Origin of the sequence: Paenibacillus tyrphae, from assembly GCF_024158745.1 — a bacterium.
GTDB lineage: Bacteria > Bacillota > Bacilli > Paenibacillales > NBRC-103111 > Paenibacillus_G > Paenibacillus_G tyrfis_A.
This window is the reverse complement of the sequence record NZ_JAMZAW010000005.1, coordinates 115344-173014: the sequence shown is the minus strand read 5'-3', so window position 1 is coordinate 173014 and position 57671 is coordinate 115344. Positions and strand designations below refer to the sequence as shown.

Sequence of the window (57671 nt, the reverse complement as noted above, 5' to 3'; positions counted from 1 at the left end):
AGCAGCAAAATGAGCCATTTGTTTATGTCGTCCATCTCCTTTTCAAAAAAACCAAAAGTTTTCCATTTTTGATCTTACCATAAAAATGGAATAAAAAACAGAACCTTCCCATGCGCTCCTCCGGACCGCTCCCCTCAGCCCGCTGACGGCTTTTGCCAAAAAGTTCATTTTATCTTCACAGGAAACCGCCCCCGATAGCCCGACCGGGCTATGGGCAACCCGCTTGCCGTTCTATACAATGAGGATGCTTGCCTGTTTTGTAAGGAGTGATGAGATGAATCGTAAACGAATGCTGACGGTCCTGCTTGGCCTGCTGCTGGCTGCCGTGATGACCGCCTGCTCCACCTCCGAGCGTCCGGTCGACCCGTCGGAGGTGGAGGTTACGCTGACGACCGAGCCTTCGCCGCCCAAGGCGAACGCTGTCATCAAGTTCACCGCCACGGTAGGCGGTGTGCCGGAATCGACCAAAGCCACCCTGGCCTTCGACATTCGCAAGTCCGAAAACGATACGCTGTCGTATTTGAATGCGAAGCCGGAAGGAAACGCGTACTCCGCGGAAAAAGAATTGAAGGAGCCGGGAACGTACACCGTCTACGTGCATCTGTACATCGGCGACCTGCATATCATCAAGAAAAAGAAGATTGAGGTCGCTTCATGAGCCGCAACCGCATCCGCAGCCTGATGCCGCACGGGTCCGCCCTGCGCGCCGCGCTGCTGGCGTTCTCGCTCGCGGTTCTGCCGTCCACCGCGGTCTGCGCCGCAAGCAGCAGCGGGAAGGAACTCCCGCTCCAGCAGCTCATTGACGAAGCGCCGCCGGGCGGCACGCTGAAGCTGGCGGAAGGAATCTACCGGGGACCGGCCGTCGTCGCGAAGCCGTTGCGGATCGAAGGCGCGGGCGGAGCGCAGATCGTCAACGAGTCGGATCAGCCGGCGGTAGAGCTCCGTGCCGACCGCTCCGCGTTAGCGGGCCTGGCGATCCGGGACACGGGAGCCAAGACTACGGCCGCCGTGCTGCTTTCCGGCGCCGACAGTACGCTGGAGGATCTGCGGATCGAGACGGTGTCCTCCGGCATTCATCTGCGGGACGCGAGCCGTAACAAGATCAGCCGTACGACGGTAAGTTGGACGGGCCCGGACGTCAAGATGACGGAGAAGGGCAACGGCATCGACCTGTACGCCTCCCATGACAACGTGATCGCAGGCAATACCGTCACCGGTATGCACGACGCCATCTACATCGAGAACAGCAACGGCATCCGGGTAGAACAGAACGAGGTGAACGAGTCCCGGTACGGCGTGCATTTCATGTATGTCAACGATTCGTCGATCCGGGGCAACACCGGGGCGCGCAATATCACGGGCGCGATGGTGATGGCCGTCAAAAGCGTAGAGGTCACGGGCAACACGTTCGTTAAACAGAGCGAGAACGTCAACTCCCAAGGCCTGCTGCTGTTCGACGCGAGCGATTCCGTCTTCACGGACAATCGTCTGGAGGGCAACCGCGTCGGCATCTACATCGAGCAAGCGCAGAAGAACGTGCTGGAACGCAACCGGGTGACCGTGAACTACGTGGGCCTGCAGCTCAAAGAATCCGAGAACAACCGGTTTCAGGGCAACGATTTTCAGGGCAACGTCATCCCGGCGGAAGCGACGGACAGCCAGAATAACGACGTGAAAGGCAACTATTGGGACAGCTTCCAAGGCGTCGATCTGGACGGTGACGGGTTCAGCGATATGCCGTATGCGATCAATCCTTTTTTTCAGAAGATGACCAAAACAACTCCGCCGTTCCAGTTGTTCTTCCAGTCGCCTGGCATGGCGTTTCTGGAAGGCATGCTGACCTCGTCCAAGCAGGCTTGGACAACCGACCGGGCGCCGGCGATGAAGCCTTACGCAGCGGACGCCTACCGTCTGCCGGCCGGATCTGAAACGGCAGGAACGCTAATCATCAGCCTCCTCCTGCTGGGGAGCGCAGTAACAACCATATTCGTAACGGGGGTTCGAAAAAAATGAAAAAATTTACTTTAAGCCTGGCTATCGTCATGATCATTCTGGTGCTGTCGGCATGCGGAGCCAAAAAATACGAGCCGCAGGCCATCAACGAAGCGACGGACATATGCGCCGTGTGCAATATGCAGGTAAAAGACGACCAGTTCGCAACGCAAGCAGTCCTGAAGGACGGCAAATCGCTGAAATTTGACGATATCGGCTGCTACAACGAATGGAAGAGCAAAAACGGCACCGAGCAGGTCGGAGCGACATTCGTCCGGGACTATCATTCCAAGGAATGGATCGAGCTGGAGAAGGCTTACTACGTGTACGACAAATCATTCAAATCGCCGATGGCTTACGGCATCTATTCGTTCAAGGATAAAGCGACGGCGGAGAAATTTATCGCTGAGAACGGCAAGGGCAAGCTGATGACGGGCTCCGAGCTGGGCTCCCATACGTGGGAACGCAATTCGGACAAGATGAAGCATATGAAAGACAGCCACAAGCCCGGCGATGAAGGCAAGCAAGACATGAAAGACATGAAGGACGGTCATGGCGGCAGCGAAGCGAAGAAAGAAGAGCCGAAGGTCGCACACTAATGAAACCGATGCTGACCGTGGCGATTCGCGAGATGAGAATCGGCTTCCGCAACCCGTGGGCATACTCGTTCCTTGCGCTCTTTTCCTTGTTCAGCCTGGCCCTGCTGCTGATTCACTCCAGCCGGGTCGTCGAAGGATACTCCAGCGTCACGGGCACGATGCTGAACCTGATCTTGTATCTGCTGCCGCTCATGACGCTGCTGCTCGGTTCCTTCTCGCTGACCGCGGAAAAGGAAGAAGGCGGCTGGCAGCTGCTCTCCGCTTACCCGCTCAGCACGCCCGCGTTCGTGCTGGGCAAATATGCTGGCATTACCGCCGTGCTGCTTGTCATCGTCGCCTTCGGCTACGGCTTGACGGGCGTCGTCGGCCAGTTCACCGGAAAGCCGTTCGATGTGAAAACCTTCACGTTGTTCCTGGCATTCTCGGCAGGCATCGTTCTGCTGTTTCTGGCGGTGGCCGCCATCGTCGGCACGCTCGCCAAAAACCGCTGGCAGGCGCTGACGTACGGCGTGGCGATCTGGTTTTTCACCGTCATCGGGTGGCCGACGCTGCTTGTCGCCGTGCTCGGCTTGCTGCCGTACCTGTGGATCAAGCCAGTACTGGCCGTGCTCACCCTGTTCAATCCGGCGGAGCTGGTCCGGCTGTTCATTGTCGTCAAGCTGAGCGGAGGGTCCGTGCTCGGGCCCGAATATTACGAATGGATCGGATGGATTCGCGGGACGGGCGGCACCTTCCTGTTCCTGCTCGTCTCGGCCGTCTGGATCGCCGGATGTCTGGGAGCTGCCGTCCTGCTCTGGGAAAGGGGGCGATCGCGTGGCTGAACCGGTGCTGAAGCTGACGAATGTCCGCAAAACGATCAACAAGCAGCCGATTGTCAAGGGAGTCGATCTGGAGCTGTATCCGGGGCAGGTGATGGCGCTGTGCGGCGGCAATGGAGCGGGCAAAAGCACGCTGCTGCGCATGATCGTCGGCAGCTCGCAGCCGACCGAAGGCTCCATCGAAGCGTGCGGCCTTCAGTGGCGCACCGACCGGATGCGCTACGCCGCTTCCGTCGGCTACATGCCCGACGACTATGTGTTCGGGCAGGCGCTGTCCGCGCGGGAGACACTCACGTTCTGGGCGAAGCTCCGCAGCGTGCCGCCGTCCCGCGTCCAGGAGCTGCTGCACAAGGTCGGTTTGGCCGAGGTGCAGCAGAAGCCCGTCACCTCCTTCTCCAAAGGGATGCGGCAGCGGCTCTTGTTCGCGCAGGCGCTGCTCGGTGACCCGCCTCTGCTCGTGCTGGACGAGCCGACGAATGGCCTCGATCCGTACTGGCTGCAATCGTTCGTGCATCTCATTGAAGAAGTGAAACGCGAAGGCCGCGCCGTGATTTTCTCGACGCACCACCTGCAGGTGGCCGAATCCGTCGCCGACCGGGCCATGTTCCTCCGAAACGGCGAATTGGTGCGGCAGGGCTCCATCGACGAGTTCCGGGAGCACTACGGGCCGAAGGGACTGGACGGAGCGTTTACGGAATTTATGGCTTAATCGCATTTCGTCTGGAATCAACAGAAAAGCCTTGTCCTCTTTCTATGAAGAGAACAGGCTTTTTCACTATCCGCGAACAAGTCCCGCCTGCTGGCACGCCGCCTCCAGCTCCGCCAGCAAATCGGCCAGCTCTGGGGAACGCATCAAATTCGCCAGCATGCCGAGCACGATGACCTTGCGCGGACGGATCTCCACCAGCTCCTGCTCCAGCACCGCCAAGGAATCGAGCGCCTCATTGCGCGCTTCTCCTTCCGAGAGCCGCTCCAGCCGTTCCCGGCACCGCTTCACAAGCAGGAGCGGATGAGCCGACTTCGCATTTCTCGCGCATACCTCTTTCAGCCTCGGCCAATTGCTTTCGTTCAAAAGAGGGCGCGGTTTCTCCCGCAGCACGCAGTCGGCTACCGCATCGACGATATGCAGGATATGGCGGCAGACTTCGTCCGGTCCCAACGTGATCTTCTCAACCAGTTGCAAGCCCATGTAGGTCGACAGCAAGCTGCTTAACAGCAATACGCCTTCCGGCGCATAGGGCGCGTAGCCGTCCCCGTAAATGCCAACGAGGCTGTCGATAAAAAACATACTGATCTCGGTATCCATCCGCTTCAAGTAATCCCGAATTTCCTGATTTACGAAGCCTCCGTTTTCCCGCATCTGCATAGTGAAAAATTCGGGATATTCGATCCACAGGCGAAGGCAGACGAGTATTTTCCGCTCCAGGCGCTCCCTCGGGCCCAGCTGCCGTTCGCGTTCCACGAGCTGCATCCCGTCGTTCAAACGCTTAAAAAAGAATTTAAAAATATCAAGCAGCAGCGCTTCCTTGGAGGAAAACTGCTGATACACGCTGCCTTTGGACATTTTACAAGCTTCGGCGATTTCCTGCATCGTCGTCTGCACATACCCGTTCGCAGCGAACAGCTTCATCGCAGCAAGCAGGATGTGCCGCTTCTTCTCGTTCCATTTCTCTTCCACCGGTACACCGCCCTGAAACTTATATGGTCTGCTTCGTTTCCGTCATAGCGAATATAGCGGATACACAGGTAACTTGCAAGCTCCGCCCTATTCCCGGGCAGCTGCGGCGCCTTCTTGTAACGGTGCCGGGCTTCCTGCCCGATTGCGTTCCTTCCAGCCGATCAGCATGGCCGTGCTGATCAACATAAAGGCCGCTCCGAGCACATAAGGGTAATTGACGTTCACGTCGAACAGTATGCCGGCAATGGACGGTCCGGCAATCGTACCCAAGCTCATGTAGGCGTTGTTCATCCCCGCGACGAATCCCTGCTCGTTTCCAGCCATTTTGGACAACAGCGTATTGACGGCCGGCCGGATCAGCGTCGTAGCGACGAAGAAGAGAATGGTCACGGCAAAAACGGAAACGAACGTCTTCGTCACGAGGACCGCCAGCATCATAACGGCGGAAAGCAGAAACATAGCAATAAGAATTTGACGCTCGCTAAACCTCCGCAGCAGCCTTTCGAACAGAACGGCTTGGGTGAAAACCCCTGCCAGCGCGCCGAGCGTAATCATCAGCGAGATATCCTTCGGCGTAAATCCGTGCTTCACGTCCACATATAAACTAATCACGGCTTCAAAATTCATCAAACCGAACGTCAGCATGAAAACAAGCAGAAGCAGCACGAAGTACGGCGCGCGAAACGAGCTAAGCAGTTGCTTGAACAGATTTTCCCGCTTCCTCTCCGCCGTCCGGGCCAATTGCTTCGCTTCCCGGCTCTGCGTCTCCGGCAAAAACAGCAGGGACAGCAACACCGACACGCCGGCTATCGCCGTCGACACGTAGAACGGAACCCGCAGCCCATAATCGGCCAGAAATCCGCCGATGCCGGGCCCGATCACGACGCCGAGCGACATCGAGGCGCTGAACAGGCCCAGCCCTTTTCCCCGTTCTTCCTCCAGCGTAATGTCGGCCACATAGGCCATCATCGCCGGTGTCAGGAGCGCAGCCCCGATTCCGCTGAGCAGCCTGGATACGTAAAGCAGCCACATCTGATCGGCCAGCCCGAACAGCAGCTGGGACAAGGCAAATACCCCGATCCCCCCGACAATCATGATTTTACGTCCGTATTTATCGGACATCTCGCCGGCAATAGGCGAAAATATGAGCTGCGTCACCCCCATAGCGGCGACAAGATAACCCATGTCCTGGCCGCTTGCCCCGAATGCCGTAATGAATTTAGGCAAAATGGGGATGATCAGTCCCATTCCCACCATCGTAATGAACATGTTCACCATCAAAATGACGAGCGGTCCCCAATTCGAACCGGTCTTGGTCATAACGTTCACCTCTCTTGCAGATTTCAATTTCAATCCATATGACCAATTGGTTCTATAAATGACTATATGGTCATTCGAAATTATATCCTCCCCCTTCCGTGAAGTCAAATTGTTGAAATTAACAAATGGTTATGGTAAGATGGCTTTAAATTAATGACGGGAGCTGAAAAGATATAATGTAAAATAACTTTCTTGCTGAGAAATATAAAATAGTAAAACAAAAAAGCGATACGAGCGCATGTTTTATTATTTATATGCAAGAAAGTTACGATATCTTTTCACTCAAACAATATATCCTTATCTAACTCTATGTCAGGGTTGGATTTGCTGTATTTATTTGAGCTGTGAGAAAGGTAACTTTCTTGCAGCTTTTATATTTTTGTACAGGAGGATCTATTCCATGTCATTAATCAATGTAACAAACCTGACGTTTGCCTATGACGGCAGTTACGATAACTTATTCGAGAACGTAAGCTTTCAGATTGATACCGATTGGAAACTCGGATTTACGGGAAGAAACGGCAGAGGCAAAACCACCTTCCTCAACCTATTGCTTGGGAAGTATGAATACAGCGGAACGATTTCCGCCAAAGTCAGCTTCGAGTATTTTCCATTCCATGTGGAGAATAAGGAGCATAACACAATCGATATCATCGGCGACATCTACCCGGATTACCTTCACTGGGAATTGATGCGCGAGCTTTCGCTGCTCAAGGTGTCCGAGGACGTTCTATACCGGCCCTTTGCTTCGTTGTCCAATGGCGAGCAAACGAAAGTATTGCTGGCCGCCTTATTTCTGAAAGAAAACAGCTTTCTGTTGATTGACGAGCCGACCAATCACCTGGACATGAACGCCCGAAAACTGGTCAGTCAATATCTCAATACGAAAAGCGGCTTTATTCTCGTCTCTCACGACAGGTCGTTCCTGGATCGCTGCGTAGACCATATTCTGTCCATCAATAAAACCGACATCGAAATTCAAAAAGGCAATTTTTCCGATTGGTGGGACAATAAGCAAAGACAAGACCAATTTGAGCTTGGCGAGAACGAAAAGCTGAAAAAAGACATTAAACGTTTGTCGGAAGCGTCCAAACGAACAAGCAACTGGTCGCATGAGGTGGAAAAAACGAAGAACGGAACAAGAAATTCCGGCTCCAAGGTGGATAAAGGGTACATCGGACACAAGGCTGCCAAAATGATGAAACGCTCCAAAGCCATGGAGCACCGGCAGCACACCGCGATCGAGGAAAAGTCACAGCTCTTGAAAAATATCGAAAGCTCCGAGAGCTTAAAGATTACCCAACTGGCTTTTCATAAAAATCAGCTCGCCGAACTGGACCACGTTTCCATTTATTATGGGGAGAAGACGGTTTGCACCGATATCAGCTTTACGATTGAGCAAGGCGAACGAATCGCGCTTTCGGGTGCGAACGGCTCCGGAAAATCGAGCATTATCAAGCTGATTTGCGACGAGGATATCGCGTATACCGGCACGTTCAGAAAAGGAAGCCAGCTGAAAATATCGTATGTTTCGCAGGATACTTCGCATTTACAGGGAAATTTATCGGACTACGCCAGAAGTAGCGGAATTGACGAAAGCCTGTTTAAATCGATCCTAAGAAAGCTCGATTTCTCCAGAGCTCAGTTTGAAAAGGATATTTCAGATTATAGCGGCGGCCAAAAGAAGAAAGTGCTGCTGGCGAAAAGTCTTTGCGAGAAGGTTCATTTGCATATTTGGGACGAGCCGCTTAATTTTATCGATGTGATCTCCCGCATGCAGATCGAGGAACTGCTGCTTGAGCACTCGCCGACCATTCTTTTTGTGGAGCATGACAGCGAATTTTGCAAAAATATCGCTACCAAGGTCATTAAACTCTAAATGGACATAAGATGAATAAAGGCAGCGGCCGTCCGGAACGTTATTTTCGCGTCCGAAGATGCCGCTGCCTTTTATGCATCCGCACATGGCAAGCTGATCCGAAACATCGTGGAATACCGACGGTCCGCTTCCAGTTCAATCGTGCCTTGATGCAGCGCAACGATTTTTTTGCAGATGGCGAGGCCTAGACCGGTGCTGTCTTTTACTGCCCCGGCCCCGCGTGTAAATTCCTCGAAGATGTGCTCCCTGATCGGCTCCTGTACGCCGATTCCGTCATCTCCAAGCCGCAGCACAGCCCGGTCGTCCTTGCTTTCGCAAGATGCGTATAGGACCGTTCCCGCTGCATTGAACTTGAGCGAATTTCCGATCAGATTCATGATGACGCGTTTCATATGCACATGGTCCAGCATAACCGGCAGCGGCTCTTCCGGAATCTGCACATCCAGTCCGAACCCTTTGTCTTCGATTTCGGAATAACATTCCGCCACAATCTGCTGAAACCATTTGGTGATGTTCACTTTTTCTCGTTTCAGCATCTGATGAGAATCTTCCAGCTTTGCCAATTCAAATAAATCTTTAATCAAATTGGCTGTATAGGAAGATTTGTCGTGAATGTATTGGATATATTTGCGCCTCCTGCTTTCCTCCAGCGACGGATCGTCCAGCAACAACTGGGAATAGCCGTAAATCGAAGTCATAGGCGTCTTCAAATCATGCGATAGATGCAAGAGCATGTTTTTGCGGCTGGTTTCGGCCGCTTCCTTCTCGGCTGACGTTCGCTGAAGTCGCTCGGCCAACCCGTTGAAAGCCTCGCGGATTTCGTCGAACTCCTGCTCGGCCGTGAACGTCAGCCTCTTCGTATAATTCAGCCGCTCCATTTCTTTGATCCCTTCTATAATTTGCCGGATCGGCTTCTCTACTTGCTTAACCGAGTATTTGGCGTACAAATACACGGCGACGAGCAAGCCGGCAGCGAAGCTTGCAGCAAAAATGGCTACGGCTATAGATATTTTTTCCGTATGCATAGGAATTTTCCAAAGCAGTATATACGGCTCTTGATTCGGCCCTTTTACCGAATAAGCGTGATAGTAGATCGAATCATCGTTCCGCTGCATATCCATTTTGGCATAGAGCAGTCCATCCCGGTAACGGACGATATCGTCTTCCTTATTTCCCCGGACATAGATCACCTCTCCCGCCTCGTCGATCACCTCAAACCAACCGCCGTACCAATCCAGCAGCTTCCCGTCGATATTTTCGAAGGGATACCGATAAATATCTTCCCCCGCAATCCGAGGCAAATCGCCCGTCCTGTCTACCACCCGGTTCATCAGAATATCGGTGCTCACAAGCGCTACGGCAATCGCGCCTAACAAAAGACCGCTAATGACGATATAGTTGCGGACAAACAACTTCTTCAGCGGTCTAGGGCCGCGAATGCTATTATTTCTTCTCAAAACGGTAGCCTAACCCCCTAATCGTAACCAGGTAGTCAGGCTTTCTTGGGTTATGCTCAATCTTCTCGCGGAGTTTGCTGATATAAACCATAATCAAATTTTCGTCCCCCATATACTCTTCGCCCCATACCTGCTCGTAAATCTGCGCTTTCGTGAACACCCTGCCAGCTTGGCTCATCAGCAAAGCAATAATTTTGAACTCGTACGATGTCACTTCCTTGTTCATACCGGTCTTATAGAGCTTGCAGCTCTCCAAATCCAGTTTGACGTCACCGATTTCGATGATGGCAGGACCAGGCTTGTCCGGCTTGGTGAAGGCATCCAGGCGTCTGAACAGCGCCTGCACCCGGCTTACGACTTCAAGCGGGTTAAAGGGCTTGCCCACGTAATCGTCTGCCCCTAGCTGCAATCCGAATATTTTGTCCATATCGTCCGACTTGGCCGAGAGAAAAAGAAATGGAATCGGGGAGCTTTGCCGCACTTTCTTAAGCAGCTCCCATCCATCCATCCGTGGCATCATAATATCCGCGATGATCAAGTCAACCTGTTCGCGCTGCAGGATCGTCAGCGCTTCATCGCCGTTGCCCGCCGCCATTGTGCCGTAACCGGCATGGTTTAAATAAACGGCGAGCAATTCGACAATTTCCGCTTCATCATCGATGATCAATATCGTTTTGATTGGCTTTTCACCTCTATTGCCTTATACCCGTATCCTTATCCATCAGCTATCCGCTGAGGAGGGAAAAGAGCTATCCGCTGGCTAGAATAAATGATCGGCGAACCGGGACAACAGCACTGCGGCTTCTTGTCTCAGTATCGGCTGTGTCGATCTGTAGTCGACCGCTCCGTTTTGGTCCTCGATAACTTCGGGTCCATATAATACTTTCGCCACAGCGAAGCGGACACCTTCCACCGCCCATGAATCCGTATTGCCTGCAATCTTGGCTTCTTTAGGGGTAGCATGCAGATGATTGAAGGCCATGCGCCATACAATGGTCGCCGCTTCCTGTCGTGTCAATGGCTGCTGCGGGAAGAACCGGTCGCCGACTGATCCCTGTATCAAGCCAAGCTCTTGCGCGGCCTGAATATGCTGGGCATACGGACTGTCGGCGACATCGGCGAACACCGGCTTTTGCTTCGACGGGGCGAGGCCCGACCACCGGATGATCCAGCCGATAAACTGTTCCCGCGTAATGGGCTGCTCAGGCCGGAAAAGGTTGTCGCCGCTTTCCTCCCCGATGACATCAAGCTGGCGCAAATGGCTGATGTAGGCTGCATATGGATGCTGGGGACCGACATCGTCATAGGGGCGCGGCTGCGGCATTTTTCCGGACCAACTGTCGAGCTTCAGATCGTAATAAAACGCCTGTACCTCGCCGTTTTCATTCCGTTTGAACGCCGCTTTGACACCCTGATCGTCCTGAAACAGAAGCGGCTCGATTTCATGCAGCACATGCTCGCCAAGCGGGTCTTGCACGATAAGCTTGCCGTCTTCCGCGCGAATGCGCGATGTCCACATCCGGTTTCGCAAATCGCTGTATGTGCCTGCAAACTCAGCCAGCGACGAGGAGAGCGGCCCATGAGCGTCAGCTTGCTTGCCCGCAGCCGGGTAATAATGATTCATGAAGGCTCTGAAAAAAGGCTGCCGGAGCTCAAAATCCTTATTGACGGTAATGAAAACGCCGACCTTCTGATCGGGAATCAGCCACATCCCCGTATGGTATCCTTGTACATCTCCGGACTTCTCAATCACATACTGCCCGTTGGCATCTTGCCGATTGGAATATTCGAAGCCGTAGGCCATATTCGGCAGCTTCGGATGGATGGCAAGCTGAGGCTTGAGCATGTCGCGAGTCGTTGCTTCACTCAGAATCGCCGTGCTCCCGATCTTCCCCTCGTTCAGATGTGCCATCATAAACCGAGCCATGTCCGAGCTGGTTGAGAGCATCCCGCCCCCCGGAAACTCTGTCGGGACCGTCGCAAATGTAGGGAGGATATCGCCGAGCTGGTTATAGGGTACGGCGAGCCGCTTTAAATTTTCCGAAGTTAGCCGAAAATCGCTGTTTGTCATGCCCAGCGGCTGAAAAATATGTTTCTGAGCGTAATCGCCGAACGGCTGGCCCGCAACCTGCTCGATCACATACCCTTGAATCGTAAATCCCAGGTTGTCATAGCGATAAAATTGTCCCGGCTGGCGTATAATCGTGGGCGGATTGTCGAGAATATATTGTTTTAAGGACACTTCCTTGGACAAGTCGGTCGTTGTGGATTCGGACATATCCCCATACTCAAATCCGGTCGCATTCATCAATAAATGCCGCATGGCCAACGGTACATCCGTCCGATTCCCGATGCGAACCTCCCCCAAATATTTCGATACATCGGCGTTCAAATCGAGCTTCCCTTGCTCGGCCAATTGCATAACGCCTGTAGCTGTAATCACCTTGGAAACCGAGGCGACGCGAAATATGGTTCGGTCCGGGTCGACCGGCAGTTTCTGCTCCACATTGGCGTAGCCGTAGCCTTTGTTTAACAGTACCCGGTCGTCCTTCACCACGGCCACCGCGGCACCGGCCATCTGTTTCTGAATATCCGGCTGGTTAAAAAACGCATCGACAAATCGCTCGACTTCCTCCGGTGCCTGAGGTCCTGCCGGACCGGATTCCGCCGATACGCCAGGCACCGGGCCGCTCCCGGCCAATACTGCAACGGCCAGGGCAGCGACAGCCAGTTTGCTTCCACATTTACCCATTCGATTCATAAGAATCACTTCCTTTTTGTTGTCTTTTCCCTACAACAACAATATAAACGGGTAAACTTAACCTGAATCCTATACAATCTTAATGTAAAGTGAAATTTGCCGCGTCCCCAAGCTTTAGGTTCAATCCAAGGAGCCCTCCGGGCCGTACGCCTCCAGATTTTCCTTGACCCGCTGCAAAAAACGCCCGCAAACGACCCCGTCCAGGATGCGATGGTCCAGCGCCAGGCACAAACGAACCATCGAGCGCACGGCGATTCGGTCGTCCACAACAACCGGCTTTTTGACGATCGATTCGAACGTTAAAATCGCGGCCTGCGGATAGATAACGGTCGGAAAAGAAGAGATCGAGCCGAACGCCCCCGTATTGTTCACCGTGAACGTGCCTCCTTGCATGTCGCTTGGCGACAGCTTGCCCGTACGCACCAATTGAGCCAGCCTGTCGATCTCCAGCGCCAGTCCGGCGATATTCCGGAGATCGGCGCTCCGGATGACCGGGGCCAGCACCGAGTCTTCCGTCCCGACCAGAAGCGAGAGGTGGATGTCCCGCTTCACGATAATTTTGTCGTCCGCCCACACGGAATTCATGATCGGATAGTCCTTGATCGCCCGGACAACCGCTTGGAGAAAAAAGGCGAAGTACGTCAAGTTAATGCCTTCCTGCCGCAAAAAGTCGTCTTTGAGCTTGCTGCGCAGCAGGACCAGATTCGTTACGTCCGCTTCGACAACCGTCAGGGCATGCGGAATCTCTGTCACGCTCCGCAGCGTGCGTTCGGCGATCGTCTTTCGGACAGGCGTCACGTCGATGACGTAATCGGCAAGCTCCTCTTGCCCCTGGGGCACGGTCATTTCCATAACATTGGACTGGCTCACGGTGTTTCCTCCAATCTTTTTTCTAAACTCACCCTCTCCACGTGTAGTCTCCGAACGCTTAGTATGTAATCATAGGATCAGGTACTAATTCTATTCCAATCGTACCCCTAAGCAAGACGGGTGTCAACTCCGGTATTTCGGTTCATTTCGTATCCCCAAGCCGCAAAAAAGAGCGCTGACAGATCCATCGGTTGAACCTGCCAGCGCCCAAGTCTGCCTCGCTGGAAACTCGTTATCCTACGGCCAAATCACCGCTTCTTCCCGGCTCAACGGCCTGGCGTATAAATCATTGCTATCATTGCTCATCCAACCCGAGTAAAGGATATGCCGGACCACTTTGCCTTTATCGCAAAAAACGATAATCCTGTCGGCATCGTCATTGGACAAATATTGATCGGTCCAATGATAGCCTAGAGCCGTGTTGATGGTTCGCGGACCGGTATAGGATCCAAAGATATACGCTTTGTCCCAAGCGAAGTCGGTATGATCTTTCAAATAAACGGCCGTGCCTGCTTCCCGGGCCTTGGACGCTTCTTTCTCAATGGCGCGGGCGAGTTGGTGCTCCGGACCCCCGATTTCGAGCCGGATCACACCGTAAATGACAACTGCGGCCAACAACATGGCTGCGGCGATTGCTATTGTTTTCTTCATGCTACAGCCCTTTTCGGAAAACTTGCTGCATCTTCGTATTTTCGAATCCTGCGTGCTTGTAGAATTGGTGGGCTTCCTCTCGGGTGACGTTGACCCGGACGCGAAGCTCTTGGTAGCCCTTCGTTCTTGCCCATTCCTCGCAATGCCGTACCAACTGTTTGCCGATCCGCTTGCCTCTGAAGTCCTGATCTACTACCAGACCTCCGATTTCAGCGTAGGGCGGAGATTCGACCAGTAATCTCCCGTGCGCATGAATCCAGCCGACGAGCTTGCTCTGCGCTTCCGCCACGATCACGACATGATCGGCCGCATTTAGAATCGGAGCCAATCTCGCTTCGATTTGCTCCGCCTTGGCGGGGTAACCCAATTGGCCGGACAACCGGGCAATCTCCGGGCTATCCTGCGGCACGGCCTTCCGGTAAAGCAAGTCCATTTCATCTCATCCCCTGTCTCTGTTCTCGTCCTGCCTGAGTAATCGGGTCCGTATCCATTCTAATACAACCTCGCCTCCCTTGTGGATGTATAACCCGTTGACCACCATATCCGCATGCCATTTTGTAACCCTTCAATGATCAGAAGCTGTGCTTGTCCGCCGGCGATTTCGTTCCGCACGTCCTCCATGATCCGATCCATATCGAGGGCGTCGGGCCGGTTGAAATCCTCAAATGGATTCCCATGAAAAGGCGCCGCCGCTTGAGGCCGTTCCTTCTTATAATAGCGGTCCATAGCTATGACCCGGACACGGCAGGGCTGTGCCCGCTCCTCCAAGTAACGACTGAGCGTTGTTTTGCCGCTCCCTGCGCCGCCTGCGATCCCGATAATAAGCGGTTGCTTCATTCGATTCCCTCATTTGTATCGTGTAGACGTAGTACCGTCTGCAACTAGTTTACCATATCCTCCTCCCTAAAAAATAACGCTTGCGGCGGCTAGCCGGAAACGAGAAAAAGGACCGGGCATAAGTCCGGTCCTCAGGCTTTTGAGAAAGAGATTTTTGACTGAAATAGAGAAACATACGGAGGTCGGGTATCTACTGGAGGAGCGATAGCGTTCGCCTTTGTCTGCGGGAAATATCCGCTGTTTAAGCGGCTTCAATCAAATTTCCTGCAGACAAGAGTGACCGGAAGTAGATACCCCACCCACTCGTACACCTCTATTGCCTCAATTCACCACTTTCTCAAACCGGCGGATTCGGATCGTACGGATAGTTCACCGGCGTAAAGAAGTCCTTGTATCGTTTGAATGTCGGCGTCGTCGGCGACAAGATCTCCGCCACGGAATTGCCGACAATCGTTGCGACGTTGGCCAATTTGTCCTTGCTGATTTTATCGATAGTGTCGTACCGGGTATGGTATTCAGGCTCGGCAGGTGAATGCGTGTACAAAGCGGTGGCAACTCCCCGCTGGTAGAACGGAACATGATCGCTCCGTCCGAACCGGCCGTACGGAATGACCCCGGATAATCTGGAGGCAAAGGTTGCGCCCAAGTCGGTGACCACGTTTTTCTGTCCGTTCACTGTATACATGCCCAGGGTGCCGGAATTTTTGCTGCCTACCATATCGAGTTGAAAATGCCCGATGAACCGGCCGATGTCCGTGGAGCTGAGCGAGTTGGCATAGGCTTGAGAGCCGTATAAGCCGTATTCTTCCGCGCCGAACGTCAGGAAGCGCACCTCCGAATCCCGCTGGGTGCCCGCGACGACCCGCGCGACCTCCAGCACAATGCCCACGCCGGAAGCGTCGTCGTTGGCTCCGGGACCTGCGGACACCGAGTCGTGATGAGCGCCGACCGTAACCAGATCGTTGGTCGTTGTCGTCGTATTGGGCCTTAGCGTAGCCACGACGTTGTAGGAGGTGGCGGCCATGGCGGCTACGCCTTGAACACTGAGACGTACCCGGGGGCCGCCGTTTGCCGCCGCCGTTTGCTTCAAGGCTTGCGCGTCTTTGGCCGACAGGCTGACGGTCGGAAGGGAGAGAGTGCTGAATTGCGTATCCGAAATCGGGGCATCGGAGGAAGGATCGTAAAGAATGACGGCCATGGCGCCTTGATCCGCGACGTTGGCGATTTTTTCATTGGTGTCGATTTGGCCCGCTTCGATCAGAGCTACCTTTCCCTTGAGATCCAGACCTTTCACATCCTGCAGCGTTCCTTTTTTCGCATCGACAACCTCGCCGCCGACATCGCCGCCTTGCGTGTTTTGCAGGGCTTGCGGAGCAAGCTGCTGGCTTGCCAATCCATGAGTTCCTTCGATCGTCAGTTGAATGCTGCTTGGGGCGGTAAATTTGGGGAAGGTAAAGGACTGCAGGGTGACCGTGTAGCCGTACTTCTCGAGCTCGCCTTTGATGTACTGCACCGCATTGTACTCATTTTGCGTCCCGGCTACCCGTGAGGACATAGCCAAGCGCGAAACATGGTTGAAGATGGCGTCTCCATTCACGGTGATGGCATTAGCCGAGCCATGGACGACAACGCCTTCGGGTCCGGCCTCCGGAGGAGCCGCTAACGCGAGCCCTGTGCCCGACCCCCAGCAAAGACTGGCTGCCAAAAGCAAACGCGACCAAAAAATTCCTTTCATCATGTCACTCCTTTGTGTTTTGAAATGTAATACGCTTCTACTTTATTGCGGCGGCCAACTCAAATATGTATGCATTTTTGGAATGAACAAATGAAAAAGCGCGGCCAAATTCCCGTAACAACGGGGAGGCTTGCGCTTTTTAATAATTAACCGATGTTTAATTTTATTTAATCGTTCAAGCCTGCTCGCTCACGCTCTCGATCCGATACGGCTTCGGTCCGAGCTCGATACTGCCGGCACGTTCCGTCTGAAGCTTAACCGTCGTCGGAAAAATTCCGGGCATCCGCTCATCCGGAAACCAAGGGCGCTTGTGATCGATAACGATCAGCAGACCTTCCACATTGCCGACCGCGGCAAATTGCTGACCGTCTCCGCTCCACTTCTCAAGCGAAAACGATTCGTGCAGCTGCCGGAGGGCAGCGGGCAGATCCTCGACCGGAAGCCCGATCTCGCTAATGCGCAAAATATCCTTGGACGAGAAAAGCTCCCCGGTTGCGTTGCTCAAGGAATGATGGGCGATCAATTCGACGAGATTGCCGTCCGGATCGTAGAAATATAAGGCCGTCGCATTCCAATTCGGAAAAGGATATTGCACGGCATCGTCCTTGGCAATCGGCTCGATTCCTTTGCTGCGAACCCATTCCAGCGCTTCGTTCGCTTTATTGTCCGGAATCGTGAAGGCGATGTGGTAGTAAGCCTGCTCCCGGTCATCCGCAACAAAAGTAAGCTTGGATTCGCCCGCCTGAACAACTAGCGAATCCGCATTCTCTTCAAGTATGGGAAGCTGAAGCGTATCGCAGTAGAACTGTTTTGTCGCCTCGTAATTGGATGAGTGCAAAATCACTTCGCGTATTTTCATTTCGATCTCTCCTTCGCGATGGGTCACGAGAAGACTTTCGACGCGTCCTTTCCTGCCCGCGGAACCAAGGGATAGCTGTGGAACCCTTGTCCGTAAACTTCGCTGGCTTCGCTTAGAATGACGAACGCTTGCGGATCTACGGTGCTGACGATCCTCTTAAGCGGCGCAATGTCGGCATTTCTCAGGACAACCATCAGTACCCCACGGGGTTCCCCGGTATAGCCGCCCCAGCTTGTGAACCGGGTCAAACCGCGGTCCAGTTCCAGCAAAATCGCAGCGCGCAGCGTCTCTTCGCGTGTTTGATCCGTAATAATAAAGGCTACCTTGGAGTCCGAGGCCGAATGGACCAGCTCCAGCGCCTTTTTGGTCAAAAACAAACCGATCCATGCATACAGCGCCTTCTCCGGCGAAAAGACGATCGCAGCCAATAAAATAACGGCAAAGTCGAGGATCAGCAGCGCCTTTCCCAGCCCGATGCCGAGTTTGCGGTTCAGCAGCAGCGCCACGATCGTAAACCCGCCGGAGGAGGCGTTGCCTTTGAAAATCAAGCCCAGCCCGAGTCCGGTCCCGATGCCTCCATAAATAGCGGCCAGCAGCATGTTGTCCGTCAGCGACGGCACGCCTTCGGTTAACAGGATACATAAAGGCAGCAGGACGGAGCCCAATACCGTTTTGACCGCAAAGCCCCGGCCGAATACCGCCGCTCCCGCCAGAAGCAGCGGCACGTTGATCAGCCATTGGCTGATCGCCGGCTTCAAGCCCGTTACATATTCGAGGACGGTGGACAAGCCGGTCACACCGCCCGCAGCAATCTGATGCGGATGCTGAAACATGTTATAGCTGATTGCCATCAGAAGGCAACCGATTGTCAAGTAAGCCATCTGCACTCCGAAGGCCGCCGCACGGCCATACCCGGAAGTGCCGCGATCCTGTTTCATGGTGCCTTGCACACTCCCTGCTCTTGGATGTAGTTCTTCATCTTTTTATCATGAATGCTACACCCCCGCAAGAGCGCAGGGCAACGCGAATTCGCTGTATAACGCCTACGCCGCAATGCTTTCACACTTTCTTGCAGTACAGCAATTCGATCAACCCCGGCTTGCTTTCAACCGTTATCCAATCTGCAAAATCTCGCGTTAGCGTCCCTCCATAGCCGCCGGACCGTCGGCATACACCGCCCACTTCTGAATTTCGCTCACCACTCCGCACAGCGCCTGCCCCTTTGCGGTCAGTTCATAGTCAATGCGTACGGGAATTTGGTTACGCACCTGTCGGATAACGATACCTTCGAGCTCTAAATGCTTCAACCGCTCGGCTAAGGTGCGGGAATTCAGGTTCAGCAGCTGAGTGATTTCCGTAAACCTCGTATAGCCGTCAAGCAGCGCGGATATGATTTGCAGATTCCATCGCGTCCCGAGAAAATGATAAGCCGCCGAGCAATCGGAATGATCCGGTTGATTGCCGGCTTCCGACAGGTCATGAAGCGTGCATGCCGTCTTTTCCCCACGATGTGCCATGAGGGGTCTCTCCCTTCTCGCAAGGATTTATATACTTTTTATACTTTTATGTTTATAAATTATGATATCATTTTGCGGATTTGTCAATCATTTCTCCATATCCTTTTTCCAACCCGCCATGACGACGAAATTAAAATATTTGTAAATGCAGTCCACGTCCGAAAATCCGGCCTGCTTCAGCCAGACAAGCTGCTCCTCCAAGGTGGACATCCGATCCAGCTTGGTCCGTTCGTAAGCCGACGAAATTTCGCCCGCGGACAACCCGCTGCTCTCTACCTTCCGTCTCCAATCCTGCTTATACCGCTCCTCCAGCGCAGGAGTATCTCCCAACACCTGATCGGCGTTAATAAATAATCCGTTGTCGTTCAGCAAGGCGTAGGCGGTCCGGTATACTTTTTGCTTCTCAACATCGGCAAGGTGATGAATCGAAAGGGACGAGATGACGATGTCATACTTCTCCCGGTACTCACAGGTTGTATAATCCCCGACCATGTACGTGACATTCGGCACGCCGCTGAATCTCGTCCGAGCCACCTCCAGCATAGAGCCGGAAAGATCCACGAGAGTCAACTTGGCCCGAGGGTGCTTCTGCAGCATGAACGCCGAAAACAAGCCGGTACCCGCGCCCAAATCCAAGATGCTTGGAGCATCATTCCCCTCATCCGTTAACGAAACGGCAATTTGATAAAAGTCATCGAAACAAGGAATCAATTTGCGTCTTTGGCTGTCGTACGCGCTTGAGGCTTCGTCAAACCGTTCTACGAGCTGCTTTTTGGTATGGTTCATCTCGGTTCCCTCCGGAAATAAGATTAGTAATTGCTTTAGCGATAGTATAAGCAAAGTACATTTATAACGAAAATATATTAAACTTATAAAAGACATAGTTAATAACTATGAATATGGTAGAACAAACAAAAAAACCGCCGATACATGCTCGACAGCCCTTTGACAAGAGACGACATTTAATGCTTCATTCCCGGCATGCCGGTTGATTCCTGTCCTGCATTCCCGTTCCCGCTTGAGGAGCCGTGCCCTCCGTGACCTGCGCCCGATTCGGATGCGATTTCGAGCATGGAGTCGATTTCTCCTTGCGCCGCATAGGAAAGAACGTCTTCGGTTCCGGTTAACCAGGCATGATTGTATGGCCCCTCGGTCGGCGACTGTTTATATTTCGGCTCCACTGACATCACGTACGACATGACGACGTCCGGCAGCTTGTTTTTATCGGTCCAGAGCAGCGGCGCATGTTTGCCCAGATGGGAAAACGGAGCAGCCGCCAGAGCCAGAGCGGCGGAATCCTTGCTGACGAATGAGAAATTGTGCCCCGGCGTCGTGATTCCCCACCCGAAACCGGTGGCCGGATCTTTGTATTTTGCAAAAGCAACCGCAATCCTCGCCTGCGATACGGACGACTTTGCCGTACTGTCCCAGCTCGCTTTGCACCTTGGGCGACACGACGGATTCGGGACCGAGAAGGTAGATGTTCGCTTTGCCTCCCCGTATCTTCAAGGCATCGACGGTTTCTTGGGGGATTTCGTCCTTTTTCACATAGAGCAGCGGCTCGGGACTGTGGGAAATCCAGTTTACCGCCGGCATCGTATACTCCTCGCTATCCATCGAACCTACGACCACGGAAGGGGGATATTCCTTCGTCACCCTGGCGTAGTACCCGTCAATCGCTTTGGCGACAGCGGCCGGGCTGCCCCTGTGATTTTATCCGTCTTCAGTCCGAGCCCTTTGACCTGCTCCTCTACTTTTGGATCGAGATCGCCAACCAGGATCACCTGAATCCCGTTGTTCGTTCCGACACCTTTCGGCTTCAAACGCTTCAACTCATTGAGGGTAACCTCCGGAATTCCGTCCTTGCTTACAAAAAGAACAGGGCCGTGATACGGGTCGTATTTTTCGAGGCGATCCACGGAACGTTCGCAGAAGCAGGCGATTGGCTTGGAGTCGAGCCGACCTGCTGCCCTGTCTCCTTCTTCTCCTGCCCGGAAGAAGAATTGGTATTGTTGAAACAGCCTGTTAACGCCGGCATGGCGGCCGTGGCAACGATCCCGACTTTCATCGTCTTGTTCATTTCATCCGCCTCCTTATGGGCGGTTAATGATGTTTCCCTTGTCCGCGATATGCTGCCAGTTGGCGCCGTTATCTGCGGACAGGTAAATCTCCTTATTTTTCGTAGCGATAGCCAGCTCCTTGGGCTGGACCGGGCTGCCGGCAATGTACGTGATCGTATCGCCGCCCTGAACCGGAACGTTAATCGCCGTCTGCTGCTTCGTCGCTGCATTGATGCGGAGCAGTTCGACCTTCGGATTGGAAGCGGCGGCCAGCAGCTCGCCCGACTCCGTAAAAGCAAGCGACGTTACGGAACGCCCGGCAGTAAGGACGGTGAATGAATCGCCATAATCGTTCGAGACGAACACTCCCGCGGTTGTGCCGACGGCGACGACGGAAGCTTGCGTCGGATGTACGGCCAACGCCGCTATTTGTCCTTGGACACCCGACATGCGGCTTCCTGTCCAGGCTTTACCCTCATCCTGACTGTAGAACAAGCCCGACTGCTTCATCTTGGAATTGGCCTGCTCGTTCAGCACATACAAGGTATGTGTCCGGTAACCTGCGCTCATGCCGTGCAAATCGGCTTCTCCCTCCAAAGTGAGAATTGTGATCGATTTTCCTTCATCCGTGCTTTTAACGAGGCCAAGCGGGTTGCTGTAGGCGGAATCAAGCGCCGGATGTCCGCTGCTGTAGAACCCGTTATCGACCGTGGAGAAGCCCATGTAATCGTGCTTCTCTCCCGGAGCGTCGCTCCACTTGCCGTCCGAATAAATTTTGATCCCGCTATGCGCCGGAACCAGCAGACGCTTCCCGTCTCCCGAATAACCCAGGCCGTGAAGGTGCATTAACGTCGTATCGGGACCGCTGGGTTTCTCCGCCGTTGGCCGGGAGCATGCTGCGGCTCCGACGATCAGGGCAATAACCATGGCAAACAAAACGATTTTTTTCAAAAAAATACTCCTCTCCAAAGCAAAAAGACCTCCATAAGTGTCCGCACTTCATTTCCTGTCCCGATGCGGGTCAGGTTATGATCAGTGTAAACGACACTTTTGAAGATCTTGTGTAGACAGAATGTATGTCCTTATTTCTAAGGCGCATAAAAGTCAATTGCCCCGGCGCCATTGAGACGCCAGGGTCAGTCCTATCCGATTCGATTACAGTGCAAGCTCCTTCAGCTCGGCCGACTCCAGAAATCTCTCGCAATCAAGCGCCGCCATGCAGCCTGTGCCCGCTGCGCTGATCGCCTGCCGATACCGGCTGTCCTGAACGTCGCCGCACGCGAATACGCCAGGAATGTTCGTTTCCGTCGTGCCGGGCTTCACCAGCAGGTAACCATGCTCGTCGGTCGTCAGCTGGCCGTCCAGAAACTTCGTATTCGGCGTATGGCCGATCGCTACGAAGATGCCGTCTACTTCGATGATTTCTTCCTCGCCGGTATCGTTGTTTCTCACCTTAAGCCCGGTCACGCCCCGTTCGCCCGCGATGACTTCCAGCGGAGTCCGGTTCAGCTTCCAGCTGATTTTCTCGTTGGCGCGCGCCCGCTCCTGCATGATCTTCGACGCGCGAAGCTCGGTGCGCCGGTTCACCAAAACGACCTCCGAAGCGAAGCGGGTCAGGAAGTTCGCCTCTTCCATGGCCGAATCCCCGCCGCCGATGACGATAATTTTTTTGCCCCGGAAGAAGAAGCCGTCGCATGTCGCACAGGTGCTTACCCCGCGGCCAACGTTCTCCTTTTCTCCGGGAATGCCGAGGTATTTCGCAGAAGCTCCGGTGGATACGATCACCGTTTCCGCTTGAATGTCGCCCATGCCTTCTACCGAAAGCGTAAATGGCCGCTTGGAGAGATCGGCTTTGTTCACCCAACCCGTCCGGAATTCGGCGCCGAAGCGCTCGGCCTGTTTACGCATGTTATCCATTAATTCGGGGCCCATGATCCCTTCCGGGAAGCCCGGGAAGTTCTCGACCTCGGTCGTCGTCGTCAGTTGTCCACCCGGCTCCGGACCTTCGATCACCAGAGGCTTCAATCCCGCTCTCGCCAAATAAATAGCCGCCGTCAACCCTCCGGGGCCGGTTCCGATAATTACGCTATTATACATGATGTGTTCCTCCTTCATACTGCCTACCCTTAAGCTTTATCATATCTCCCTCGGAGACAGGTTGCATGAAGGTTTGATTAAGGTCACATGAAGGATTCATGAAGAAAAGCAAGCGCCAGGGCCGTTCCTCCGCCATGCGGCTATGCTTCGAGATATTCCCGGAAGAAACGGACAATTTCCGTATTCATCGCGATGTGATTTTCCATTTTCTCCGTCTGATGTCCTTCGTCCTCGAAAATAATCAGCTTCGCTTCCTGGCCGCGGGCCCGCATGTCCGCATACAGCTGCTCGGCCTCGCTGACCGGAACGCGCGTATCGTTGCGGCCGTGGAAGATGAGCAGCGGCACCTTGATGTTCTGCGAATGGTTGAGCGGGGCGATCTCCTCGAAGAAGTCCGAATCGTCCGCCAGCGTGCCGTATTCCGCTTCGCGCAGCGCTCTGCGCCATTCCCCGGTATTTTCCAGAAACGTGCGGAAATGCGAGATGCCGACGATGTCCACCCCGGCCGCCCATAAATCCGGATAATGGGTGAGCGCGGCCAGCACCATAAACCCGCCGTAGCTTCGTCCCATAACGCCGATTTTGTCGGTGTCGACCGTCGCGAAACGGCTCAAGTCCTTCACCATCCACGCCAGATCGGCCACCGCGTCCATCCGTTTTCTCGCGTTGTCGAGGTTCAGGTACGTTTTGCCGTAGCCCATGCTGCCGCGGACGTTGGGCGTTACGACGTTAAAGCCTTGCCCGACCAAATATTGAATGACCGGGTGAAATTCGAACCGGATCTGCGATTCCGGCCCGCCATGCACGTACACCACCGTAGGCGCGGGACAGCTTTCCTCCGTCTGTCCGGCGCTCCCGGCCGGCCGGTAATAAAAGTACGGCACCTCCACCCCGTCAAACGAACGGAACGTGTACAGCTCGGCTTCCTGCCACAAATGCTCGATCGTCTCCGACCTGCCGAACGAGGTGAGGCGCCGGAGCGACTTGTCCTTCAACCCGTAGCGCCAGATGTCCCCCGGCAGCACCGGACTTTTCAGCGCAAAAATCAACTCGTCGTCATTCAGCCACGACAGCGATGGAATCACGCCGCGCGGCAGCTTCACCGCCGTGGAATGTCCGCCTTCCACCTCATACAGGTATAGCGCGGAAATGCCGCCTTCGTTCACGGTGTACGCGATCCGTTTGCCGTCCGGCGACAGCTTCGCCACCTCGATATCCCACGCCGGGACATGGACAAGCAGCTCCGCCCCCGGCCGCTCCGGGGAAAAGCGGTACAGCGCCATCGTGTTCTCGGCCGCATTGGTGACGAAATACCCCGTGCCATCCTTCGCCAGTTGAACCGAAGCGTAATCGCCCGCCCCCGGCACGCCGATCTCCCGGACCGAGCCGCTGCTTAGATCAAGCACGTGAAGCGACTGGACCACATTCGTCACATCGGCCAAAATCAGCAAGCCGCTGCCGTCCGGCAGCCAGCAGAGCGGTACGCACCGGCCCTCGTGACGGTAAACCTCCTCGACCTGCTTCGTCTCAACATCCTGCACGAAAACATCGAACAGCCCGGGCCCCCGGCGGTTGCTGGAAAATGCGATTTTCTGCCCGCAGGGAGACCAGTCTCCGACATTATGAAAATGCTGTGGGGATATCATCAGCTCCTGCAAGTCCAGCGTGTCGTTGTCCAGCACATAAAGCTGCTGCTTCTCGTTCCCCTTATGATCCATCCCAATAACCGTACGCGAACCGCACGGAGAATGCTTGGCTTCCACGACCCGGTCGGGCAGCTGGATCACCTGCTCACAGCGGTCCGTCGCCGCCTCCCAGCTCCACAGCTGGGGCAGGCCGGTTTTCTTGGTCAAAAACGTAACCCGCCCGCGCCCCGGAACCACTTGCGGCTGGTAGGCGGACAGCACGGTAAGATAAGCGTGCAGATTATCGTTTGGCTCGGTCAAAGCTTTGGATTCCATCGGTTGGTCGCTCCTTTATAGCGGAAAATGGCAAGCCGCCAAATGGCCGTCCGCTTGCCGCTCCAAGGCAGGCGGTGCGCTGCGGCAAATGTCCTGCGCGTAAGGGCAGCGCGTATGAAAGCTGCACCCCTTCGGAGGGTTCGCCGGATTGGGCAGATCGCCCTGCAGGATAATACGCTCCTTCCGCTGCGTCGGATCAGGCACCGGAACGGCCGATAGCAGCGCTTGCGTATACGGATGGCGGGGGTGCGCGAACAAGGAGTCGCGGTCCGCCAGCTCGACGATTTTACCCAAATACATGACGGCGATGCGGTCGCTGATGTGCTTGACCGCAGGCAGCCCGTGGGCGATGAAGATATAAGTCAGCTTCAGTTCCTTTTGCAGCTTCTTGAGCAGATTCAAAATTTGCGATTGGATCGACACATCCAGGGCGGATACCGCCTCGTCGCATACGATCAGGCTCGGATTCAGCGCGAGCGCCCGGGCTATTCCGATGCGCTGCCTTTGGCCGCCGCTGAATTCGTGGGGATGCCGCGACATATGGTGCTCGTCCAGACCGACCAGCCGCAGCAGCTCGACGACCCGCTCCTTCAAAGCCGCGCCTTTGTACAGGCCGTGTACCTCCAGCGGCTCGGCGACGATGTCCTCGACCTTCATTCTCGGGTTCAGCGACGAGTACGGGTCCTGGAAAATGATTTGCAGATGGCGGCGCACCTTGCGCACGTCCTCTTTGCCGAGCGCGGTCAAGTTCTGGCCCTCGAACCAAACTTCGCCTGCCGTCGGCTCCAGCAGCTGCAAAATAAGCTGGCCCGCCGTCGACTTCCCGCACCCGGACTCGCCCACGATCCCGAGCGTCTCCCCGCGGTTCACGGTAAAGTCGAGGCCGTCTACTGCATGCACAACCCCTTTTTGCCGGGAAAACAAGCCTTGCTTGTACGGAAAATGCTTTTTTAACCCTTTAACTTCCAATAGTAGCTGGCTCGTTTGGCTCATGTCAAATCACTCCTTACTGTAGAAGCAGCGCGCCCAATGGCCCGCGGCAACCGGTTCGAGCATCGGAACGTTGGACTTGCAGCGCTCGGTTGCGGCCGGACAGCGCGGGTGGAACGCGCATCCGCCCGGCATGTTCAGCGGATTGGGCACCGAGCCGTAAATGGAGTCCAGCTCTTCGCGCTGCTCGTCGAGCTTCGGCAGCGAGCCGAGCAGTCCTTTCGTATACGGATGCCTCGGACGGGCGAACAGTTCGAACACATCCGCTTCCTCCACGACCTCGCCGGCATACATCACGACGACCCGGTCGGCCATCTCTGCGACGACGCCGAGATCGTGGGTGATCAGCACGACGCCCGTATCCCGGTCCTTGCTCAAGCTTTTGAGCAGCTCCAAAATTTGCGCCTGAATCGTCACGTCGAGCGCGGTCGTCGGCTCGTCGGCGATCAGCAGCGCCGGATTGCAGGCCAGCGCCATCGCGATCATGACGCGCTGCCGCATACCGCCGGAAAGCTGGTGCGGGAAATAATCGACGACTTTGTCCGCCCGCGGGATGCCGACGCTCTCCAGCATGGCGATGCTTTTCGCTCTCGCCTGCTTTTTGTCTGCATTCTGGTGATTGCGAAACACTTCGCCCAACTGATTCCCGATCGTGAATACCGGATTCAGGGACGTCATCGGCTCCTGAAAAATCATCGAGAGCTTGTTGCCCCTCAGCTTGCGCATTTGTTTATGGCTTTTGCCGAGCAGGTTCTCGCCTTCCAGCAAAATCTCCCCGCCGACCACTTTGCCGGGCGGAGCAACGAGTCCCATAATGGACAGGGACGTGACGCTTTTCCCACAGCCGGATTCGCCGACGATGGCGAGCGTCTCCCCTTTCGATACCGTGAACGAAACCCCGTTGACGGAAGCGACGACGCCTCCCTCGGTTTTGAAATGGGTTTTCAAGTTTTTAACTTCCAGCAGTGGCGCCAACGGTTTCACCTCGATTCGTGTCGTGTGTACATCCCGCGAGTTAAGATTCTTTCGTTTTCATTCGCGGGTCCAATATATCGCGCAGCCAGTCGCCGAGGAAAATGATCCCCAGCACGGTAATCGTAATGGCGATTCCGGGGAACGTCGCGACCCACCAGCTAGTAGCCAGATATTGTCTGCCGTCACTCAGCATGCCGCCCCACGTGACGGTCGGCGGCTGAATGCCCAAGCCGAGAAAGCTTAAAGAAGCTTCCAATATAATGGTCGTGGCGATGCTCAGCGTGGATACGACAATGAACGACGAAACAACATTGGGCAGGATATGCTTGAAAATAATCCGTATGTCGCGCGAGCCGACGGCGCGGGCCGCTCTCACGTAATCGCGCTCCTTGACACTGAGCACTTCCCCGCGGATAATACGCGCGTACTTGACCCAGTTGGTGACCCCCAGCACGAAAATGAGCGAGAACAAGCCGGGACCGAGCACGGCAAGAATCACGAGCATGAATAAAATATTCGGAATCGCTAGGAAGGCGTCGACGATCCGCATTATGATCCGGTCGGTCCAGCCTCCGTAATATCCTGAGATCAGCCCCAGAATCACGCCGATCGTTCCGGCAACGGCCACGGCGCACACGCCGACGAGCAGCGAAATTTGCGAGCCGTAGATGATGCGGCTGAGGACGTCGCGTCCCAAATTGTCCGTGCCCAGCGGATGGTCCGCCGTGCCTTTTGCCATCCACATCGGAGGCAGCAGCCGCTTGACCGCATTCGTTTTGGCAGGATCGTGCGGCGCCAGGGCGCCGGCGAAAACCGCCATGAACACGACCGCAACGACGATGATGAATCCGATGGTGCCCGTCTTGCTCTTCAGCAGCGAACGGACGATGCGCGCCGCCTTGCCGGGACGCTTCGATGCGGATGCTGTGCCGACCTGTCCGCTTTGCGCTTCAATCGATACGCTCATGTATGCGCTCGCCTCCTGCGTTTAATTGAATTTGATGCGCGGATCCAGCAGCCGGTAGACGAGGTCCGCGAGCATGTTGCTGAGAATGACCAAGAACGCGATGACGAACACGGCCGCCTGTACGATCGCCATATCCCGGGTATTGACCGCTTGAATAATGAGCTGTCCCATGCCGGGCCACGCATAGATCGTCTCCGTAATGAGCGCGCCGCTAATCAGCGTGGAAATTTGCAGCGCCATGATCGTGACGACCGGAATGAGCGAGTTGCGGAACGCATGCTTGTAAATGACAAGCTTCTCGGCTACGCCCTTGCTGCGGGCGGTTCGAATGTAATCTTGCCCTAAAATTTCTAGCATACTAGAGCGGATCAAGCGCGTCATTTCGGCGGCGATCCCTGTGCCGAGCGTCACCGCGGGCAGGACCAGATGCAGCAGCGTGCCGCGGCCGGACACCGGGAACATCCCCAGGTTAACGGAGAAGAGCAGAATAAACATAATGCCGAGCCAGAAATGCGGCATCGCCTTCCCGAGCACCGCCGCTCCGGTAGCGAACACGTCCCAGAACGAATTGCGCTTGGTCGCCGAAATAATGCCGAGCGGAATGGCGATGACTGTCGCGACGACCATCGCCGCAGCCGCGAGCTCGAACGTCGCTGGCAGCCGGTCGAGCACGATCGGCAGCGCAGGCTGGTGGTAGCGGAACGAATTTCCGAAGTCCCCTTGCACCAATTGCGCCATAAATTTGAAATATTGAACGTACAGCGGTTGGTCCAGGCCGAGCGCCACGGTCAGTGCCCTGCGTTCTTCGTCCGTCGCCGTGTCCGGAAGCATCAGCGTAACCGGATCTCCGGAAACGTGGACGAGCAGGAACACGATCAGGGAGATCAGAAACAGCACGGGGATGAACTGCATAATCGACTTCACGAAAAATTGCCTCACGGTGTACCTCCCAAGGACAGGATGGAATGACAAAGGGGTCTGCGATTGAGACCCCTCGAACAAGTGTTAGGTTAGGCCTACTTCAAAATAATTTCGTCCGCATATGTGATTTCGTCGATTCTCGGAGTAAACTCTATGCGTTTGTTGATGCCGTAGTTCGCGCTCAATTGCAGCAGTTGAATTTGCGGGCGGTCCTTGGCCAAAATGTCCTGCACCTGCTGGAACTGCTTCTCCCGCTCCTGGGCGTTCATATTTTTCTCCGCATCGCTCAGCAGCTTCGTCACTTCGGGATTGTTGTACCCTGTATCCGGTTTCAGACGCTTGTACAACAGCGCGGCGTCGAACATCGAGTTGGAGTACGCGACAAGAAACATATCGCCCGTCGTGCCGGCATTACGTTTTTCGTTGAATTTGCTCGATTCCAAAATTTCCATCTTCACCTTGATGCCGACCTCTTCCAGCATCGCCGCGATCAGCTCTGACGTTTCCTTATCCTTGAGCGACTTGCCTACCGAGCCGGTGAAGCTGATCGTAAGACCGTTTTCAAAACCGGCTTCCTTCAGCAGCTGCTTGGCGCGCTCGGGATTGTAGTTCGACTTGCCGAACAAATCCGGCTTCGCTCCGAAGATGCCCGGGATAATCGGCGTCAGCGTTTCTTTGCCGTCGCCTTCGAACAGGCTGTCGATAATCGCTTTTTTGTTGATCGCCAGATCGATGGCCTCGCGCACGCGCGGATCGGCCGTCGGGCCGCTCGTCGTGCGCAGCGACAGCATCATGACGCGCGTCGTCGGACCGCTGATCGTCTGGGTCGAGTTGACGTTGTTAATCCGTTTCATATCGGTCGGCGGAATCTGCACCGCGATGTCCACCCCATCGGTCAGCAGCTCGGAGACCCGTGTCGCTTCCTCCGGAATCGAGCGGAACACCAGCTTGTCCCATTTCCCTTTTTCGCCGAAATAATCGTCATTTTTCACCAGAATGACGCGGTCGTCGCGAATCCACTCGGAGAACTTATACGGGCCGGTGCCCACAGGCTTTTTCAGAAACTCGTCCCAGCCCTTTTCCTGAATATATTTGGACGGTAGCATGCTGGAGCCGAGGCGGGACAGGCGCGACAGCAAAACCGGCTCCGCTTCGTGGGTAATGACGTCGACCGTCAGGTCGTCGACCACCTTTACTTCCTTAATCTGCTTGTAGTTGCCGTTCTCCACCAGCTTGGCGTCTTTGGCGACGCGTTCCAGCGAAAATTTCACGTCGGCCGCCGTAAACGGATCGCCGTTCTGGAATTTGACGTCCGGGCGTAATTTGAACCGCCAGGTGGTCGGGTTCACATTTTCCCACGACACGGCCAGATCGGGCTGAAACTTGCCTTCCCGGTCCCGCTTGACCAAGTAGTTGAACATGTTGACGTGAACCGACTCCGTACTCGTAAAGCCGTGGTTGTGAACGTCGAAGCCGAGAATGTCGCCGCTGCGGGCGATGGTCAGCACTTTTTCCTTCGCTTGCCCGCTTCCCTGCTGCCCGCCTGCACCCGCCGCATCCGGTTTGCCACAGCCGGCAAGGCCGACCGACAACGCAAGAACCAAGGCCAAACTGATGGATGTAAACCTTTTCATAAATATGTGTCCCCCTTCAGGATTACTCTTGGATGGCAAAGTCTTCGATAATGGCCGCGATATGCTTGATGCCTTGGATATAATCGTCGACGGCGATATTTTCATTCGGGGCATGGTTATTCGAAGCGAAATGCCCGACCCCGACGGAAACCGCAGGAATGCCGATGCGCTGGCACAAAATGTACATCGGGCCGGTCGCGGGCGACATCGGCTTCAGCGTCGGCTCCGTCCCGTAGATCTGCTTGGCCGTCCGGACGACCGACCGCGCCAGAGCGTTATCGAGCGGCGTACGGGCCGGATACGTCATCGTATACGGAATCGCTTCGATATCGGCGAAGCCGTGCTCGTCCAGGTGCCGGCGCAGAAGCCGGAAGATTTCGAACGGGTCTTGGTCGGGTACGAGACGAAAATCCAGCTTCACTCTCGCCTCGGACGGCAGAACCGTCTTCTTGCCCTGGCCGGTATAGCCCGATTGAAACCCGCACACGGTACAGGTCGGCTGGTAAATCAGCTTTTCCTTCAGCGGCAGACCGGACAGCCCAAGGACGAACGAGTCCAGACCGAACTTCTCCAAGGTGCTTTCTTCGTCGTAAGCCATCTGCCGAAGCGCCTCGATGTCCGTCTCGGACAACGAAGCCACCTTATCGTAAAATCCTTTGATATGTATGCGTTCGTCCGGCGTTTTGAGCGTGTTCAACGCCCAGATTAACCGCCAGGCCGGATTTTCGATGACGGCCGCATGCGAGGAATGCATCTCCGTATTCGCCCCCCGGCACACGAGCTCGACGTAGCACATGCCTTTCACCCCGAAGCTGGCCTGCAGGCTGCCGTCTGCGTTCTTGTAGCCGAACTCCCAGATGCAGCCGTCCGCTTGCACAAGCTCCCTGTGCGCGTCGACGAATTCGCGGAGATGCAGGCTGCCGATCTCTTCTTCGCCCTCAATAACGAACTTCACGTTCAGCGGTAGCCCGCCCCGCACCGCCGTATAGGCATGCACCGCAGCGAGCCGGGCGCTCAAATTGCCCTTGTTGTCCGCGACCCCCCGGGCATAGATACGTCCATCCCGGATTTCGGCGGCAAATGGCGGCGAGTCCCACAGCTCCACCGGGTCTTCCGGCTGCACGTCGTAGTGGTTTTAAAAAGAGAGCGTTTTCTTTTTACCGTTTGCAAACTCGCCGTAAACGACCGGGTAACCGGAAGTGTCGATCCGCTTCGCGTGGCCGCCGATCTCCCGGATCAGCCCCTCTACCATCTTCGCGGTTTCCGCCATCCCCCGGTTTTGCGCCGCAACGCTTGGTTGGCGGCATAACGCCTGCAGCCAGCGGATGTACTCGTCCTGGTGCCGCTCGATATAGTCGAAGACGTCCTGCAAGAATAACCACCCCCGTTTTAGTGGAAAAATTCCCTTAATAGTCCTTTAATAAACTATAAAACATGTGCTATGATAGTGTCAACAAATAAAAATCGATCCGGACCCGCATTTCAGAAGGAGTTTTACAGGCTGCTCCGAACTTGGAATGGGTCCGGCATTTTACATTCGGAAAGGACATCAAACGATATGATTGCCAGAGTTGGAGCCGTCGGCCCGAAAGATTCGATCGACCTGATCCGCGAGATCGGCCAGGAGTTTCAAGACCGGCTGACGATCGTTCCGTTCGTCTATCAGAACGCAAGCGAAACGGCGGATATCGTCCGGCGCGAAGAACACCGCATTGACCTATGGGTATTTTCGGGGCAAGCCCCTTACGCCATCGCCCAGGAACAGAACATTAAGCAAACGGCGCTTTTTCCGCAATTGAACGGGTCCTCCCTGACGAAGGTGCTGCTCGAAATCGTATACCGCGACCGGCTGCAGCTCGGGCGGGTCAGCTTCGATACGATCCTGGCGGAGCATTTCTACGAAACCTGCGCAGAGCTGGATCTGGCTTACGACGCCATTCCGCTGCTGTCGTATACCGGCTTTAAGCCGACCGAAGAGCTGGTCGCCTTCCACTCCGGGCTGTTCGCTCAAGGCAAGGTCGATGCCTGCGCCACCTGCTTGAGCCGGGTGTACGAGGAGCTGAAGTCGCAGGGCATTCCCGTATACCGGATTACGCCCAACCGGATGACGATCCGCACGATGCTCCATCTGGCCAGCACCGCGGGCGAGACCATGCATTTCAAAAAATCGCAGATCGCGGTCATGCTCATCGATATCGAGGAACCGGAAAAGCTGATCGGGCAAAATAAAAGCTCCTACGACGTACGCCGTCTGGACCTCCAGCTTCAAGAGACGATTCTGGGCCATGTCGAGGCGCTGTCCGGCTCCTTCGTCGCCCTCGGCAACGGCAAATATATCGTCTTCACGACCCGGGGAGCGTTCGAAACGGCCGAGGAGAGCGCCCACCCTTCCGTGCTGCTCGAAAAAATCGCCTTGCTCACCGACCTGAAGACAAACATCGGCATCGGGTTCGGCGTGACTGCGTTGGCTGCCGAGCGCAATGCGCAGATCGCCCTGCAGCATGCCAAAAAAACCGGCAATTTCTGCGCCATTCGGGTCACCGACACGGGCGATATCGAAGGTCCCCTGCGGCAGACCGGCAGCATCAACTTCAACTATCGGACGGAAGATATCAAGACAAGCGAGCTGTTGAAAAGAGCGGGCGTGACGATCACCACCTACAACAAGCTGCTGTCCGTTCAAAAAAACTTGGGGCAAAATTCGATCAGCGCCCCCGACATCGCCGAATGGCTCGGCATGACCAAGCGGAATGCGCGCCGCATCCTCGGCGACCTGGAAGAGCACGGCCTCGTCGAGCTCATCGGCGAGGAAGCGCCGACCAGCCGCGGCCGTCCGCGTAAAATATTCCGGGTCAAGGAGCTGCGCTAATCGTCCGCCACTACCGCCGCCCGCGAACGGCGCTTATGCACGGCGCCGTTTTCGCGGACGGCGGTCAGGGTAGCGCTTTCATAGAACGACACGCCTGATCGTCCCCGCCCAGCCCCCCTTTTGCATAGACTTATCCTTCCTGACATGCCAATACAAGCCGGACCAAAATTTCCGTCCCGATCAGCAGCACGTCCTCGTCAAAATCGAAGCGGACCTGATGGTGCCCGTCGGTCAGGGGCGAGCCGAACAGCAAGTAAGACGCTTGGCCGCCCTGCTCCTGCACGCGGTTCATCATGTAGACGACATCCTCCGAGCCGCCCAGGTCCATTCTTGGCACGAAAGACTTGAAGCTGCTCATCTTCTCCGCTTCCTGCCGGATGAGCGGAATTAACCCGGGACTACTCTCGGCTCCCGGCGCTTCGCCGACGATCTCCCATTCGCAGGCAACATCGTGCAATTTGGCCGTCTGCTCCAGGATGCGGATCGTTTCCTTTTTCATAAAATCGTTCAGCTCGGTCGTCTCGCCGCGCGTTTCCAGCTCCATCACCGCTTTGTCGGCCACGATGTTGCGGCCCGAGCCCGCTCTGAGCGTGCCGACGTTAATCCGGGTCGCCCCTTCGCTGTGGCGGCTGATGCCATTCAAATGCACAATCGCTGAGGCTGCGGCCAGCAGAGCATTGCGCCCTTCCTCCGGAGCCGCGCCCGCATGGGCCGCTTTGCCGGTGAAGACGGCGTTGATTTTGGTCGTCGCCAAAAAGCCTCCGACCGTCGCGACGATTTCGCCCAGCATTTTGCTTCGGAAGGCGATGTGTCCGCCGAATAAATAATCCACGCCGTCGAGCCATCCGGCATCGACCATCGCTTTGGCGCCGCGGCTGCCCTCCTCTGCAGGTTGGAACAGCAGTCGGATTTCCCCGGTGAGACGTTCCTTGCACCCCGCTAGCAGCTCCGCCACGCCAAGGCCGATCGCCGCATGCCCGTCATGCCCGCAGGCGTGCATCATGTTCTCGTGGCGCGAAGCGAAGCCTTCCCGGACGGGACGGTGGTCGGCGGCGGCGCACTCCGTCAGGTCGTTGGAATCGATGTCGAAGCGCAGTGCTATGACAGGTCCCGGCTTCCCCGTCCGGATGACTCCCACGACGGCCGTATGACCGTCCCGCATCCGTTCGACCCAGCGCGGATCGGCCCCTTCCTCAATCGCCCTGTTCTCGTGGTGCCACAGCACTTCGGGCTGGGGAACGCCCATGCGCGAAGCGGATTTGCACGCTTCCTCCCGCACGTGAACATGGTATCCGAGCCGGCTCAATTGTTCCGCGATAATCGCCGCCGTGCGGTATTCCACCCAGCCCGATTCGGGGTACATGTGAAAGTCCCGTCTTCTTTGTATGAGCTTGCTTTTGATGCGCAGCACTTCCTGACTGATGTCCATCGGTTTATAATCCTCTCCTGTGCGAAACCTGACTGGCAATTTATTAACGGAATAATTCCTTAATAGTTCCCAATTAGAATATAAAATTTAATACCGCTTCTGTCAACAAGAAGCGGTTCATGGACTCTATTTGGATCATCAAAGCGGGTCCAACTTTTCCTTACAAAAAAATAAATAGGCAGTACCCGACGAACAGGCACGCCTACAATTTATTCCGCATATATGTCTATATTTTCGATAGCGATGGCTGTCAGATCCCTAATACAAACCTTTGGCGTTCCGGGGACCATACGAACAGGCCCGCGTCCGAAACATAAGCCTCCAGCAGCTGACGCCCCTTTTCCGGGCTGCAGTCCTCGGGAAGCTCGATTCCGCCGAATACGGCATTCGCTATGCCGGCCTCAAACTCATACTTATCCTCTGTTAATTATGGAACTAACAGTACAAAAAGTTTTGGCTTCCCGTTTCATGCGGAAACGGTCTTTCTCCTTACGAAACGTCTGTCTGCCAAATAAACGACGAACAGAGACAACAAGCCGACACCGATCGGTATGCCGAACGCTTCGTACGAAAATGGCGCTCCTTCAAGCTTAAGCTGGCTTGTGGCGCGGTACTCGAGCCGCTTGGCGGCGAATTTCGCCGTCCAGATATCTTCCTGCTTCGCCAAATCTTCAAACGCAGGCTCCATCGCGAACCGCTCCGGCGCATCGCTGTGCAGGTAAAGCTGCTCAGCCTTTCCGCCGTTCTCGCTCCAGTTTCGGATATCGCCCGCAGCGCGCGTCTTAACGTCCGGCCCCACAAAAATCATTTTGTCGAGTTTCGGAGCATCCGCTATTTGATATCGGGCGATCAGATTCAGACCGTGCCGGGTAACGACCGGCTCGCGTTTGCTTGATATCGTCAATGTTGTCGTCGTGCCGGAAGCCCCGTACGTGTCAAAAGCCGAGGATAACATCAACTCGTCGGCCCCGTCATACAGCAGGACCCCGTTTTTTTTCTTGCTCCATTGAAACGCGTTGTTCAAAACATAGACGATATCGCTCAATCCGGCCGTGGAAGGCTCCATTTGCGGATGCTGAACAAAATCGTAGGAAGGGTAATTCATTTCCTTCGCCACTTTCTTCGCTGTCGGCTCTCCCATTTGCCGGGATATGACGTACAACGTGGCATCGATCCCCGAAGTCAGGCCGGCCGAGGAGACCATGTTGCCGTCAGGCACGTAACGCTGATCCCTTTTCCAAGTAATCTCGGTATATTTCTTTTCCAATCTGCCGATATCTCCCCAATGCGTTGCCGCAGACTTCCCGTTCAGCAGGCCGGTATCCGCCAAATTTTCCGCCCCATTGCAGATGGACAACAAGGTCGTTTCCTTGCCGGAGTGCTTCCTTATCCAATCGCGGACAGGCTTGTATTTCGCCTCATCCAAAATCGGCATGAAAGGAATCACGATTATATCCGGACCTTTGCCCGTCAATTTGTCCAACTCGTCGAAAGTGTAATGCGGTGCGACATCAAGGCCGCCTGTCAACGATTTGATGTTTTTGTCGGGAGCTGCCGCAAACACATTGTACGAGCCCGTCATGGAGAACATTTCGTATGGTACGAGAAAATCGAACACCTCGGTCACTTCATTCGCCAAAATAACGGCCACTGTCGGCCTTTTCGAATCATAGGCAGGGGCTTGGATGCTTTGTAAAGAAGCAGGCACCGGTTTATCGTAAACCGACATAGCCTCCTGCATCGTGCTCATGAAACCGATCGCTCCGGTTCCTCCCACAACCAGAACGAAAACGCACACATACACGATGAAACGCCATACTTTTTTCAATTGACTTCTCTCCTTAATTTTTTTCAAGTTAATTATTAATTATCACTTACTTTCTTAATTCAAGTATAAGGAGAGAAGGCAAATTAATAAACTCGGCCGAAGACTATATTTTTCCACGACTAAGGTCCAGGTAAAGGACTTTTTTCTCGAACAGCAGCCGAATGATTCATTTATAATCATAACTGACCAGCCCTTTTCTGAATATGACTCCATCGGGCTATTCGTACAGTGCCGGCGAAGCATGGACTGTGCATGATAGAACGCTTTTGCCGCTGAATCGTCTTACCGAAAAGAAAGCGCCGATGGCCCGGCCCGAAACGACGCCTCCGCGTGACGCTCAGCCAAGACGTCCAGTGTCCGTGGCGGGCCTGCAGGGACCTTTCGATATTTAAACAATCACCTCCTGAATATGCAGCCGCCGCTCCTCGCTCAAATCGAGAAACGATGGCCCGACCTTGACCAGCGGGTGCGTATCGTCATGCGGGTTGATGAACACCACCTCTCCTCTCCGGCCATCGGTTAGTTTGACTCTGCGCCCGATCAAGCCCCGGATCATGTTATCCAGAAAAACAGCGGATACGTGCGGATCCAACTGACCGAATGCGCCCTTGCGCATCCGGTCGACCACCTCGTGGAACGGGAGAGCTTCGTGATATGGACGGTGGGAGGACATCGCGTGATACACATCGGACACGGCGACGATCCGGCTTAACACATCCGGCTGGTTCCCCTTCAGCCGCAATGGGTATCCCCTTCCGTCTGCGCGTTCATGGTGCTGCAGGGCAACTTGAGCTACACGGGTATTGAGCCCGACCGTCTCCTTTAACATCTCGTAGCCGTAAATCGTATGCCGCTTCATCTCCGCCGATTCTTCGGGAGTTAATTTGCCGGGCTTCTGCAGGATTTCGCCCGGAATTTTTACTTTGCCTACATCGTGAAGCACGGCTGCCAAGGACAACAGGGCCATATCGGCCTTTCCGAGCCCCAGCCACTTGCCGAGCATGATCGACAGCACCCCGACCCCGACGCTGTGCTTATGCATATACTCCTCGTCCTTCGCCTTAATAGCCGCGAAAATGTAAAACATATCGGGATATTCCGCTATTTCCTGCACCCTGGGAAGCAGCTCGTTTTTGATTTCGAGCAGGGGAACCTTTTTCTTCCGAAGAATGTGTTCGAACGAATCCTTGGCGTAGCGGGAAGCCTCCAACACCAAATCGACGGGAGCCGGTACGGGACCCGGTGCGTTGTTATCCATCAAGATCACCTCCGAATAGTTCACACGGTGCTGCTCCAGCAGCCTGATATGCTCTTGCTCCATCGGGAACCGCGCAGGAACCAGCACGAGTCCCGCGGCATTGGTAATATCCCGCTCCGCCTGCTTGCCGAGCAGTTCTTCTAACGACATGACGGGCCCTCCTTTTTTCCATATGCTATCAAACCGTCCTCTCAAAATTCTCACAGACATCGGCCGGACCGCGAAAAAAAGAGGCCGCCGGAGCGACTCCGACGGCCTGTCTATATAGCGGATGAACGAAATTTTTGCTTCAAGAAGCGGAAATTCGTTACTTCCCGCTGTGTGCGCCCGTCTCAGAAGCATGGTCGACGGACGCTTCCTGAATGTGCTCGAATGCCCAATGCTGGGCGGAAACGTCGTTCCACTTGGCTGCCGCTCCGGATAACGGACTCCGGCCCAGCAGCTTGTTCAGCATCGTCACCGCTTCTGCCCTCGTGAGCGTCTTCTCCGGACGGAACGTGCCGTCCTCGTACCCGCTGATCACTCCCGCAGCTTTCGCCTGCTCGATCGATGCTGCGGCCCAATGACCGGCTGTGTCGGAGAAGCTGCCGCTGCCTGCTGCCGCGCTTGCTTTCAGCTTGGCCGCAATGCTCGCCATTTCCGCCCGCGTGATCGTCTGCTCCGGCTTGAAGCTGCCGTCCGGATAGCCGTCCATCAGCCCTCTGCCTGTCGCTTGATCAATCGATGCTTTGGCCCAGTGCGATTCCGCCACATCCGTGTACTTTTTTGCAGCCGCCGGCTTCGTATCTTTAGCAAATGCCCGAGCGAGCACGGTTGCCATTTCGGCGCGCGTGATCGGGTTATCCGGTCTGAACGTGCCGTCCTCGTAGCCCGAAATATACGCTTTATGCATTGTGCCGCCGCTTACCGGCGTGTCCAGTCCAAGAATCGTAAACGTGCTGAATTTGTTCACCGAGAACCTGATGCCCTGCTTGCCCGCCGCGTCATAAGCGGCGATATCGCCTTGGGTCAGCTCTTTCGTGCCGTCGCTGTGCTCGATGAAAACTTTCAATCCTTTCCGCTGCTGTTCGCTTAAGCTCGTATCGTTCAGCGGCAGCACCAGCGTCACCGGACGGCTCTGCATATTCGTCTGAATCGTCATCGGACGGCCGATGACGGAAATCACGGCATTGCCTGCGGCATCCTTCACGATCCGCTCTGCCTTCGCACGCTGCTCTACTTCCTTGCGCCCGCTCTCCGACTTCACCGGCACGAGCTTGAAGTACACGTCTTCCTTCCAATCTTTCAGCGAGTCGCTCGGAATAACAACCCGCGCATTGTTCGTGTGAATTTCCAAGTTTATTTTGCCTTCGGCTAGCTTCGCTGTCGCTTCTTTCGGCAGCGTGACTTTCAGCTCCGAGACTTCGTCCTTCGCATCGGGAAGGATCAGCTTAGCCAAATCGGAACCGGCCGTTTTCAGTTGCTCGATCAATTTGGCCGCTTGTTCGCCCGTCAAAGTAACTTCATCTTTTTTCTTGCCGTCCGTGTCCGTCGTGCGAGTGATTTTTGCCGTAGTGACAACGCCGCCGTTACGGCCATTTTCGACATTGACGGAGATCGTTTCTGTCGGCGAGTAATACCAACCGCCGCCGCTCGATGACGAGCTGCTGGACGACGGGGTCTTCAGGTTAATCGAAGCACTGATCGGTTTCGCCGTTACGTTGCCGGCGAGGTCTTTCAATTCCACGAAAACCGTCTTTTTGCCGTCGCCCGGGGTTAACGTCCATGCTTTCGGATGATAAAAGCTTTCCCACGGACTCCAAGCTTCGCCGTCGTTGGAGAAGCGCATGTGGATGCCTCCCACGTTATCGTTGGCCACGGCCCGCAGCTTAACGGAAGTCGATTCGGTTTCCGCCGCCCCATTGTTAATGAACAGCTCTCCCGTAGGAGCCGTTTTATCGAAATACATCCTGCTATCATCCGTTGTTCTGGATACCGTCCACTTCAGCTTTCCGGTCGAATCGGCCATTTCGATCAGGAAACCGACCACACCTTCTGTTTCACTGTCGCCAAATGTATGAACAGCTTTGTAGACGTTGTCGCCGACACTGGCTACAAGCGCCGGTTGTCCCATGATCGTTACCGACGGAAGAACGTTCAGCGGAACGTTCGACTTGAACGTCAACGTGGCCGTATCTCCCACTTTCACGTACCATGAATCGTTGAACACAGGATGCTCTGTACCTCCCGTTATGCCGACTTTCGTCAACTGCGGAATAACAGCGGCTCCCTCACTCGGGGTGGCGCTGACTTCATTGGAATATGGGCCTGTTGCTCCGGAGCCGATCGCCCGCACGACAAAATAATAGGTTTTGCCGTTCGTCAGTCCGGTGACGTTATAGGTGGCCCCGGTTACGGTGCCATATAGCGAGTCGGCGCCGCCGCTCTCCGATCTCAGGTAGACGTTGTAATACGTCGCGCCGGTTACACTGCTCCAGGTCAAGTCGACCTTTCCATTCCCCGGAACCGCCGTTAACTTAGGCGCTGCAAACGTAACGGCCGTCGCGGTCCGCGAGCTTTCCGCAGCTTTGCCGGTCTTTTTGCCAGTCTGCGCTTTCGGCGTTACTTCAAAGCTGATGAACTTGCCGAGGTCTTCCACTTGCGGAACGTACGTTTTGGCATTCGCTCCGTCAATCACCGTCTTATTGCTTCCTGCCGCATCGTCCGCCCGGTACCATTTGAACGACGATGCTCCTTCCGCATCCCCTTCGGCATCTTGATACGTATAACCGCCTGTCAACGTTCCGCCGACAACCGCCGACCCGCTTACCGTAACATTGGAAGCTGTGGGAGCCTCATCTAAACTTTGCCATTTCAAATAAGGATACCCGTCGTTTTTGCCCGCTTTCAGTGTCCACAAGCCGTTATCCGTAAAATCCCAACCGTTGTAAGTACCCAGCAGTTTCATCTCACTGGTTGACTTCGGGGTGCCTTTGCTGGTATCGGTTTGTCCCGAAACGTCCTTGTCATAATAAGACGCCGTCACATTTATGGGGCCGATGAATTTCGAACCGATCAAGCCTCCTGCCACAGAAACGACAGGCGGGCACGGAATTCCCGGTATGATTGGGCCTCCTGGGAACGTTGGAGTCCCAGATCCTGGCCCACAAGGGAAAGAAACCGGCGGGGGCCCCAAGACTTTAGCAGCGGCGTAAGATCGGCTGACGTTTAATGGAAAAATGCTATCGGCGGAACCGATTAGGCCGCCAACGGCAGCTTGTGTAGCCTCAACCGTGCCTTTGAAATAAGAATCCTCCACCGTCAGCTCGCCTGTTACATTTCCGACCAAGCCTCCCACAAACATAAGAGCTTTAACCGAGCCGGTGGCGTAAGAATTTCGAATGGAGGAATTACTTGCTTGGCCTGCCAAGCTTCCAGTGGAGTTGCCCATGGTCTGGATCGCCACATTGCTTAATCCGACATTGCCAATTTGCGCAAACTCAATGGAGCCGAACAGCCCTTGCTGCATATACCCGTCAACGCGGGAGATTTTCAAATTGGAAATCGTATGATCGTTCCCGTCAAACCGTCCCCTGAACGGACCTTCAAGGGGATTGCCAATCGGCTGCCAGCCGATGGTATTGTACGGAGCTATATCGAGATCGATATCCTGCGCAAGCTTGTAGGAGGCGGACAGGTTCAACCTCACATTATTAAGCTGCTCCGCGGTCTCAATGAGCCACGGATCGGCCTCCGTGCCCGATCCCCCCGCAAAAAGAACCTGCGCAGCCGATACCCGGCCCGTTAAACCGATCAAGCTGAACAGCTGCAGCGCGACCAGCGCTATGGCCAACCATCTGCGGTCCCATAAGGACCTACTTCTATGTGCCTGCATTTGTTACCTTCCCTTCCATTCTTATAGGTCTTCTTACACTCCTATTCTAGTAAACGTTTCTCACAAAATTCTCACAAAACACTAATTAATGCTGAAATATGCAAAAAAAACCGCCGGAGCTCCGACGGTCTTACACACTGCCTCCCCTATCCAGATCATACTCTTCCCTGAACTCCTGCGCGGTTCCTTATCTCGTCCGGGGGCTCCAGCCCAAACTCCCGGCTATAGCTGGCTTCGAACCGTGCATAGTGCGCCGCCAGCTTCTCTGTTTTTCCGCGGTTCGCGTACATGTCCATCAGAAGCAGATTCATCTCTTCCTGCAGCGGATACAGCGCCAAATAGCTGTCCAGCCTCCGCTCCGCTCTCGACCATTCTTGTCCGGCGAGATCGCGTTCGACCAAGCTGCGTAGAAGCGCCGTATACTGTCTGGCGTACCCTTCTTCAAGCGAGGCTTTCCACATGTAATCTTTTTTATCCAGCAGCGGACCTGTATATAAGGAGCATAACCGTTCCGCTTGCTCGGCATCCTGCATAACTCCAAGCAGCACGGGCCCGTACCGTTCATACGCCAGCACATCGTACGTCAAGCCGGCCGTATCCAGCCTGTATCCGTCGTTTATTTTCTGGATATCTATTCCGATCTCGTGCTCTTTCAACAGTTTTTTCAATCGGTAAATCGTATTGTGCAAATTATGCGACGCCCGGTCCTCCTTCATTTCCGGCCACAACAAATCGGCCAGATGCCACTTGCTGAGCTCCCGTCCCGGATGACACAGGAAAAACGCGAACAGTTCCTCCGTCTTGCGTGTCGGAAAACGGACCGGCTCCCCTTCCCGATTGCGGACCTCGAAGCCCCCGAAGCAGCGGATCGCGGCCGTGCGTTCCTGCGGCTCGGCAGGGAGAACAGACCGCTGCCGCTTGGCCAGACGACCCGCAATCCGTTCGATCGCCGCCGGTGTTACAGGCTTCAAAATATAATCGAAGGCATACACTTCAAACGCGTCCAGAGCATACTGCTTATAGGCCGTACTAAAAATAATTTTAGTCTCTTCGGACAGCTCGTTGATTTTCCGCGCCAGTTCGAGTCCGTTCATCTTCGGCATTTCCACGTCGAGAAAGACGACATCCGGCTTCAGCTCCGGCAGACGGGCCAGCGCTTCCAGCGGGTTCGTAAATGTGCCCACAATGGTATAATGCGGATTTTGGCCGATAACATAGTTCATTAAATCCAGAATCGGTTTTTCGTCTTCGACAATAATGGTATGAAACAACCTCTTCCCTCCCAATAAGGCTTTTCGCAGGCAAAATCCGCTTTCCGGCGGTTTCGTTTAACCGTCGCTGCCGGACGACCCGGTAGAGCCCACAGGCAAATACATCGTTACCTTGGTTCCGCTTCCCGGCTCGGAGCTAATGATCAACGTAGCCCCCGGGATCGAATCGAGCCGCTTGCGAATGTTCGCAATGGCGATGCCGCCGTCCGACGCCTCGCCCTTGGACATCCGGTACAGCAGATCGTCCGGAATGCCGATGCCGTCATCCTCGACGACGACTCTTATGTACCCTTCTCCCTCATGAATCTTGAGCGCAACCGTACCGAACCCCTCCTTTTCGAACAGTCCGTGCCGAATCGCGTTCTCCACAAACGGCTGGATGCATAAAGAAGGAATGTGATGATCATGATCGACCTCGTCCACATCGCATTCGAATTGGAACCGTTCGCCGAAGCGCGCCTTTTCGATTTCGACATACGCCTGAATCAGCTCCAATTCCCTATACAGGGGAACGAACAGCGCGGAGCGGTCCATTTCGAGAATATAGCGCAAATATTGGCTGAGCATCGTAAGCAAATAAGCCGCCTTCTCGCCGTTCGTGTAGCAGAACGAAATGACGCTGCTCAAGGCATTGTATAAAAAATGCGGCTTGATCCGGGCTTGATGAAACGCATGCTCGCTCTTGATCGCTTCTTGAATCGACGTCTTCATCGCGATCAGTGTCTGAATTCTTGCGAGCAGCGTCTCCGCCACAAACGGCTTGGTAATATAATCGTTCGCCCCGGCTCCGAAGCCGAGAGCAATGTCCTGCGGGGTATCTTTGGCCGTCGCGAACAAGATAGGCAGATCGAGAATGGAATACTGATTCCGCAGCATTCGGCACAGCTCGATCCCGGACACGCCCGGCATCATGACGTCCAGAATGACCAGATCGACCTGCGGATGCTTGCCCAGCTTGACCAGCGCTTCTCTGGCGGAAAACGCCGTCAGTACGTTATATTTGTGCTGCTTCAGAAGGTTAAGCAAAAGATGAATATTCGAAGCCTCGTCGTCGACGATCATAATCGTGCGGCCCGGCTGATCCCGGACGTCCAGCGGCACGCTGCCGGAAGCGACGCGCTGCGGCTCCGAAGTCGTATACGCCGCTTCGCGATAAGCCGGAATCCGCTCCACGCCCGGCAAAGTAAACATCATCCTCGTGCCTTGACCGACCTCCGACCAATCTACCCGGATTTCCCCTTCCATTCGCTCCACCAGCTTCCGGCTGATGTACAAGCCGACGCCCATCCCGGTGTATCCGTCCTGCGGGAGCGGCTGACCCGGCTGCTCGAAATAATCGAAGACGGCTTCGTGCTTATCCGGGGCTATCCCCGTTCCCGTATCCTCGACGAAGATCGATACCGTGCCGCCGAGCATACTAGACCTTACCCGGACCGTCCCTTGACTTGTATGCTTGATCGCGTTATGCACGAGGTTGTACATGACCTGACGCAGCCGGTTTTCGTCCGCCCGCACCCAAACATCGGTACCGACTTGATTATCAAGCCGTACTTCCTTGCCCAAAAGCTCGAACTGCAGCACATCGAACACGATTTGCACCACGACCCTCACATCCACGACGGTTAGCTGCAGCCGCAGCTCTCCGTGCTTCAACCGGCTGACGTCAATCAGATCGTGAATCAGCATCGACAGTTTGACGGACGTATCCTTGATGAGCCACAAGTTTTGTTTTTGCTTCGCAGATAAATTGCGCTCCTCGTCATCCAGCAAATACGCCGTCATGTTCATGATGCCGTGCAGGGGCGTCTTGATCTCGTGGGACGTCTGCGCCAAAAATTCGTCCTTAAGCTGATTGGAAACCGCCAGCTGATGCGAAAGTGCCTCCGTCTTCTCATAGGCATTGGCGAACCGTACAGCAAGCAGCATGTTGATGAATCCAATGAAGCAGGCAATGCCCACTTTTCCCAGTAAGTCGGTCGGAATCATATTCACCGTGTAAAGAATACTGTCGATCATAAAGACCGTCAGCGAGACGATCCCCCCGATAAACAGGGTCAATTCCTTCCGGTTGGCCGCATCCCGTTCTTTGCGGGTATACAGATAGATCATTCGACCAAGGAGAAACAGGGAGACAACGCCCATATACAATAAAAATAAAGGCTTGATCTCGCTATGCATACGATAGGGCAGAACGACCACGGCCACCATGTAAACAACGATCGGGGCCAGCATTCGGCCGATGGTGCGGGATTTCAGCAAACGAACGTCGATGGAGCAGAAGAACAGGACAATGACAATCCCGCCGAAAAATTCGCTTAAATCGATCAGCTTGTAGGCGATCTCGAAAGGAACCCAAGGCAGCAGCCTCATAAAAATTTTCTCGCCGATCAGCGTCTGCTGCAGCAAAAGAGTCAACAAATACAGGCCGCTGAATAAATACGTTTTATCCCTTCTGCCCAAATAGTAGAAGCTGAGATGGTACGCTCCGAATATGCCCAAAATAAAGATGGACGCAATGTCGGTGCCGATCTGAATGCTGTTGAGCTTCGTCATATCCCCGTGCAATCCGAATTGGATCGAATTGACGATACCGCCGTTGGCGTACACGTGATTGGCCACTTGAACCACAATTTCGATTTCGCGCCCATTCGTGTGAAAAAATGAGGTATAAGGCGTATTGCCCGGTTGATGCACGGCTCCGTCTGCTGCGGGATATCCGCTGCCCCCTTCGGCCTTTCCATTGACGAACAGGCGGTGGGACATCCGGATGCTTCTTATTTTTAGACCGAACACTTCGTCCGCAGCCGGAACGATCACTTTCAGCCGGTACGTCCCGAAGCCCTCCTTGCTGATGCCGTCGGCTTTTTGCTCCCCTTTCCACGTGCCGGGCACGGATACGTAAGAGACCCCGGCGAGCGGCCCCCGCTGAAAATCGGCAGGCTCCAGCAGCCGCCCTTCGTAAAACTCCCACTCCCCGTCCAAGACGGCCAAGCCCTGCCGGTGAAAATCCCAGCCGGACAAATCCTGCACCCCCCGCTTGGCTGGCGGAGTGTTTCCATTCGGGATCGTCTGGGCGTAAATCGCGACGAATAGCGCCATGGAAAGCGAAAAGATCAAGCCGATCATGATGAGCTTGCGGTAATGTGCGCTTGTCATTTCTTATCTCCTTCCCATGGAATGCCGTCCTACGGTCATTCTATCATTTCAGCCTCTCAAAAAACTCACAAAAATATTGATGAAATTAAAACGTGAAACAAAAACAAAAAAGAGCAGCTCGCCGCTTGCTCCATGCCGTGTTTTCGTTCGGTTTTGTAAATGCGTCCGCTTGTCCGTCCGGTCTGTAAATTTCGTTAGACTTCTCCTTTTTTCAGCGCCTCGGAAACCTTCGTCATGGCCTTCTCAACGGCCTTCCGCTCCTCTTCGTCCAGCACGCTTACGAAGTAATTGTAAATCCCCTCCGAATAAACCGGCCACGTTCGGAGAAATTCCCGCTTCCCTTCCCTGGTCAGTACGGCAAAGGCTCCCCGCCGGTCTTCCTCCGTCCGTTCCCTTTCGACGAGCCCTTCCCGTTCCAATCGCTCGATCACCCGGGTCAGTCCGCTTCGGGTTAACACGACTTTATTGGCCAAATCGCTCATCCGCAGCTTTTTGTCCGGCGACTGGTACAGGGCTACCAAAACATCATACGTCGTAAGCGGCTCTCTTCGTTGATCCGATAAATCGGCTTCGATTCGTTTAATCACGGCGGCATGGGCATTGACAAAAGCCCGCCAAGCCGCAAGCTGGTCTTCCTCAAGTCGGTGCATCCCGTTCTTCCTCCTGAACATCGGTTAACTTCATCATACTTGATTCCGCGTTGACGGAGCAACTAAACCGTGTTAATTTAATTGCATGAGAAATAATTGATTATACAACTATATTTTTTCGAAAAGGAGGGAGCTTTCATGAACGGCATGCTTCTCGGGCTTGTGTCGGCTTTATCCTTCGGAACGGCCGATTTCTTCGCGGGAAAATCGAGCAAAAAAATCGGCGTATTTTCCACTCTCTTTTATATGCAGCTCGTCGGCCTCCTCTTCTTGACGGCCGCCGTCTTCTGGAAGGGACAGTGGCATGCTCTGCTGTCGCTCCAGCATGCTGCCGCAGCCAGCCTCTGGATGGTGGTCGATCTGATCGGAATTCTTTTTCTGTATCAAGGCCTGCGTACCGGAAGCTCCGCCGTCGTCGCGCCTGTCGCCTCCAGCTTCTCGGTCGTGACCGTCGTTCTGGCCGTGCTGGCCGGAGAACGATTGGGCGCGGGGACTTGGCTCGGCATCGTCATGACGTTGTCGGGAGTCATACTGGCATCCATGGTATGGTTCGGGAAGTCGAAACAGCGGTCCGGCACTGCGTTGGCAAGCGGAGTGCTTTGGGCCATCCTGGCCTCGCTGTTTCTCGGTGCGGCCTTCTTCGGACTCCGGTTCGCGCAGGAAGCGCTCGGTGGTCTGTTGACCGTCTGGATCGGGCGGCTGCAGGCGACGATCCTGCTTCCGGTCCTTTACCGGCTGCTTAAGATCAGGCTCGCTCCTCCGGGCAAGAGTAGTGCCGGACTGGTCGCCATCGTCGGCATTCTGGATGCGGTCGCTCTTGTCAGCTACAACGCCGGCTTGGGACTGGAGGACACCTCCATCGTCATTACGGCAACTTCGCTGTTTGCCATCGTCACTTTGCTGTGGGGAGTGTTTGCGGGAGGCGAAAAGCCGGCTTGGAATCAATGGGTTGGGGTAGGCTGCACCTTCGCCGGTATCGTGATCGTTTCTTGGCCATAAATAAAAAGATTGCCGCAACCCCGGCTTTTGGGGCCGGATCGTCGGCAATCTTGTTCGTATACATTACCCTTCGGCAGGGGAGCTTCGCTCTCCCCCAGCCTTGACCGGGGCTCCCCGTTTGCGGAGCGTTGCGGCGGCATCGGAATCGCGGATGCCGGACGCAAACCACAGACCGAACAGCAGAAAGCCTGCCGCTCCTAATAGGGCGGACCGGTAAGCCGTCAAATTCGGCTCCATGACTCCGGCAGCGTTCGCCGCTCCCGTGCCTACGGCTGCGAGAATGCCGGACAGCAGCGCAAGACCGATCGCGGAGCCAAGCCGGTTCTGGACCGAGAACCAGGTCGATGCGCGCCCCATCGACGAAGGGGAGATATTGGCAAACGAGGCGATCTGCACCGCGCCGACCGTATGGCCCAAGCAGACGCCCACGCCGAACAGCAGCCCGCGGATCAGCCATGGATCGGTGCCCTCGTGAACGAAGCTCAGCAGCACGAAGATCGCCATCGTGCAGAGCAGCCCCGTCATGATGAGCCGTTTGGGGCCGAGCTTCCGATAAGACCAAGGCACGAGCTGGGACGACACCATCAGCCCCAGCGCTTCCGGAAACGTCGTCAGCCCGGTCTCAAGCGCTGATGCGCCCAGTACATATTGGTACATCAGCGGGAAGATGTAGAGCATGCCCAGCAGGCCGGCGGCCGAGCACATGCCGACGAGCCCCGCCGTGCGGAACAGCCTGTCGCGCAGCAGACGCAAATCGAGCATCGGCTTCGGCGCGCGCAGCTCGACCACGACGAGAGCGGCCAGCAACAGCAAGCCCAAGAGTCCGGTGCCCGCGATCCAAGGCGAGTGCCAGCCGAGGACCGGTCCTTGGCTGAGGGCGTACATCGTCAGCGCCATGCCGGGAGCGGAGAGCAGGAAGCCCGGCAGATCCAGCCGGCCGGCTTCCGGTTCCTTATGCTCCTTGAGATACAGCAGTCCGAACAGCAGAATCGGAATACCGACCGGGAGATTGATGTAGAAAATCCAGCGCCAGGAGAACTGGTCCGTCAACAAGCCGCTGACGATCGGCCCTAGCGCTGGCGCTGCGGCAATGGGCAGCACTAGCGCCCGCGATACCTTGGCCCGCTCCTGCGGCGGGAAGGCCCGGAACAGCATCGCCATGCCGACGGGCGTCAGCAAGCCGCCGCCGATGCCTTGCAGCACCCGGTACGCGGTAAGCTCCGCCAGACCGTCGGCCAACCCGCACAAGGCGGAAGCCCCGGTGAACAAACCGAGCGCCAGCAGCAGTATCCGTTTACTTCCCCAGCGGTCTCCGAGCCAGCCGGCTACCGGCAGGACGAGAGCAAGGCTTGCCAGATAGCCAACGTTGAGCGCCCCGGAAGCCGCCGGCGGTATGTTCAGCTCCCGGCTGATGGTGCCCAGCGCAACGTTCAGAACGGTAGCGTCCATCGCCGCCATAAACATGGCGGCGACGTAGACGACGCACACAACGACTTTGGGACTCGGTCCTCCCTTCATCCCTGCTTCGTGTCGGCGCAGACAGGCTCGGCATCAAGGCTGCGGGGCCGCAGATCCGTCCAGTGTGCGGCGATGTAGTCGAGGCACGCCTCCCGTGCAGCCTGCCCGAACGCTGCAGTCCAGCCCTGCGGAACCGGGATGAAAGCAGGCCAAAGCGAATGCTGCCCCTCGTCATTGATCAACACCAGGTAGTCGCTGTCCGTTCGCTCGAATGGATTGGTCATCGTTTGATTTCCTCCCTGAAGGTTTTGACTGTCCGGCTTTTCAGCGCCTGCAGCTTCACCGAAATCTGCTGTCCGATTTCCGTCAGCGGTCCGGGCTGGCACAGGTCTTTATGCCGGCACGCAATATCGTAGCGCTCCATCTGCCCGCTAATATACGGAAGCCACATCTCCGGATCGATCGGATCGAACCAGTCCGGAATGATCGTGGAATGGAAGAACAAGAGCTCGCCCTCGAACCGCTTCGGCACGTACGCCCCTAACAGACGGACCGAATTCTCGTAGGTCGTGCGCAGATTCCGGATAATCGCTTCGTCCAAGCTTGCCAGCGCGCTGCCGTCGCTGCGCAGAATCTCAATGGCGGCGGCCATGGTCAGCGGAACGTCGCCGAGACTGTCCGGGTCGTAGCCGCCGAGCGCCAGCATCGCGGTCAGCGCTTCTTCCTCGTCTACTTCGCCGCGAATCGGCAAATAATGGCTTGGGAAGGCGTCCAGCATCGCGAGGAACTCGACTTCCTCCCCTTCCTGCTGCAGTTGGACGGCCATGGCTTGCGCCACGTTGCCGCCGAGCGACCAGCCGAGCAGCCGGTACGGGCCGGTTGGCTGCACCGTGCGGATGTGCGCAATGTAATCCGCCGTCATCTCGTCCATCGTCTGTGGCAGCGTCTCGCTCTGCGCAATGCCCCGGGCCTGTAGGCCGTAGATCGGGTATTCCATCCCGAGATGCTTCATCAGGCCGGCGTAGCACCAGCTAAGCCCGCCCGCCGGATGCACGCAGAAGAGCGGCAGCTCGGTTCCGTGGGCCCGCAGCGGCAGAAGCACCTGGAGCGCGGATTGATCCGTCCCCATTTCCAGCCGCTCCGCAAGCCCGGCAACCGTCGGCGTCTCGAAGAGGACGCCGATGCCGAGATCGCGGCCCATCGCTTCGCGAATGCGGCTCATCAGCCGCACCGCCAGCAGCGAATGCCCTCCGAGCTCGAAGAAGCCGTCGTCGATCCCCACGCGCCGCAGCCCCAGCACTTCGGCGAACAAATCGCACAGCACTTCTTCTTGCGGCGTGCGCGGGCCTCTTCCGTCAGGGTCGACGGTCCAATCCGGCGCAGGCAGCGCCTTCCGGTCCAGCTTGCCGTTCGGCGTAAGCGGCAGGGCATCCATGCCGATGACGGCCGACGGCACCATGTAATCCGGCAGGCTGGCGCCCGCATACCGGCGCAGCTCGGCAGGCTCGGCAAGCGAGTCCGGCGCGGGGACGACGTAAGCGACCAGCCGCTTGTCGCCCGGCTGATCCTCGCGCACCACGACGGCGACCTGAGCGACGCCGGGATGCCTTGCCAGAACCGCCTCGATCTCGCCCGGCTCGATGCGGAACCCGCGGATCTTCACCTGATGATCCGCCCGGCCCAAATAATCCAGCGAGCCATCGGCGAGGCGCCGGGCCAAATCGCCGGTGCGGTACATCCGGGAGCCCGGCGCGCCGAACGGATCGGCCACGAAGCGCTCCGCCGTCAGACCCGGACGTCCCCAATAGCCACGAGCCAGCCCGGCGCCGGCGACATACATTTCTCCCGCCACCCCGGGCGGTACGGGTTGCAGCGCCTGATCCAGAACATAGACCCGCAAATCCGGAATCGCTTCGCCGATCAGGCTTCCGCTCCCCGAAGCGGCGCTGCTGCGGTCCAGCTCCTTGTAGCTGACATGCACGGTTGTCTCGGTAATGCCGTACATGTTGATCAATTTCGGGGCATCGTCCGGATGGCGCGCATACCATTCCTCCAGCCGTCCGAGCTCCAGTGCCTCGCCGCCGAAGACGACGTAGCGCAGAGCCAGCTCCCCGCCCAGCGACGGCTGCTCGCGGTCCGCCTGCATCAGCTGATAAAACGCCGACGGCGTCTGATTCAGCACCGTAACCCGCTCCCGAACGAGCAATTGCAGGAACTCCGCGGGCGACCGGCTGACCGTGTGCGGCACCGCCACGAGGCGGCCGCCATGGAGAAGCGGTCCCCAGATTTCCCATACGGAAAAATCGAAAGCATACGAATGGAACAGCGTCCAGACATCCTCCGAACCGAAACCGAACCAATGCTGCGTCGAGGCAAACAACCGTATGACGTTCTGATGCGGAATCACGACGCCCTTCGGCTTACCCGTCGAGCCCGAGGTATAGATCATATACGCAGGGCTGAGCGGCGACAGCGGCCCTCTGCGATCGCGGTCGCCGGGGTTATCCGGCGAATACGCCCTTAGCCGTTCCGCCGTGTCCGGCGCATCCAGCACCAGACGCGGCAGGCTGCCGGTATCCGGCAAGCCCTGAGCCCCGGCTTCGCTTGTGACGACATACACCGGTCTGGCGTCCTCCAGCATATAAGCTAGCCGGTCGGACGGATAATCCGGGTCCAGCGGCAAGTACGCAGCCCCGGCCTTCAGCACGGCCAGTACGCCGACTACCATCTCTATCGAGCGCGGCAGCGCCAACGCCACCATCTGCTCGGGGCCGACGCCTTCGGCGATCAGCAGATGCGCCAGTCGATTGGCGCGGCTGTTCAGCTCCGCATAGTCGAGGCTCTCCTCCTCGTAGACAACGGCCGCCGAATCAGGAGTACGGGCAGCCTGCGCCTCGAACAGTGCAGGCAGATGAGCCCCCGGCGTCGCGGGCAGCGGCTCACGCCACTCTGCCAGCAGGCTGCTGCGTTCGTCAGGAATCAAAATATCCAGCCGTCCGATCGACTGATCCGGCTCGGCCGCCGCTCCCTCCAGCACCTGCACAAACCTCGCTGCCAGCTTTTCCACCGTGCTGCGCTCGAACAGATCGGAGCTGTACTCCAGAAGCCCCTCCAGACCGTCCGGCGTGCCATCCGGCCTGCGTCGCTCGTTCAGCTCCAAGGTCAGATCGAACTTGGACGTGCCGGGGCTATCCAATTGGAGACGTGCTGACACTTCAGGCAGCTCCAGCGCGGCATCCGGCGTATTTTGCAGCACCAGCATCATCTGGAACAGCGGATGACGGGCCCGAGAACGTACGGGATTCAGCACCTCGACCAGACGCTCGAAAGGCACATCCTGATGCTCGTATGCGTCCAGACTCGCCTTGCGGACGCGGGCCAACAGCTCGCGGAAGGACGGATCGCCGGACGTATCAGTGCGAAGCACCAACGTATTGATGAACAAGCCGATTAGGCCGTCCAGCGCATCGTCGCTCCGCCCCGCAATCGGACTGCCGATCGGGATATCCGTCCCGCCGCCGAGCCGGGTAAGCAGCGTCGCCAGCGCAGACTGCAGCACCATGAACAAGCTGGCCTTGCTTTCTCGGGCAAGCTCCGCAAGCCGGAGGTTCAGCTCGCTCCCGATCCGGAAGCGGACAACCCCGCCCCGGTAGCTTGCTGCCGCAGGCCTCGGACGGTCGGTCGGCAGCGTCAGCTCGTCCGGCAAGCCCTGCAGCGTCCGGGTCCAGTAGGCGAGCTGTTTCGCAATCAAGCTGTCGGCATCGCCCTCGCTGCCAAGCAGCCGCTCCTGCCAGATCGCATAGTCGGCATATTGCACCGGCAGCGGAGCCCAAGCGGGCGATTCGCCCCGCAGACGGGCAGCGTAGGCGGCGGACAGCTCGCGGGTGAGCGGCACCAACGACCAGCCGTCGCCCGCGATATGGTGAAGAAGCAGCAGCAGGGCGTATTCGTTCTCGCCGAGCACGAACAATTCGGCGCGAAGCGAAGGCTCCTCGGCGAGCCGGAAGCCGTAGCGCACCGCCTCTGCCAACCGCTCGGACAGCTCGTCTTCGCGGACTTCGGTCACCAGCAGCCGGGGCTTGGCAGCCGCCGCATCCAGAATGAGCTGCTGTGAGGAACCCTGCGTATCCGGGAAAATCGTGCGCAGCGTCTCGTGCCGGCTTACCACATCGCCGAGTGCTTCTTCCAGCGCAGCTACGTTTAACGGACCGGACAGCCGGGCCACCAACGGAATATTGTAGGTTGGACTCGGGCCTTCCAGACGATACAGAAACCACAGCCGGTTCTGGGCAAAAGAAAGCGGGACTGCCTCCGGTCGCTCGGCCGGACGCACGGCCGGTCTGGCAGCCTGCGCCTGATCGAGACGCTTGGCAAGACCGGCCACGGTAGGCGACTCGAAGAGGCCCCCGATGCCGAATTCCACGCCAAACACTTCCCGGATACGGGCCACGATCCGCCCCGCCAGCAGGGAATGGCCGCCGAGCCCGAAGAAGTCGTCGTCGATGCCCGCCTTCGCCAGGCCGAGCACCTCCGCGAACAAGCCGCACAGCAGTTCCTCCTGCGGCGTTCTCGGACTGCGGCTGACGGCTGCGTGGAAATCCGGGGCAGGCAGCGCCTTGCGGTCGATTTTTTTATTGGGCGTCAACGGCATGGCGGCCAACGGTACGAAGACGGAAGGCACCATATAATCGGGCATCTCTTCGGCCACATACTGCCGAAGCTCCGCCGGATCGGGGCCTTCCGGGGCATTCGCCGTGAAATAAGCGACAAGCCGTTTATCCCCGGGCCGGTCCTCCCGCGCGACGACCGTAACTTGATCGATGGCCGGATGCCGCGAGAGCAGCGACTCGATTTCGCCGAGCTCCACCCGAAATCCGCGAATCTTGATCTGATGATCGGCGCGTCCTATGTAATCGAGGGTCCCGTCCTCAAGCCATCTCGCAAGATCGCCCGTACGGTACATCCGGCCGCCGGGCGGTCCGAAAGGATCGGCTACGAATCGCTCGGCCGTCAGGTCCGGCCGGCCCAAATAGCCCCGGGCCAGTCCCGCCCCTGCTAGATACAGATCGCCCGCTACGCCCGGCGGTACCGGAGACAGCCCCGTATCGAGCACATAGGCCCGCGTGTTCGCAATCGGCCCGCCGATCGGCGGCGTTCCCGTTCGCTCATCTCCCAGGCGCCCGGCAGTGGAATAGATCGTCGTTTCCGTCGGTCCGTATTGGTTATGCACCTCGCAGCCGAGCGACTGCATCGCGAGCTTCAGCCCCAGCGGAAACGCCTCGCCGCCCGTGATGATCCGCAGGCCGGGGAACGGCTCGGGCTTGCTCGACGCGAGCGCCTGCCATAAGGTCGGCGTCGCCTGCATGATCGTAGCCCCCGAGTCATGAATCATCCTCGCCAGCGCAGGCGGGTCCATGATCACCGGCTTCGGAGCGATAACGATCCGGGCCCCCGTCGTAAGAGGCAGGAACATTTCAAGCACCGAAATGTCAAAAGCAATCGTCGTCACCGACAGCAGCCGGTCCCGGACGGTCAGCCGGAATTTGTCCTGCATAGCCGTAAGCAGGTTGGTCAAGCTGCCGAAGGTCACAATCACGCCCTTCGGCTTGCCGGTTGAGCCCGACGTGTAAAGAATATAGGCAGGGTGAAGAGGCGACAGACGGCCGGTACGGTCCTCGTCGCCGGGAGAAGTTTCCGGCTGGCGCAGCAGATGCGCTTCGGCAGCAGGCTCGTCAAGCACCAGAAGAGGCCCTGCCGCTTCGGAAGGCAGCCGGGAAGCCGTTTCCCTGTCCGTCAGAACGCACAGAGGGGCGGCGTCTTGAAGCATGTAGGCCAACCGGTCCTGCGGATAGTCGGGGTCCAGCGGCAAATAGGCGGCGCCGGTTTTATGGACGGCCAGAACCGCCACAACCGCTTCCACCGACCGCGGCAGCAGCAGCGCCACGATGCCTTCCGGACCGACGCCCCGCGAGATCAGCGCATGAGCCAGCCGGTTGGCGCGCCGGTTCAATTCGGCGTACGTGAGGACCGTGTCCTCGAAAACGACGGCGACCTCATCCGGCGTACGGGCCGCTTGGACCTCGACCATCGCGGACGTGGAGGCTTCCGGCAATTCGCGGGCCGTTTCATTCCATCCGATGAGCACCTGTTCCCGTTCCTCGGGCAGCAGCATGTCGATCTGCGAGATCGGCTGTCCGGGATCGGCCGAGGCAAGGCGCTCCAGCCAGCCAAGAAACCGCCGTTGATGGGCCGCCAGCTCTTCCGCCCCGTACACCGCCGGATTTCCGTCGAAGTCTACCCGCAGCCCGCTTCCGTCCGACCGGTCATAGACGTGGATCGACAGATCGTCCACAGGCCCGGCAGACAGATTATGCGGAATTCCGGGGCAGCCGGCAAAGCTCAGCCGATAGTCGAACGGCATCACGTTGACCATCGGCCCGAACAAGCGGCGGTTTTCCCCGAGCAGCTTCAGCTCCCGCCGCATATCCTGCTGCCGGTACAGCTGGTGGCGCCGGGCCTCGCGAACCTCCCGCGAAACTTGGCGCAGCAGCTCGGACAGCGGCATCTCGGGCCGTACGGCCAAACGCAGCGGCAGCAGGTTCATGACCATGCCCGGAATGCGCAGCGAAGCCGAGCCCAAACGGCACATCATGGGCAGACCGAGAATTACATCGTCGGCCCCGGTCATCCGGTGCACGTAAGCCGCCGTCGCCGCGATCACGACATCGGGCCAAGTCGTTCCCGTTCGGTCGGCCGCATCCCGCAGCGCGGACGCATCGTCCGGCGACAGCTGCGCGGTCCGGCGCAGGAAGCCCGCCCCGGCTCTGGCCGTCCGGCTGCCCAGACTCACCGCTTCCGGCGCGTCGGCGAAGCGTGCAAGCCAGAAGGCCCGGTCCCGCTCCTGCTGCTCCGAAGCCCGATAAGCCTCATCCTCCTGGAGAATCGATTGCAGCGCGCCGAAGGCTCCCGGCCCGGGCGGCTGCTCCTGGAAGAAGGCGGTATACAGTTGAGCGGCTCTCTGGGCCAGCAACGAAAAGCTGTAGCCGTCGATCACGAGGTGATGGATGCGCTGATACCAGAGAAACCGGTCCGGGGCCAGCTTGAACAACGCTTGCGTAAACAGCGGTCCGCGCGTCAGGTCCATCGGCTCGGCCAAGTCCTGTCTCATCCAAGCCTCCGCCGCTTCCAGCGGATGGTCTGCTCCGCTGAAGTCCATATGATGCAGCATCCAGTCCGACGACGGCTCAAGACGCTGCCAAGGCCCGCCCCCGTCTTCGCCGAAGCGAAGATGCAGCGTTTCCGCCTCCGCCACCGTTTGACGCAGCGCCGCTTCGAAACGCACCGGGTCTACAGCTCCGCGAATATCGATGTATTCCCCCGTATTGAACATCGGGCTCTCGGGGTCAAGCTGCTGGGCGAACCAAATCCCCAGCTGCGCCCCCGTCAACGGCTGGCGAGCCTGCCGAGCTTCGGACATATGCGCACCCTCCTTCATGTCGTAATATAATCTCCGTTCGGCAAAGCCTTGCTCAAGCGAGCGGACAGCAGAGCCCACCAATCGGCCAGCGTCGGACGCTCCGCCAGCTCCACGAAAGTGACTTCCGCCCCGGACCGCCGCCACCGTTCCGCCAGGCTCATGATGCGAATCGAATCCAGGCCCCACTGCGTAATCAAGTTGTCGTTCTCCGCAAGGGACGACGGAGCTTCCTGCAGCAAGTCCGCCACCAGCTCCCGCAAGCCGTCCTTCGTCAACGTCCCGCTTTCCGCCGCAGGAGCCGCTTCCGATGCAGCTTCCGGCTCGGCTGCTGCGATTCCCGCTTCACCGCGAAGCGCCTTGATCAAGCGTTCCGTCGTGATGGCGACCGCGCAGCGTTCGGCCGCGTAGGTGATCGCCAGCCGGTGCTTCTCCAGCGAGAAGTCCGCCACCGCATCGGCGACGAAGAAAGGCTCCACTTCCTGCATGAACGCCTCGCATGAAGTCATGAGGCAGCCGATATGAGCGTAGATGCCGCATACGAGCAACTGGTCGCGGCCAAGCTGGGTCAGTCTGGCGCGGAAATCGGTCTTCTGAAAGGCGCTGTACCGCCATTTGGTCAGCACGATATCGCGCTCGCCCGGCGGCAGCTCCTTCACGATTTGCTTCTGATAGGGTCCGTCATTGATCCCGGGACCCCAGAAATCCTGCAGCAATCCGCGCTGCTCCAGCGTCTGGCCGCCCGGCTGGGCGGAATAGACGACCGGTATGCCCAACTCGTGGCAAACGTTTCGGAGCGCGCTGATGTTCTCCATCAGCTCGATGAC

47 protein-coding genes and 1 pseudogene (2 of these 48 cut by a window edge) are annotated in these 57671 nt (G+C 56.5%); 8 read left to right on the top strand and 40 right to left on the bottom strand.

Annotation, left to right across the window (positions count from 1 at the left end; translation table 11 throughout):
* Nucleotides 1-35: the 5' portion of a hypothetical protein gene (locus NI000_RS09550; protein ID WP_253409897.1), read on the bottom strand. It extends 1222 nt beyond the left edge of the window; the window shows 35 of its 1257 coding nt (coding positions 1-35); its start codon is at nucleotides 33-35; its stop codon lies off the left edge, out of view.
* A gap of 239 nt (nucleotides 36-274) precedes the next feature.
* Between NI000_RS09550 and NI000_RS09545 the strand changes: the two genes are divergently transcribed.
* Genes NI000_RS09545 through NI000_RS09525 form a run of 5 tightly spaced genes read left to right on the top strand, consistent with a single transcriptional unit; the run spans nucleotide 275 to nucleotide 4118 of the window.
* Nucleotides 275-658 (top strand): FixH family protein, encoded by a 384-nt coding sequence (locus tag NI000_RS09545; protein WP_253409895.1) that lies wholly within the window; start codon nucleotides 275-277, stop codon nucleotides 656-658.
* A complete protein-coding gene (locus NI000_RS09540) occupies nucleotides 655-2013 on the top strand; it encodes a right-handed parallel beta-helix repeat-containing protein (RefSeq protein WP_253409894.1) in 1359 nt (452 codons plus the stop codon). The genes NI000_RS09545 and NI000_RS09540 overlap by 4 nt, the downstream gene beginning before the upstream one ends.
* Nucleotides 2010-2591: a nitrous oxide reductase accessory protein NosL gene (locus tag NI000_RS09535; RefSeq protein ID WP_253409892.1), complete on the top strand. Its 582-nt coding sequence runs from the start codon at nucleotides 2010-2012 to the stop codon at nucleotides 2589-2591. Before NI000_RS09540 ends, NI000_RS09535 begins: the two co-directional genes overlap by 4 nt.
* Entirely contained in the window at nucleotides 2591-3412 is an 822-nt protein-coding gene (locus tag NI000_RS09530; RefSeq protein WP_253409890.1) for an ABC transporter permease, read from the top strand. The genes NI000_RS09535 and NI000_RS09530 overlap by 1 nt, the downstream gene beginning before the upstream one ends.
* Nucleotides 3405-4118 (top strand): ABC transporter ATP-binding protein, encoded by a 714-nt coding sequence (locus NI000_RS09525; protein WP_253409888.1) that lies wholly within the window; start codon nucleotides 3405-3407, stop codon nucleotides 4116-4118. Before NI000_RS09530 ends, NI000_RS09525 begins: the two co-directional genes overlap by 8 nt.
* 66 nt (nucleotides 4119-4184) lie before the next feature.
* On the opposite strand, the gene NI000_RS09520 is transcribed toward NI000_RS09525, so the two are convergent.
* Together NI000_RS09520 and NI000_RS09515 are read right to left on the bottom strand one after the other, a co-directional pair.
* On the bottom strand, nucleotides 4185-5087 hold the full coding sequence (locus NI000_RS09520) for a TetR/AcrR family transcriptional regulator (RefSeq protein WP_253409886.1): 903 nt from the start codon (nucleotides 5085-5087) through the stop codon (nucleotides 4185-4187).
* 87 nt (nucleotides 5088-5174) lie between these two features.
* Nucleotides 5175-6407: an MFS transporter gene (locus tag NI000_RS09515; RefSeq protein ID WP_253409884.1), complete on the bottom strand. Its 1233-nt coding sequence runs from the start codon at nucleotides 6405-6407 to the stop codon at nucleotides 5175-5177.
* Between the two features lie 400 nt (nucleotides 6408-6807).
* On the opposite strand from NI000_RS09515, the gene NI000_RS09510 reads away from it, so the two are divergent.
* Nucleotides 6808-8286, top strand: a complete 1479-nt coding sequence (locus NI000_RS09510) for an Lsa family ABC-F type ribosomal protection protein (protein ID WP_253409883.1) — start codon at nucleotides 6808-6810, stop codon at nucleotides 8284-8286.
* 71 nt (nucleotides 8287-8357) lie between these two features.
* Here the strand turns inward: NI000_RS09510 and NI000_RS09505 are convergent, their stop codons facing one another.
* From NI000_RS09505 to NI000_RS09380, 26 genes and pseudogenes are all read right to left on the bottom strand, one after another.
* Complete coding sequence (locus tag NI000_RS09505) at nucleotides 8358-9743, bottom strand: HAMP domain-containing sensor histidine kinase (protein ID WP_253409880.1); 1386 nt, start codon at nucleotides 9741-9743, stop codon at nucleotides 8358-8360.
* Complete coding sequence (locus NI000_RS09500) at nucleotides 9730-10422, bottom strand: response regulator transcription factor (RefSeq protein WP_253410189.1); 693 nt, start codon at nucleotides 10420-10422, stop codon at nucleotides 9730-9732. Before NI000_RS09500 ends, NI000_RS09505 begins: the two co-directional genes overlap by 14 nt.
* Before the next feature lie 81 nt (nucleotides 10423-10503).
* Entirely contained in the window at nucleotides 10504-12504 is a 2001-nt protein-coding gene (locus NI000_RS09495) for a beta-lactamase family protein (RefSeq protein WP_253409879.1), read from the bottom strand.
* Nucleotides 12505-12624: 120 nt separating this feature from the next.
* Nucleotides 12625-13314 (bottom strand): annotated as a pseudogene (locus NI000_RS09490) (dihydrolipoamide acetyltransferase family protein); the annotation flags it as partial.
* Between the two features lie 297 nt (nucleotides 13315-13611).
* The gene (locus NI000_RS09485; protein ID WP_253409877.1) at nucleotides 13612-14025 is read right to left on the bottom strand and encodes a hypothetical protein; all 414 of its coding nucleotides are present in this window, start codon (nucleotides 14023-14025) and stop codon (nucleotides 13612-13614) included.
* 1 nt (nucleotide 14026) lies between these two features.
* Nucleotides 14027-14458, bottom strand: a complete 432-nt coding sequence (locus tag NI000_RS09480) for a GNAT family N-acetyltransferase (protein ID WP_253409875.1) — start codon at nucleotides 14456-14458, stop codon at nucleotides 14027-14029.
* A gap of 59 nt (nucleotides 14459-14517) precedes the next feature.
* A complete protein-coding gene (locus tag NI000_RS09475) occupies nucleotides 14518-14862 on the bottom strand; it encodes an AAA family ATPase (protein ID WP_253409873.1) in 345 nt (114 codons plus the stop codon).
* 337 nt (nucleotides 14863-15199) lie between these two features.
* Entirely contained in the window at nucleotides 15200-16567 is a 1368-nt protein-coding gene (locus NI000_RS09470; RefSeq protein WP_253409871.1) for a M28 family peptidase, read from the bottom strand.
* A gap of 205 nt (nucleotides 16568-16772) precedes the next feature.
* Complete coding sequence (locus NI000_RS09465; RefSeq protein WP_253409870.1) at nucleotides 16773-17456, bottom strand: VOC family protein; 684 nt, start codon at nucleotides 17454-17456, stop codon at nucleotides 16773-16775.
* A gap of 23 nt (nucleotides 17457-17479) precedes the next feature.
* Complete coding sequence (locus NI000_RS09460; RefSeq protein ID WP_253409868.1) at nucleotides 17480-18394, bottom strand: YitT family protein; 915 nt, start codon at nucleotides 18392-18394, stop codon at nucleotides 17480-17482.
* 198 nt (nucleotides 18395-18592) lie between these two features.
* Entirely contained in the window at nucleotides 18593-18973 is a 381-nt protein-coding gene (locus NI000_RS09455; RefSeq protein WP_253409866.1) for a winged helix-turn-helix transcriptional regulator, read from the bottom strand.
* Between the two features lie 87 nt (nucleotides 18974-19060).
* Complete coding sequence (locus NI000_RS09450; protein WP_253409864.1) at nucleotides 19061-19759, bottom strand: class I SAM-dependent methyltransferase; 699 nt, start codon at nucleotides 19757-19759, stop codon at nucleotides 19061-19063.
* A gap of 176 nt (nucleotides 19760-19935) precedes the next feature.
* A complete protein-coding gene (locus NI000_RS09445) occupies nucleotides 19936-20172 on the bottom strand; it encodes a hypothetical protein (RefSeq protein WP_253409862.1) in 237 nt (78 codons plus the stop codon).
* Between the two features lie 22 nt (nucleotides 20173-20194).
* On the bottom strand, nucleotides 20195-20629 hold the full coding sequence (locus NI000_RS09440) for a cell wall-binding repeat-containing protein (protein WP_253409860.1): 435 nt from the start codon (nucleotides 20627-20629) through the stop codon (nucleotides 20195-20197).
* A complete protein-coding gene (locus NI000_RS09435; protein ID WP_253409858.1) occupies nucleotides 20626-20796 on the bottom strand; it encodes a hypothetical protein in 171 nt (56 codons plus the stop codon). Before NI000_RS09435 ends, NI000_RS09440 begins: the two co-directional genes overlap by 4 nt.
* A gap of 44 nt (nucleotides 20797-20840) precedes the next feature.
* Nucleotides 20841-21053, bottom strand: a complete 213-nt coding sequence (locus NI000_RS09430) for a hypothetical protein (RefSeq protein ID WP_253409856.1) — start codon at nucleotides 21051-21053, stop codon at nucleotides 20841-20843.
* Between the two features lie 13 nt (nucleotides 21054-21066).
* Nucleotides 21067-21984, bottom strand: a complete 918-nt coding sequence (locus NI000_RS09425) for a F510_1955 family glycosylhydrolase (protein ID WP_253409854.1) — start codon at nucleotides 21982-21984, stop codon at nucleotides 21067-21069.
* A 204-nt stretch (nucleotides 21985-22188) separates the two neighbouring features.
* Nucleotides 22189-23130, bottom strand: a complete 942-nt coding sequence (gene trxB, locus NI000_RS09420) for a thioredoxin-disulfide reductase (RefSeq protein WP_025849989.1) — start codon at nucleotides 23128-23130, stop codon at nucleotides 22189-22191.
* A 140-nt stretch (nucleotides 23131-23270) separates the two neighbouring features.
* Nucleotides 23271-25091, bottom strand: coding sequence for a S9 family peptidase (locus NI000_RS09415; RefSeq protein WP_253409853.1), 1821 nt, complete (start codon nucleotides 25089-25091; stop codon nucleotides 23271-23273).
* Between the two features lie 15 nt (nucleotides 25092-25106).
* A complete protein-coding gene (locus NI000_RS09410) occupies nucleotides 25107-26084 on the bottom strand; it encodes an ABC transporter ATP-binding protein (protein ID WP_054975315.1) in 978 nt (325 codons plus the stop codon).
* A gap of 6 nt (nucleotides 26085-26090) precedes the next feature.
* The gene (locus tag NI000_RS09405; RefSeq protein ID WP_301292419.1) at nucleotides 26091-27029 is read right to left on the bottom strand and encodes an ABC transporter ATP-binding protein; all 939 of its coding nucleotides are present in this window, start codon (nucleotides 27027-27029) and stop codon (nucleotides 26091-26093) included.
* A gap of 67 nt (nucleotides 27030-27096) precedes the next feature.
* A complete protein-coding gene (locus NI000_RS09400) occupies nucleotides 27097-28023 on the bottom strand; it encodes an ABC transporter permease (protein ID WP_253409851.1) in 927 nt (308 codons plus the stop codon).
* A 21-nt stretch (nucleotides 28024-28044) separates the two neighbouring features.
* The gene (locus tag NI000_RS09395; protein ID WP_253409849.1) at nucleotides 28045-28962 is read right to left on the bottom strand and encodes an ABC transporter permease; all 918 of its coding nucleotides are present in this window, start codon (nucleotides 28960-28962) and stop codon (nucleotides 28045-28047) included.
* Nucleotides 28963-29039: 77 nt separating this feature from the next.
* Nucleotides 29040-30578, bottom strand: coding sequence for an ABC transporter substrate-binding protein (locus NI000_RS09390; protein ID WP_253409847.1), 1539 nt, complete (start codon nucleotides 30576-30578; stop codon nucleotides 29040-29042).
* A 22-nt stretch (nucleotides 30579-30600) separates the two neighbouring features.
* Complete coding sequence (locus NI000_RS09385; protein WP_253409845.1) at nucleotides 30601-31701, bottom strand: M20/M25/M40 family metallo-hydrolase; 1101 nt, start codon at nucleotides 31699-31701, stop codon at nucleotides 30601-30603.
* Nucleotides 31702-31713: 12 nt separating this feature from the next.
* Nucleotides 31714-31950, bottom strand: coding sequence for a hypothetical protein (locus NI000_RS09380; RefSeq protein ID WP_253409843.1), 237 nt, complete (start codon nucleotides 31948-31950; stop codon nucleotides 31714-31716).
* A gap of 186 nt (nucleotides 31951-32136) precedes the next feature.
* Between NI000_RS09380 and NI000_RS09375 the strand changes: the two genes are divergently transcribed.
* On the top strand, nucleotides 32137-33447 hold the full coding sequence (locus tag NI000_RS09375) for a hypothetical protein (protein ID WP_253409841.1): 1311 nt from the start codon (nucleotides 32137-32139) through the stop codon (nucleotides 33445-33447).
* A gap of 130 nt (nucleotides 33448-33577) precedes the next feature.
* Here the strand turns inward: NI000_RS09375 and NI000_RS09370 are convergent, their stop codons facing one another.
* The 7 genes from NI000_RS09370 to NI000_RS09340 all read right to left on the bottom strand — a co-directional run bounded on the left by NI000_RS09370 (nucleotide 33578) and on the right by NI000_RS09340 (nucleotide 46913).
* Nucleotides 33578-34876, bottom strand: a complete 1299-nt coding sequence (locus NI000_RS09370) for an amidohydrolase (RefSeq protein WP_253409839.1) — start codon at nucleotides 34874-34876, stop codon at nucleotides 33578-33580.
* 466 nt (nucleotides 34877-35342) lie between these two features.
* Nucleotides 35343-36704 carry a DJ-1/PfpI family protein gene (locus NI000_RS09365; RefSeq protein ID WP_253409837.1) on the bottom strand — a complete coding sequence of 454 codons (1362 nt, stop codon included), beginning with the start codon at nucleotides 36702-36704 and terminating at the stop codon, nucleotides 35343-35345.
* A 388-nt stretch (nucleotides 36705-37092) separates the two neighbouring features.
* The gene (locus NI000_RS09360; protein WP_253409835.1) at nucleotides 37093-38112 is read right to left on the bottom strand and encodes an HD-GYP domain-containing protein; all 1020 of its coding nucleotides are present in this window, start codon (nucleotides 38110-38112) and stop codon (nucleotides 37093-37095) included.
* A gap of 157 nt (nucleotides 38113-38269) precedes the next feature.
* Nucleotides 38270-41836 carry an S-layer homology domain-containing protein gene (locus NI000_RS09355; RefSeq protein ID WP_253409833.1) on the bottom strand — a complete coding sequence of 1189 codons (3567 nt, stop codon included), beginning with the start codon at nucleotides 41834-41836 and terminating at the stop codon, nucleotides 38270-38272.
* A gap of 155 nt (nucleotides 41837-41991) precedes the next feature.
* Nucleotides 41992-43107, bottom strand: a complete 1116-nt coding sequence (locus NI000_RS09350; RefSeq protein ID WP_253409831.1) for a response regulator — start codon at nucleotides 43105-43107, stop codon at nucleotides 41992-41994.
* A 57-nt stretch (nucleotides 43108-43164) separates the two neighbouring features.
* The gene (locus NI000_RS09345) at nucleotides 43165-46263 is read right to left on the bottom strand and encodes a hybrid sensor histidine kinase/response regulator (RefSeq protein ID WP_253409829.1); all 3099 of its coding nucleotides are present in this window, start codon (nucleotides 46261-46263) and stop codon (nucleotides 43165-43167) included.
* Nucleotides 46264-46457: 194 nt separating this feature from the next.
* Entirely contained in the window at nucleotides 46458-46913 is a 456-nt protein-coding gene (locus tag NI000_RS09340; RefSeq protein WP_253409827.1) for a MarR family winged helix-turn-helix transcriptional regulator, read from the bottom strand.
* A 138-nt stretch (nucleotides 46914-47051) separates the two neighbouring features.
* Here NI000_RS09340 and NI000_RS09335 point away from each other — a divergent pair, with 138 nt between their 5' ends.
* Nucleotides 47052-47912: a DMT family transporter gene (locus NI000_RS09335; RefSeq protein WP_253409825.1), complete on the top strand. Its 861-nt coding sequence runs from the start codon at nucleotides 47052-47054 to the stop codon at nucleotides 47910-47912.
* Between the two features lie 63 nt (nucleotides 47913-47975).
* On the opposite strand, the gene NI000_RS09330 is transcribed toward NI000_RS09335, so the two are convergent.
* The 4 genes in view from NI000_RS09330 to NI000_RS09315 are tightly spaced (at most 14 nt apart) and all read right to left on the bottom strand, a layout consistent with a single transcriptional unit that may run on beyond the window.
* Nucleotides 47976-49430 carry a DHA2 family efflux MFS transporter permease subunit gene (locus tag NI000_RS09330; protein ID WP_253409824.1) on the bottom strand — a complete coding sequence of 485 codons (1455 nt, stop codon included), beginning with the start codon at nucleotides 49428-49430 and terminating at the stop codon, nucleotides 47976-47978.
* A complete protein-coding gene (locus tag NI000_RS09325; RefSeq protein WP_253409821.1) occupies nucleotides 49427-49654 on the bottom strand; it encodes an MbtH family protein in 228 nt (75 codons plus the stop codon). The genes NI000_RS09330 and NI000_RS09325 overlap by 4 nt, the downstream gene beginning before the upstream one ends.
* Nucleotides 49651-56847, bottom strand: coding sequence for an amino acid adenylation domain-containing protein (locus NI000_RS09320; protein ID WP_253409819.1), 7197 nt, complete (start codon nucleotides 56845-56847; stop codon nucleotides 49651-49653). The genes NI000_RS09325 and NI000_RS09320 overlap by 4 nt, the downstream gene beginning before the upstream one ends.
* A 14-nt stretch (nucleotides 56848-56861) precedes the next feature.
* A protein-coding gene (locus NI000_RS09315) for an isochorismatase family protein (protein ID WP_253409817.1) crosses the window boundary here: on the bottom strand, nucleotides 56862-57671 show its 3' portion. The gene runs 156 nt beyond the window's last position; only the last 810 of its 966 coding nucleotides appear in the window; the start codon falls outside the window, past its right edge; the stop codon is at nucleotides 56862-56864.

Coding starts and splice junctions, on each gene's coding strand:
- NI000_RS09545 (WP_253409895.1), top strand. CDS start 275: ATGAATCGTAAACGAATGCTGACGGTCCTGCTTGGCCTGCTGCTGGCT.
- NI000_RS09540 (WP_253409894.1), top strand. CDS start 655: ATGAGCCGCAACCGCATCCGCAGCCTGATGCCGCACGGGTCCGCCCTG.
- NI000_RS09535 (WP_253409892.1), top strand. CDS start 2,010: ATGAAAAAATTTACTTTAAGCCTGGCTATCGTCATGATCATTCTGGTG.
- NI000_RS09530 (WP_253409890.1), top strand. CDS start 2,591: ATGAAACCGATGCTGACCGTGGCGATTCGCGAGATGAGAATCGGCTTC.
- NI000_RS09515 (WP_253409884.1), bottom strand. CDS start 6,407: ATGACCAAGACCGGTTCGAATTGGGGACCGCTCGTCATTTTGATGGTG.
- NI000_RS09510 (WP_253409883.1), top strand. CDS start 6,808: ATGTCATTAATCAATGTAACAAACCTGACGTTTGCCTATGACGGCAGT.
- NI000_RS09495 (WP_253409879.1), bottom strand. CDS start 12,504: ATGAATCGAATGGGTAAATGTGGAAGCAAACTGGCTGTCGCTGCCCTG.
- NI000_RS09485 (WP_253409877.1), bottom strand. CDS start 14,025: ATGAAGAAAACAATAGCAATCGCCGCAGCCATGTTGTTGGCCGCAGTT.
- NI000_RS09480 (WP_253409875.1), bottom strand. CDS start 14,458: ATGGACTTGCTTTACCGGAAGGCCGTGCCGCAGGATAGCCCGGAGATT.
- NI000_RS09475 (WP_253409873.1), bottom strand. CDS start 14,862: ATGAAGCAACCGCTTATTATCGGGATCGCAGGCGGCGCAGGGAGCGGC.
- NI000_RS09465 (WP_253409870.1), bottom strand. CDS start 17,456: ATGAAAATACGCGAAGTGATTTTGCACTCATCCAATTACGAGGCGACA.
- NI000_RS09460 (WP_253409868.1), bottom strand. CDS start 18,394: ATGAAACAGGATCGCGGCACTTCCGGGTATGGCCGTGCGGCGGCCTTC.
- NI000_RS09455 (WP_253409866.1), bottom strand. CDS start 18,973: ATGGCACATCGTGGGGAAAAGACGGCATGCACGCTTCATGACCTGTCG.
- NI000_RS09450 (WP_253409864.1), bottom strand. CDS start 19,759: ATGAACCATACCAAAAAGCAGCTCGTAGAACGGTTTGACGAAGCCTCA.
- NI000_RS09445 (WP_253409862.1), bottom strand. CDS start 20,172: ATGTCGTACGTGATGTCAGTGGAGCCGAAATATAAACAGTCGCCGACC.
- NI000_RS09430 (WP_253409856.1), bottom strand. CDS start 21,053: ATGAACAAGACGATGAAAGTCGGGATCGTTGCCACGGCCGCCATGCCG.
- trxB (WP_025849989.1), bottom strand. CDS start 23,130: ATGTATAATAGCGTAATTATCGGAACCGGCCCCGGAGGGTTGACGGCG.
- NI000_RS09415 (WP_253409853.1), bottom strand. CDS start 25,091: ATGGAATCCAAAGCTTTGACCGAGCCAAACGATAATCTGCACGCTTAT.
- NI000_RS09410 (WP_054975315.1), bottom strand. CDS start 26,084: ATGAGCCAAACGAGCCAGCTACTATTGGAAGTTAAAGGGTTAAAAAAG.
- NI000_RS09400 (WP_253409851.1), bottom strand. CDS start 28,023: ATGAGCGTATCGATTGAAGCGCAAAGCGGACAGGTCGGCACAGCATCC.
- NI000_RS09390 (WP_253409847.1), bottom strand. CDS start 30,578: ATGAAAAGGTTTACATCCATCAGTTTGGCCTTGGTTCTTGCGTTGTCG.
- NI000_RS09375 (WP_253409841.1), top strand. CDS start 32,137: ATGATTGCCAGAGTTGGAGCCGTCGGCCCGAAAGATTCGATCGACCTG.
- NI000_RS09370 (WP_253409839.1), bottom strand. CDS start 34,876: ATGGACATCAGTCAGGAAGTGCTGCGCATCAAAAGCAAGCTCATACAA.
- NI000_RS09360 (WP_253409835.1), bottom strand. CDS start 38,112: ATGTCGTTAGAAGAACTGCTCGGCAAGCAGGCGGAGCGGGATATTACC.
- NI000_RS09355 (WP_253409833.1), bottom strand. CDS start 41,836: ATGCAGGCACATAGAAGTAGGTCCTTATGGGACCGCAGATGGTTGGCC.
- NI000_RS09345 (WP_253409829.1), bottom strand. CDS start 46,263: ATGACAAGCGCACATTACCGCAAGCTCATCATGATCGGCTTGATCTTT.
- NI000_RS09340 (WP_253409827.1), bottom strand. CDS start 46,913: ATGCACCGACTTGAGGAAGACCAGCTTGCGGCTTGGCGGGCTTTTGTC.
- NI000_RS09335 (WP_253409825.1), top strand. CDS start 47,052: ATGAACGGCATGCTTCTCGGGCTTGTGTCGGCTTTATCCTTCGGAACG.
- NI000_RS09330 (WP_253409824.1), bottom strand. CDS start 49,430: ATGAAGGGAGGACCGAGTCCCAAAGTCGTTGTGTGCGTCGTCTACGTC.
- NI000_RS09325 (WP_253409821.1), bottom strand. CDS start 49,654: ATGACCAATCCATTCGAGCGAACGGACAGCGACTACCTGGTGTTGATC.
- NI000_RS09320 (WP_253409819.1), bottom strand. CDS start 56,847: ATGTCCGAAGCTCGGCAGGCTCGCCAGCCGTTGACGGGGGCGCAGCTG.